The organism is Helicobacter sp. 13S00482-2 (assembly GCF_002272795.1).
Lineage (GTDB): Bacteria > Campylobacterota > Campylobacteria > Campylobacterales > Helicobacteraceae > Helicobacter_J.
In genome coordinates this window covers 1-57,671 of the sequence record NZ_MLAT01000004.1, presented here as the reverse complement: position 1 = coordinate 57,671, position 57,671 = coordinate 1, and the positions used below count along the sequence as shown (strand labels likewise).

Sequence of the window (57,671 nt, the reverse complement as noted above, 5' to 3'; positions counted from 1 at the left end):
CTTATTTCTAAAACTAAAAATAATGCTAATGAGTTCAGCAAAATTCCAGCAGGATTTTATTTGGAAGTTTATGCTTTGGAAGGTAGCGATCAGCTCACCCAAAAACAAGAAGAGCTTTTGAAGAAATATCCTTATGTAATAGATTATCAAAACCGAAGCTTGAAGCAAGATGGAAAAACTATCAATAAACTCTATAAAGTTTATCTCTTAGGAGGCTTTAAAACAAAACAAGGAGCTTTAAATAATCAAAAAACTGCTAATGAAATCTCTAGTTTGCTTTATAGTGAGCCTAACAGAAAAGCATCACTCAAGGAGGTGAAATAATTTGGTCATACAAATAATTGACGCTATCTTTTTTAACTCAGGTTTTTTGAAATTTTGTTTTAAAGGCATGTAATTAAAAAAGATGGTAGTTCAAGAATAGATCAGTTTCAGAATATAAAAGTTCAATTATTATAAATAAAATATCCCGTTAACACCCAATTAGATTGTTATTTTTCATAGGGACTCGGGGAGGGATATTCACAATTGTAGCTTGAAATCATCAACTTATTTATAATAGCTTAAAAAGAAAATTAATTTTTGTTTTTATAATATCATTATATTAAATTAATTATCAAATAATAAAAATTATTAATATTTTAAAATCTATAAAAACCTACTCATAAATCTTCTAAAATTGGTAAAATCTACTTTTTAAAATCCAAACAAATTTTTGAATCTAAAATAAGGAGCGTTAATGCAAAAAAGGCAATTTTGGTCAAGTCGTCTTACCTATGTTCTTACGGTGGCAGGAGCTACGGTAGGATTTGGGGCGACTTGGAGGTTTCCTTATTTGGTTGGAGAAAATGGTGGTGGGGCTTATGTGCTAATTTTTATTATTGCGATGATTGTGGTGGGTATCCCAATTATTTTGGTGGAAAATGTGATCGGAAGACGTGCACATATGAATTCTGTTGATTCTTTTGGGGGGAGCATAGAGGGTAAAAAAATCTCAAAATATTGGAAAATATTCGGTTATATGGGATTACTAGGGGCATTTGGAATATTGGGCTATTATATGGTACTTGGAGGGTGGGTCATCTCTTATATAGTGAGTATTTTAAATGGAGGACTTGATCTTTCTATTCCTATCACTAAAGATATCACTTCAGAATTTTATGACACTCACATTGAGCATTCACCCTTAAGTATAGGCATATTTACTTTGATATTTGTGTTAATTAATTGGTTTATTTTATCAAAGGGTATCATTGATGGAATCGAGCGTTCAATGAAATATTTAATGCCCTTACTGTTTTTATGTCTTTTGGCTATGGTTGTTCGTAATCTTACAATGCCAGGGGCAATTGAAGGAGTAAAGTTTTATCTCACACCTGATTTTAACAAGATCACACCAAAGTTGTTTATTTTGGTTTTAGGGCAGGTATTTTTCGCTTTATCTTTGGGGTTTGGAGTAATGATTACCTTATCATCATATTTGCACAAAAAAGAAGATATGATAAAAACGGCCATCATCACAGGAATTTTGAATACTTTGATAGCTATTATGGCGGGTTTTATGATATTCCCCTCACTTTTTAGTTTTGGACTTAGTCCTGATTCAGGTCCTTCTCTTGTGTTCAAGACCCTGCCAATTGTTTTTTCTCACATGCCTTTTGGAAATGTGTTTGCGATCGTGTTTTTTCTACTTCTTATCACTGCAGCACTCACTACTTCACTTCCTATTTACGAAGTGATTATCACAGCTATCATAGAAAAACTCAGGTTAAAGCGTAAAAATGCTATTTCTATTACTCTTTTATTGATATTTATTGTCGGAAATATTCCCTGTATTCTTGCATATGGACCTTGGAGTGAAGTGAATATAGCAGGGAGAAATATTTTTGATACTTTTGATTTTGTGAGTGGCAATGTATTTTTTGTCCTCACAGCTTTAGGGGCGAGTCTTTTTGTAGGGTGGGTATTAGGAAGCGAAGCTACAAAAGAGCTCAAAAATGGAGCAAAGCTAGGAGGTGGATTTATATCTGTTTGGTTTGTTTATATCAAATACATCATTCCTGTTATCATCTCAGTTATTTTTATCAGCGGTTTTTTGATCTCATTTTAGGCCAGGTATTTATTGGATTTGAAAAATTCAATCCTTTAAAGACTCTATATTCTTTGAATCGCTATATTGATTTATACGCAAAATACTTTTGAATAGAGATTTTTCTTTTCATATTACAAAATATTATTTTTAATGTATTCTTAATAATATATGAATAAAATATCAAGATATTATTTTTTAAAAAATAATAATAAAATCTAAAGAGGTCAATAAATGAGTCGTAAAAATCATTACAGCTTTATTTTGTTTTGTATTATATTGGGCACGAGTTTTCTTTTTGGTGATGAAGAAAAGAGTTTTGAGCTCAATAAGGTGATTACCACTTCAAATCGAATCCCTACGATTATTTCAGAGGCTCCAGGTAATGTGAGCGTGATGGATCACAAAGAAATAAAAGATCGCACTTCTGTTCAAATCAGCGATATGATGCGTGTGATGGCAGGGGTAAAGGTTGATAAGGATGCAGGTTATAATGGACGCCCTCAAGTTTATATGAGAGGAATTCCTTATGGAACTCTTGTGATGCTAGATGGCGTGATTTTGAATGACCTAGAAGGGGAAATGCGTATTATTCAATCCATTTCTAGTATGGATATTGATCGCGTAGAGGTGGTGAGAGGACCTTTTTCTAGCCTTTATGGAACAGGAGGAATTGGTGGGGTTGTCAATTTTATCACCTCTATGCCTACCAAGTTAGAGATGAAGGCCACGCTAGGTTATGGCAATGAAATAGTGAATAATGGAGCAGAAAAGAATCGAACAAGAGGCTATTTTAGCGTAGGTGATGCATTTTTTGATAAAAGATTACGAGTAAAAGCAAGTTATGGCTTTTCAATGAGCGATGGATATGCTAGAGTTCCAGCAATTTTAAAAAAACCTTTTGATTCTTCTACCGAAATCACTGCATATGGAATGCCCACAACAGCAGGAGAGATTGTAGGGCAACTTGGACGTAGTGGCTATCTTACCAACAATGGACATATTAAAGCAGAGTATGATTGGGGTGATAATGATACCACCAGCATTTCTTTTAATATCTCCACTATCAATGAAAATCAAAACTCCACCCAAACAGATTTGAGAGATGCTTCAGGACAACCCATATATGGTGGGTATACAGATAGTGCTAAGAGTAATTTTTCTAGTCCTTTTTATGGGATTGGTTGGTCAGGATTTCGTTTTGAACAAAACTATCTCTCATCTATCTCACACAAACACTATTTTAGTGATAGTGCTTTTTTAACCACTACAATTTCAAGTGTGAATTTGATCTCGCATTTTAGTGATGGAGATAACTCCAAAGCTACCGCAAGTATATTTGGAGGACCTGGAAAATCTCTAGATAATTCCGCAAGTAGCAATTATTTGGACATCATCTATCAAAATAAATTCACAGACAATCACACCCTGATGGTAGGATTTCAAGCTAGATATATGGAAGCTTCTAATGAGCGACATACCATAGGTGATTGGACACGTAGAGATTTTTGGAATGACTATACAGATCTTTATGGACAAGATAATAGCAGTGCTTATACGATTGCATTATGGACGCAATTTACTAGTAAATGGGGTGAAGTTTTTAGTACTAATATGGGACTCAGACTTGATTATTGGCAAACATTTGACATGAGCACTTTAGATACAACTGATAAGCACAATCCAAATAAACAAATATTCCCAGATACAAAAAAATTCTTTCCCTCTCCAAAGTTTGCACTCAATTATCGTCCCTTTAGCGACACTGTTTTTAAGGGTTCTGTTGGTTTAGCCTTTAGAGCACCAAATACTAGAGAGATGTATGCTCATGCACATAGTGGGGATTATCAAGCGAATAATCCCTTTTTATCCCCAGAATATGGACTTGAGTTTGATATAGGTATGGAGCAGGGGAATTCTTATGGAGGGTTATTCAAGGCCTATTATTATCAAACTGAAATGTTCAATGCGATTTATAAAAATGGCTCAGGAAGTATTGATGATCCCTATCAAAATATCAATGGTGGCCACGAACGCATCAATGGTGTGGAGTTAGAAATTGATCAAAAAATCTATGGAGATTTATGGGTAAGTGCAAACTACACCTACACCAATGCCAAAATCATAAAAAATGATGCACAACCCAAATATAATGGTCATTATATAGCCCAAATCCCTCCTCATATGGGGCATTTCTCATTACTTTATGGAGGGGAAGATAAAGTAGGATTTTTTGGTTCTTTGCAGATGAATGCACAATCAGGTGCATTTACTAGTCTTGATAATAACATAAAGGACAAAACCCAAAAAACCTTCGGTTCTATCAATCCACGAGTTAGTTTTGATGCAAAAATTGGCTATGAGTTTGCTAACAAAACATCCCTTTCTTTAAGTTTTTTAAATTTTACAAATACTCAGTATTATGATTATTATAAAGCACCAGGAGCTTCATTTTATGTACAAATAGCAAGTAAATTTTTCTGATTTGATATTATGAATTTTTGCGTTATTTGCTTTCAATTCAATATTTCATCAAAATCCAATTAAATACATTCATCTAAATAGAAGTCATAAAAGCTTCTATGGGTGATGATTTTATTAGTTCTAAAAAGATTTTTTTTATAACGCTAAATATTTAAAAACATCCTTAAAAATTCTTAAGCAAGTATTCAAAAGCCAACTAATTAAGGTGTGACATAGTTTTATATCAAACAACTTTTTGAATAATAAATAAGAATAATGATATAAAATTCAGATAATTGAGTTTGTTATTTAATCATTTATTTTTTATAATAAGGCTCATGTAAATAGAAGGAAGAATATGAGTAGGCGAGATTTATTGTGGGCACTGAGTCTTTATGGCACAGCTATTGGAGCGGGAGTTTTGTTTTTACCCATCAAAATGGGTTCAGGTGGGCTTATCCCACTTGTAATGATGGTTATTTTGGCATTTCCAGTGATTTTTTTATCTCATAGAGCATTGTGCCGTTTTGTACTTTCATCTGATGTTGGTTCTGATGACATTACGGTTGTAGCACAGAAGTATTTTGGAAGCATAGGGGGGATGATCATCACAATTTTGTATTTTTTCGCTATTTTCCCTGTGTTACTCATCTATACTGTAGGGATTACCAATACGCTAGATAGCTTTGTTGTTCATCAGATGCATATGAATTCCCCTAATCGCTTGTTGCTGTCATTTATTTTGGTGGCAATTTTGATTTTTATAGTGAGTTTTGGACAGGAAGTAATCGTGAAGGTGATGAGTGTTTTAGTTGTCCCCTTTATAATCGTGCTTATGATGATTGCACTCTCTTTGATACCAGAATGGAATACGGATTTATTTAAAAATGTAAATTTTTCTTGGAGTCAAGATATCAAGAGTCTTTGGCTATTGCTTCCTGTGATGGTATTTGCTTTCAATCACTCGTGCATTATCTCATCTTTAGCGGTGTATAGCAAAGAAAAATATGGAAATAATGCTGATGCAAAAAGTTCTAAAATTATTGCTACTAGCAATGTTTTAATGATTGTAACAGTGATGTTTTTTGTATTTTCTTTTATGATGTGTTTGAGTCTTGATGATTTTAGAGTTGCACAAAAGGAAAATATATCGATTTTATCTCTAGTGGCCAATATTGCAGATAGATTTGATAACCCCATTTTCAAAGTGATAGCACCTGTTTTGGTATATGTTGCTCCTATGATCGCTTTTGTGGCTATGTGGAAGGCATTTATTGGACATTATTTAGGTGCTCAAGAGGGATTCAATCAAATATTGTTCAAGATTTCAAATCATAAAATCAGTCCATCAATTGCCAAAAAAATCACCATCAGTCTCACTTTTATTATCGCTTGGTTTGCATCTTATATGAACCCGCAAATATTAGGAATGATAGATAAATTTGTCGGGCCTATTTTAGCCATTATTCTTTTTATCATACCCTTAATAGCGATCTATAGTTTTGATGAACTGAAAAAATATAAAAAGCCTTTGCAGAATTTATTCATTTTGATTTTTGGATTACTCACAATTTCTGCAGCAATTTATAGCATCATTTATAATTGAGTGGCGTTGATGTTCTCATTTCCTACTATTAGTACCGATCAAAAACACTTGGATATAAAAACCACCGTCAATTTAGGGAGTTATTATACTCCCTCTAATCTGGTGAATATTGTTTATAAGATGTTAGTTCAGAGTGTCTTTGATTTTGAGAAATACACGATTTTAGATTCATCTTGTGGGTATGGTTCTTTTTTACAAGAAAATTTCATCAATCGTTTTATTGGCGTAGATATTGATAAACAAGCCATAGCGGAGGCAAAAAATCAAAGAGAAAATATAGAGTTTTTTTGTAAAAACTCGCTAGAAAATCTGAGTAGAAAAGCCTTAAGTATTAAAAGTGATGAAAGACTTATCATTGTTGGCAATCCCCCTTATAATGATAGAACTTCTATTATCCGTAATCATATGAAAAAAATTTCAACTCCAATAGATAGTGATCTAAAAACTCGTGATTTAGGGATGTCATTTTTACTTTCTTATGAAAAGTTACAAGCTGATTATGTTTGCGTACTTCATCCTTTATCATATCTGATAAAAAAATCTAATTTTTCCTTGCTTTCAAAGTTTGCTAAAAATTATAAACTCATTGATGGGGTTATTTTTAATTCTCAAGAATTTTCAGGCACCTCAAAGGTAAGTGCTTTCCCAATCTTGATAGGTTTATACCAAAGAGATCATATAGGAATGAACTGTGAGTTTATTGAATGTTTTGAGTTTAAAATCAAAGATGGAGGGACTTTTAGGTTAAATGATTTTGACACAATAAAGAACTATATTCATAAATATCCCAATAAAAAATATCTCAAAGAAACAGATGAACCCATCGCTAAATTTTATACCCTAAGAGATATCAATGCACTCAAACGAAATCGCACTTTTATTGATTATCATAGCAATAATGCAGTGTATGTTTGCAAGGATAAATTTCCATATTATTGTTATATTGATATTTTTAAAAGATATATTCACAAATTGCCTTATTTTTTAGGGAATTGTGATGTCATCATTGATAATGAAAAATTCCAAAAGATTCAGGAATATTTTGTTGAAGAAAGTATCCGCACGCATCCTGTTTTAAAAAATCATTTTAAGCCTAGAGGTATTCCAAATGCTAAGATCAAAATAGAAAGTTATTTTGAAGAATTATTTGCTAAAATTTACTCTAGTTAATAATATGATTCAGGTATAAGTTTTTATATTAATTATTTTATTAAAATCTATTTAAATTATTAATAATTTAAATTATATATTTAAAAATAATAATTTTTTAGAAAATTTGATATAAAAATTAAATATTTAATTAATAATTATAATAAATATTATTTATTGATTATAAGATTGTGAAAATTATGGTAGGGATTTTTGTATATAGCCCTGGCAGATTCTTTGATTGTGACTTTCGAATCTTTATGAAGAAATGTCATCTATGGTTTTTTCATAAGATTCAGACAAAATATGGATTCATCATTTAAAACAACATTGATTCAAAATGATCTAAAAAACAGTCAGATGATTTTATAAAGTTAGTTTTAACTATCTATTTAAAAAAGTTTTTAATTTTTAAATATTAAGATTATTCTTATATGATGATCATTTCTTATTAGAACTCTTGATATTTTTATCTTCTTGTAATTCAAGTGCTAAGAATTGACCTGTATAAGAGTGACTTTTTGTATGATTTTTAGCGATCTGACTTGGTGTTCCTGTATCTACAATTTTTCCACCCTTATCGCCTCCTTCAGGTCCTATATCAATAATATAGTCAGCATTTTTTATCATATCCAAATTATGCTCAATAACAATCATGGAGTTTCCAAGCTCAACTAAATGATGTAAAACTTTTGTGAGTCTATCCACATCGGCAAAATGAAGTCCTGTGGTAGGTTCGTCTAAGATATAGAGAGTTTTGCCTGTATCTTTACGACTGAGTTCTTTAGCGAGTTTGATTCTCTGTGCTTCTCCTCCACTTAGCGTTACAGCATTTTGTCCAAGTGTGATATAGCCAAGTCCAACATCTTGAAGGGTTTTGAGTTTTGAAGCGATTTTTGGAATCTTGCAAAAGAATTCACAAGCATCATCCACGCTCATATTCAGGACATCTGCGATAGATTTGCTTTTGTATTTGATTTCAAGTGTTTGAGGGTTGTATTTTGCTCCATTACAAGCATCGCATTTGACCATTACATCAGGTAGAAAGTGCATTTCGATTTTTATTTCACCCTCTCCTTGACACTTTTCGCATCTTCCTCCTTTGACATTAAAACTGAAACGACCGATTCCATAGCCCAATATTTTTGCTTCCTTGACTTCAGAGAACAAAGTTCTGATGTCATCCATCACGCCTGTGTAGGTTGCAGGGTTGCTTCGTGGTGTTCTACCAATGGGGCTCTGATCTAAGTAAATAACCTTATCAAGCATCTCAAGTCCATTGATCTCTACGCCATCACATTTTTTTACTTTTTTTGCATTATTGAGTAATTCTTGTGCTACTGGCAAAAGAGTTTGCAATATTAGAGAGCTTTTCCCACTCCCACTCACTCCTGTGATGCAGACAAAATTTGAAAGTGGAATTTTAAGGTTTAGATTTTTGATGTTATTGATATTTACATTTTTGATTTCAAGCCATTTTTTTTGAGGTCTATTATGAGGGTAAGAGATTGTTTTTTTGCCATTGATATACAAGGCAGTTTGAGTGTTAGAAGTGAGCATTTTTTGAACTGTTCCTGCAAAAACGACTTCACCCCCATTTTTACCCGCACCAGGTCCAATATCTACTATAAAATCGGCATTCTTAATGGTTTCTTTATCGTGTTCTACTACGATAACGGTATTGCCTTTTTCCTGCAGATTTCTTAGTGTTTTTATCAATTTTAGTGTATCACGTTCATGCAACCCAATACTAGGTTCATCTAGTACATACATTACTCCTGTTAATCCACTACCAATTTGACTAGCGATTCGTATCCTTTGACTTTCCCCTCCGCTAATAGTTCGTGCATCTCTTCCAAGACTTAAATATCCTAATCCTACATCATAAAGGAAAAATAATCTTTCTTTGATTTCTTTCAAGATGGAAGCTGCGATAAAGTGTTGTTGTTTTGTTAGATAACTAAAATTGTCATCATTATTAAAAAATTCATAAGTTTCTTCAATAGGCATATCAATAATATCCCCGATTCCTTTTTGAGAAACCTTTACGCTCAAAGCAGAAGCCTTCAGACGATGACCCTTGCAAGTTGAACAGGGTTTTTCACTCATATAATCACCCAGATCTCTTTCATCTTTGAACATATCATAAGCAATTTGTATGATTCCTTTCCAAGGACGTTTGAGCGTTGAATTTTTCCAAACAAATTCAACTTCATTTCCATTCCCGTACAATAAGGCATTTTGCTCATGATCTTGTAAATCTTCAAAAGCTTTATTGCTATCAATTTTGTTTGTTTTGCAAAAACCATTGAAAAGTTCAAGGTAATAACTGCGATTGAAACCAAAAATAACTTTGATGCCACCTTTGTTCAACGGAAGAGATCTGTTTAATATTTTCTTAATATCAATGCTATATTTACTCCCTAGCCCTCCACAATTCTCACAAGCTCCTTTGGGTGAATTAAAAGAAAAACTCAAAGGCTCTAGTGGTTCAAAGCTTATTTTGCATTCAAAACAAGCTAAATGTTCGCTGTAATGTATGAATTCATTATTGTTTTTATCATCTTTAATGATTTCTACTTCAAGTTCTCCATAAGTTTCTTTGAGTGTTTTTTCTATTGCTTGAGCGATTCTAGATTGATTTTCTGGATTAATGATAACCCTATCAATGATAGCTTTGATAGTATGTTTTTTGGTTTTACTGAGTTCTATTTCCTCATCTAATCGCACCATAACACCATCTATATAAGCACGAACATATCCTTTTTGACGAAGGTCTGAGAGTTTATCATTAAAACTTCCTTTTTTTTCTTTGATGATAGGAGCTAAAATGATAATCTTACTTCCTTGTGGTAAGGATAAAACTTGCTCAATGATGTCGGTTTGACTCATTTGAGAGATTGCTTTTCCACATAAATGGCAATGTTGTGTTCCAACTCTAGCATAGAGCAATCGCAAGTAGTCATAGATTTCTGTTATTGTTCCTACCGTTGATCGTGGATTTTTACTTGTGGTTTTTTGATCAATTGCAATAGCTGGAGTGAGTCCTTCAATTTTATCCACATTAGGCTTACCTACTTTGTCAAGGAATTGTCTTGCGTAGCTTGATAAGGATTCAATATAACGTCTTTGACCCTCAGCATAGAGCGTATCAAATGCTAGAGTAGATTTTCCTGAACCACTCAGTCCAGTGAAGACAATCAGTTTATTTTTTGGAATTTCTAGATGGATATTTTTGAGGTTATTCTCTTTTGCACCTATGATTTTGATTTTATCTAGCAATATGTGCTCCTATCTTGTGTATTTTAAATTATAACTAAAATATTTATAGACCTTTTAAATCATTTGAGTATCTTTAGAGCTTCTTTGATTATCTCTTGAGTGTTAGACCCTTGAGTTGTTTTGAGAACTTTTATAATGTCTGCACTTTTAAATCCTAAGGTTTGAAGTGCCTGGAGTGCTTGATTATGGACTTCTTCATTTTTTGTGGTGTTTTGAGAATCTGTGATTTCGTTAAAAAATCCTGCTAGATCAACCATAATCTTTCCTGCACCTTTTGCCCCAATACCTGGAACTCTTTGAAGTGCGACTATGTTTTTTTCTTCAATGATTTTTCCAAAAGCTTCTGGAGAGTAAGTGCATAAAATAGCAAGGGCAACCTTCGGTCCTACTCCATTGATTTTAATGAGACGTTCAAAGGTAATCTTTTCCATTTCCTGGACAAATCCAAAAAGCAAATGAGCGTCTTCACGAATGATTTCACTGATGAATAACTTTTGAACTTTTTCTTTTTGCGTATTTAGCACATAGCTTGTATTGGTTGAAATGTGGATACCATAAATCAGTCCATTCACTTCAAATTCTACCATCATGGGCTCTAGCCTGTGAATATTGCCAATCATGCCAACTATCATCTTTTATCCTTTAAGAAATCTTTTTTGAAATTTTTTTGGTCTTAGCATCAATATATATATCTACATTTTCTCCATCTTGAAGGATAAGCATTTCATCGATTGCTTTGGGATATTTGCGTTGATAGATGATTTCATTTTCTTGCTTCCATTCGCTGTTAGTGTTGATTTTAGCCCTGAGCGTTTCATCTTCAATCTGAATTAGATTATGGCTTAATTGCTTGATTTTATCTTGTAGCGTTATCAATTCTTTTTTTAATACTCTTAATTGTTTGATATGGATAGTGAATTCTTGATAGGCTTCTTTGATATCATTATCAGAAAGCATAACCTTCTGAGCTGCTTTATCAGCGGCTTTTATTTTATCAATAGTGGGTTTATTTTTTTTGGCTTCAGAGATTAAAAACTGATATTTTTTTGCCATTGAACGCATTTTCGTTTTTAAAAGAGAGATTTTTTGTTTTATAAAATCTATTGTTTCTTCTGTTGAAATATGCGAACTAGCAGAAATGATAAACTCATTACTTCCTCCCTGAATTTCTTTGAGGTTGCACTCAGAAGAGAAATTTATTTTATTATTAGACTTGAGTTTTTTTATGGAAACTTTTTTGGCATATATGGTTGCTCCGCTTGAAGTTTCTATGGAGCAATTAGTGGTTTGTATGAATCCGCAATCCAAGTTTTTTACATCAACATTTTCTCCGTAAAATTTACCTTTATGTGTTGTGATTTTTGCTTCAGTGGCGTTAATGATGCTACTTTGATGAGTTTGCCCTTTGATAGAAATGCTTTGAGCACTGAGCTCGACATTTTCACCAACACTCCCAGTGACATTGATTGTTGTAGCTTCAATAATCATATTCGCTCCGATGGCATCACTTAGATCATCTTCAGAGGTGATTGTTAGAGTGATGCCACTATCTAATCCACCTAAAAAGATAGGTGCATTGATTAGCTTCATTGAACTAAAATCGTATTTGGTGTTAAAGGTGATGAAATTATTGACTATTTTTACATATCCAGAAATCAGTGATTTAAAGAGGCATTTATCAGGAGTTTCTTCTCTTTTTACATAATTTTTACTAAAGGTTATGGGTGGGATTTGATCGGTTTTTTTCATATCCATTTTCACAAAAACCCCTTTTAGGTTCCTTCCATTTTTTCCTTCAATGGGCTTTATATATTCAGCGATGAGGCTATCAACCCCGACACCAAAAAAAGCATTCTCAGGTGCAGTTTTTGATTTAGTCTTTTCCCACTCTTCTTTGATTGTGAAGTGAAATGTTGCAGGTTTGTAAGGAATCAAATCAGGTGCTGTTTTTAAAAGTATTTTTTCAAAAAAGCATTCTTCTTTGGATTCTTTAAGCTTAGCTTTTAGAGATTCCCGTTGTTCAAATTGCTGTCGGAATATGATTCTGTTTTGTGCCATTAAAGAATCAATAACACCAAAAATTTCTTCAAAAAATTCTTCATCATCTATCATTACAAAATTTTCATCAAAGAGCACATAAAGCTTGTCGGCATCAGGGCTTATTTCAAGTTTGATGCCATAATCTTTTACTTTAGGCCTGATCCTTATATCATAGCTTTGATAGACAAAAAAACCTTCCTTAGCATAGAAGCTATCTTTTTCAAATTGAGCAAGTTCCCCGCCTGTAATTATATGAGGCTCATCTAATTCATTGACTTTAATAAAGGTATTAATATTAAGAACATCAAACCAAATTTTTTCAATAGCTATTTTTGAATTTGTGCAAAATTGATGGAGTTGATCGTTGATATTTTCACAATTTTTAATCACTTGAGGCACAAAATTCAAAGCGTCCATATATTCTCCATTTTCAACCGTATTCTTATAGTATTATTCTACAATAATAAAGAAATATTATCTGTTTTAAAAGGAAAAATTTTGTTGAGAAAAGCTTTTTTTACTAATAGCACTGGGATTATGTGTTCTCGTGTATTTGGTTTTTTTAGAGATGTTTATACTGCTAATATTTTAGGAGTGGGAATTTATAGCGATATTTTTTTTGTGGCTTTTAAATTCCCTAATCTTTTTAGGCGAATTTTTGGCGAAGGAGCTTTTGCTCAAAGTTTTTTACCAAGCTTTATTAGTAGCAATAAAAAGGGTATTTTCAGTGTCAATGTTTTTATTATCTTTGTTTTAATATTAAGTCTTTTTAGTTTTTTAGTTTGGGGAGGATCTGAATGGGTTACCAAGCTTTTGGCCTATGGATTTGATGAAAATACGATTACTCTAGCACAGCCTATTGTGGTTATTAATTTTTGGTATTTAGAACTGGTCTTTATTGTGACATTTTTTAGCACCATCTTGCAATATAAAAATAATTTTTGGGTGAGTGCTTATAACAGTGCGTTGTTAAATATCTGCATGATTGCTTCGTTATATTTGGCAAAAGATTCTGATATGATGGAAGTGGTTTATATCTTGAGTTATGGAGTTTTGTGTGGGGGTATTGCCCAAATTTTGTTGCATTTTTATCCTTTATACAAGCTTGGATTTTTCAAGCTTTTTTATGTAGGAATCAAACAGATTTGCCTTATAAGAGGTTCTGATACTTTCAAATCAAAATCTTTAGCTAATTTGGCGAAAAAAGACTTAAAAAGTTTTTTCAAGCAGTTTTTACCTTCTGTTTTGGGAAGCTCGACTGCACAAATTGCTTCTTTTATAGATACTGCCCTTGCCTCATTTTTGGTTAGTGGGAGTATTTCGTATTTATACTATGCAAATCGTATTTTTCAACTCCCTCTATCTATTTTTGCTATCGCAATTTCAACAGCTCTTTTTCCTATGGTTGCAAAAGCCATCAAAAATTCTCAAGAAAAACAAGCTCTTACTAGCATGAAGAAGTCTTTTTGGTTTTTATTTGTGATGTTGTTAGGATGCACTATTGGTGGAATCATGCTCAAAAATGAAATTATTTGGCTTTTGTTTGAAAAGGGAAAATTTCTCAGAACCGATACACTGATATCTGCAGATGTTTTTGCAATGTATATGATAGGGCTTTTGCCATTTGGACTTGCTAGGGTTTTTTCTTTGTGGCTTTATGCACATAAAAAACAAGGAAAAGCAGCAAGTATTTCGGCAATTTCACTTTGTTTTGGAGTGGTGTGTTCCTTGATTTTGATGCAATTTTTTCAAGTTAGAGGACTTGCATTAGCAGGGAGTCTTAGTGGAATAATATTATTTGTATTGAGTGTTAGAGAATTTGGGGCTAAGCGGTTTTGGGATATAATTGCCTACAAAAGAGGGTGGTTTATTTTGATTGTTTTGGGTATGATTGAAGTGATTGTTTTGAAGATTTTTCTACATTTTTTCCATATTAATTAAAGAGAGCTATGAATGAAGATTTATGATAGCAGACAAAAACAAAAATTGGATTTTATTCCTATCGTCAAAGGCAAGGTTCGAATGTATGTTTGTGGTCCTACTGTTTATGATGATGCACATCTAGGACACGCTAGAAGTTCAATAGTATTTGACTTATTGGCACGAGTATTGCAGGTCAGTGGTTATGAAGTGAAGTTTGTAAAAAATTTTACAGACATTGATGATAAAATCATCAAAAAAGCTCTTGAGTTAGGTAAAAGTGTCAAGGAGGTTAGTTCTTATTATATCAACTCCTATTTGAACGATATGGAAGCTCTTTTGGTTAAGCGTCCTGACATAGAGCCAAAAGCTACAGAAAGTCTTGAGTCAATCATAAAGATGATTACCATACTTTTAGATAAAAAAATTGCCTATAAGACATCTAATGGTGATATTTATTTATCCGTAGATAAGGATAATCTATATGGCAGTATCAGTCATAGGGGCGGAAAGGATGATGAAAATATTAGCCGTGTGGGAGAAAATACAGCAAAAGAAGGAGAAAGGGATTTTGCTCTGTGGAAGGCATACAAGGGCGAAGGCGATATAGGGTATGAAACTTCGCTGGGTATGGGGCGTCCAGGTTGGCATATTGAATGTTCGGCAATGATTGAAAGCATACTTGCCTATGAAGGCATGTCTCATAAGATAGATATTCATGGAGGAGGTGCAGATTTGGCATTTCCTCATCATGAAAATGAAGCTTCACAAACTAGATGTGCGAGTGGAATAGAGATTGCGAAGTATTGGATGCATAATGGATTTGTGAATATCAATGGGGAGAAGATGAGCAAGAGTTTAGGCAATAGCTTTTTTGTCAAAGATGCTCTTAAAATTTATGATGGAGAGGTTTTGCGAAATTATTTACTAGGGGTACATTATCGGTCGGTTTTAAATTTCAATGAAGAAGATTTGATGGTGAGCAAAAAACGTTTAGACAAAATATATAGACTTAAAAAAAGAGCGATGGGAGAAACAAACCAGGTAGATGAGAACTTTAAGATGAACTTCTTAGAGGCGATGAGCGATGATCTTAATATTTCTAAGGCTTTTAGTGTTTTAGAAGAGATGATAAGTGCTTGTAATGAAATGATAGATAAAGATCCCAAAAATAAGTCTATAAAAGGCAAAGTGATGGGTAATATTGAATTTATTTCCTCTATTTTAGGTATTGGAGGGGGAGATCCTATTAGATATTTTCAGCTTGGTGTGAGTGAAGAACAAAAAATAAAGATTGCACATAAACTCAAAGATAGAGATATCGCAAAAAAAGAAAAAAACTTCATTCTAGCAGATAGTATTCGAGATGAATTAGCTAAGGATGGGATCGCCATTATGGATACGCAATCAGGAAGCGTATGGGAGAAGATAAATTGATTGAGTAGCTATTAGCAGATCCCCTCTCCTTTTTTATCTTAATAGTTTTATTTATTAAATTCTATAACTATAGTTTTTATTCAAAGATTTTTATCATCTGGGTTTGAGATCGTGAAAAATTCCTCTCTATGCAATGATAAAATAATTCCATTTATTTTTCTTCAGATTTGTTTCATAGGGCTTTTAATATCTATATGAATAATTCATAGTGAAATAGGATTGATTGATAAGCTTAACACTCATAACTAAATCACCAACCAAAATACCTTCCTTTGTAACTGTTTTAATGATATTGTTGCCAGTTTGAGGAATGATTCCACCAAATCGATACATCAATTCAAATTGATGCTGTTTGTAATAATAATGCATTCCTATCACAGGATAGAAATGATTTGAAAACATAGAATCAATATGGCGAGTTCTATCATTAAAAAACTTTTCAGAAAGGTTGCAACCAGAGTCGCTCTCAGAACAATTAAGAGACATTGCTTCCTTGCCATTGAGATAAAAATCAAACTCATATCCAACTCCAAGATTGACTCCCAAAGTGTGTTTACCTATTTCTAAAAAATCCCACACATACTTGATATCAGCTCCAAATTTCATAGGGATATATGAAATAATTGAAGTAGATTTATAAATACCACCCTTATCATTAAGACTATGTTTATTTTGCCAACTATTTCCAAAACCTGAATAAGTATGAAGTGATACTTTGATTCCATGTTTTAAAGAATCTCCAAAATAATGCTGATATCCCCACAAAAACCCTAAATCAAGAGTTGTTTTTGCCTTAGCAGAAAAGAATAAAGGAAAAGGATCTTTTTTCTCTGGAGTTAGATTTCGAAAATCTAAAGTCAAATCACCCTTTGATGTTCCTAAAACCCCTTCAATCCCCACAAAAAATCCATTTTTTGAATCAGGAACTTTAACTTTAGATATATGTTTATTAGAAATTAAATTATCTCTATTTTCAGTATTATTTTTATTGACTATTTTATCTTTATTTTGATGATTTAATTCATTTGTAAAACCCACATTAACTAAAAATCCTATTATTATCATAGATAATATAATTCTATTCATATTTTTTACCTTTACTGTATTTAGATGTATTATAAGATCAATTTTAAATTATTGATTATTATTTACAAATTAAAATTTTATCTATTTATATAAATATGTATTTTGAAAGCTCATATCTAGATCACATCAATCTAAGAATAATTCTATAATAGTATATTTTTTCAATATATATATATTATACTTTTCTCTAAATAATAATACTCAAAATCTATCATCGTTTCTGTTGAAGATTAAATGCAAACCCTGAAAAAATATTAGTCATTCTTTGAATGTTAGCGTGTTTGGCATTTTATTTTCACCAAATTCATTTGATGTGTTACTGATATTGACTTGGAAATTTAAAAAGGCTTTAGATTAACTCTTTAAAAAGAGTTAAAAGTCTTTTTTTAAAAGTGCGTCTATTTTCAAGATAGTGACCAGTCGATCTTCTCTTTTTCCCACTCCATACATTAAATCATCCTGTTCTGCTAGAGTCTCAGGTACAGGATCAATATCAGATTTTTTGAATCTGATAGCTTCAGTTAGTTTATCAATGATAAAACCTGCAATTTGATCATTATGTCTAACTACAAGATAACGAGTGTCTTTATCTTGTTTGCTAGCAGGAATGCCAAATTTTAATCTGAGATTAATTAGAGGGAAAACATTTCCCCTTAGATTAAACACTCCTAATACATAATTTGGGGTTCCAGGAACTCGTGTATGTTCAATGGGTTTGACGATTTCAATCACATTTAAAATAGGTACAGCAAATTCTTCATTGCCCACAATAAATCCGATGACTTGGAGGATATCTTCAATCTCTTCTTGCTTGTTTAAACGTTCATTATTTTGTTGTTGTTTGTCAAATACTTCTTTGAGTGTCTTGTTATTGTTCATCACTTGCTCCATCTGTATTGAGTTTTATATTTCGCTTGACTACGTTTGCCAAATATTCAGGAGTATAGGGCTTGGTGATATATTCAGTCATTCCAGATTCTACCCCACGCATCCTATCTGTTTTGCTTGTTCTAGAAGTCACAGCGATGAGAGGAATATTTTTAAATTTATTATATTTTCTTATCTCTGTTGCAAACGTATATCCATCCATTCGGGGCATTTCGATATCTACAAGCACTGCATCAGGAGTTTTTTCTCCATTTTTTACAATATCAAGTCCTTCAAGTCCATTAGAAGCTTCCAATACAGTGACTCCTAAAGGTTTGAGACATTTTTTCATAATCGCTCTATCGGTGGTGCTATCATCAATAGCAAGGACAACATAATCACTCGGAGAATTTTTTGCCCTAGAGGCTTCGGCTTCATCAATCAGTTTATTGATGCTAACCTTGACATTTTTTGCCATATCCATCATTGCTGCAACATCTACAATTAGGGTTATTTTTCCATCTCCTCTGACAGTTGCACCAGCTATTCCTGTAGTGTTTTTGAGATAATAACCAAGTGATTTGATGACCACCTCTTCTTGTCCGATGAGGTAATCTACAATCACACCAATTTTTTGATCTGCTAGACCTACAATAACAACATAAACTTCATTCATTGCCTCTAAAACTGAATCAACCTTGAAGATGTCTGCCAATCTAACTAAAGAGAGCACTTCATCTCGAAGTCTTAAAACGCTTTTACCATCTACGGTGTAAATTTCATCTTGGCTGACCCGCACTGTTTCAAGCACAGATGAAAGTGGAATAGCATAGTATTCTTCTTGAACTCCAACCAATAATGCCTGAATAATTGCTAAGGTAAGAGGGATTTTTAGTTTTTGGGTGGTGCCCACACCTTTTTCAGATTCTATTTCAATGATACCATTGAGTTTTTCGATATTTGTTTTTACCACGTCCATTCCAACGCCTCTACCTGAAACGTTTGATATGTTTTTTGCGGTAGAAAATCCAGGTTTAAATATGATGCCAAATGCTTCTTTATCGCCCATACTGTCGGCTTCTCGTTCAGTGATAATACCTTTTTCAATGGCTTTTTGTTTGAGTATATCAGGATCTAATCCTTTGCCATCATCAGATATTTCAATAACAATGTGGTTGCCTTCATTGTATGCTTTGAGTTTTACAATACCTGCCTCTGATTTTCCTGCATCCTTTCTAATCTCTGGTGTTTCTATGCCGTGATCGCAAGAATTTCTAATGATGTGAATGAGTGGATCTCCAATTTCCTCAACGATAGACTTATCTAGTTCTGTTTCTTCTCCTGTAATAACAAGATCAATGTTTTTGCCCAACTCTCTAGAAAGATCTCGAACCATTCTTGGGAATTTGTTGAAGACTTTGCCCACAGGTTGCATTCTTGTCTTCATTACTGCAAGTTGTAAATCAGTTGTAACTGTAGAGATAGAAGAAACAACTTGATTGAGTTCTTCAAGGAATTTTTCTCCATCATACCGCTCTTCTACATCGCCATATATTCTAATCAGTCTGTTTTTACCTAATACGAGCTCTCCAATAAGATTCATAAGAGAATCCAAACGTCTTACATCTACACGAACAGTCTGTTCTACCCCTGTAGATGGGGTTTTATTCTCATCAGGTGTTGATTTAATATTTTCGGGTTTTTTTTCTTTTGGAGCTGTTTTATGCTCTTCAGGCTGAGTTTGTTTTTTTTCAGAACGTTTTTGTTTATCAGCTTCCTGGCGTTTTTCTAAAAGTCTTTGTATTTCAGCTTCGACCTCTTGATCGCTCATCTTTGAATAATCAAGATCGGGCTCATCTGCAAGAGGATTCAAAGAAGTTGGTGTGTTTTGAGTCTGGGTGCTCTTTAATGAAGATTCATCAGTGGTTGTTGCGGAGGAGGGCTCGACTTTTTCATTTGAAATATTCTGAAGTTTTTTGACACTCTCAGTTATATCAATACCACTATTTGCATCTGTACCATTGTCTCTGATGGCCATGAGTAATGCTTTCATCAGATCAATAGAAGGAAGTACCACATCCATAATGTCGTGCGTGAGTTTGATTTCGCCTTTTCTAGCCTTGTTTAAGACATCTTCCATATTGTGGGTAAGATTTGTGAGTATATCAAAATTCAAAAATGAACTTGAACCCTTTATGGTATGTGCAACTCTAAAGATTCTATTTAGAAGTTCTAGGTTTTGAGGATTATTTTCAAGCTCAACCAAATCTTGATCAAGCTGTTCAATCATTTCGAATGCCTCAATTAAGAAGTCTTCCATTATTTCTTGCATATCATCCATATCCGCACCTCTTTAAATAATAATTTAAGTTTTTTATTCTACAATGATTTTGTTTTCATTTAGCCTAAAATTCTTGCGATCTCATCATAAAACTTGTCCGCATCAAATTTTACTAAATATGCCTTTGCTCCCAATTCTTTGGCCTTTTCTGCACTATATTTATCACAGATTGAAGAGTTGAATATCAAAGGAATATTACTAAATCTTTTATCGCTATAAATCTGTGATAAAAAATGAAAACCATCCATTTTTGGCATTTCTACATCAGATATGATGAGTCTTAGGTTCTTACTGAGATCATCTTTGAACTCTTCATAGAGTTTTTCTAATTTTTTTAGACCATCTTCGCCATCAATAGATTCTATGATTTCAAAACCCATATTTAAAAGATTTTTTTTGATAAGTTTTCGTGCTGAAGTACTATCTTCTAAAATCAGGACTAAACCTTTAAATTTAACCTTTATGGGTTCGCTCATTTCTTTTTTATTGTTTTCTTGATGTAAGTTCAAATCCTCAATAATGCTTTCTAGATCAAGTATGAGCAATGTTTTTTCATCCTCAATTCTTGTAGTTCCAGTGATTTTTTCTCTTTCAAGGCTTGTAGTAGAATTAAAATGAGCAGGTTCTATACATTGCCAATTAATTCTCCGAATTCGTTTTGTATGATCAACAACAAAGCCAATTTTAATATTATTGAATTCAGTAATGATGACATTTTTTACTTGTGTGCTTCGATGATGGGCGTTAGCCTTGTATTCACAAGATTTTAAAGTTGGGAGATTTTTTTCGGAAATACCCATCCATTTAGAGAGGTCAATTAGTGGAATAATAGTTCCTCTAAGATCAAATACTCCAATCACATAATCAGGACCTGAGGGTTGTTCAAAAATCTCAGGCATTTTTATGATTTCCTGAACTTTTGCGACATTGATTCCATATATGCCTTCGTATATTTTATTATCACGAACTTCAAAAATTCTAAAATCAATGAGTTCAATTTCATTTGAGCTCAATTTTAGTTTTTCTATATTGTTTTTCAACTTTCTATCCCGCTGCATTTCCCTGATTGTATAATAAAACCGCTTTTCTCACAATAAAAAGAGGGAAGTGAGAAATAGTTTTGAAAATTTTTTCCTATATGAAAATGTCCTTCAATGACTCCTTCGATAGGTTCAAGGTGGTATTTTTTAACAAATTTAGAGTATTTTTCAAGTCTATTTTTAGCAAATTTCTCAAAATCTTTATCGCTCAAAATAAATTTCCTGATAGGTTTTTTATAGATCTTTTTTGAAATGATTCTATAGATGAATCCCAAACTCAGTTGATCTAAAATTTTTAAAATACTCAGACAAAATGGACTTGTTAAAATCTGAATATAGCCATTATAGGTATTGCTCAGAAAAATATCTCCGTGTGCAAGTAAAAAATGCTTTTGTTTGTAACAAAAAAAGGCAGGTTGAAGACTTCGAGGATATATCTTTACTTTTGGTAACAAAAATCCATCAATTCCAAAATCGTGATTACCTTCGAAATAAAAAACTTCACATTTGTGTGCGAGTTTATTGATGAGTTCAAGCAAAACAATATTTTCTTTCCTGCTTGAGGGAATATGTCCAATGAAAAGATGAAAAATATCTCCCATAAAAAAAACCTGAGGAGGAGGAGAAATGATGAGTTTTTCTAATAATACGAGTAATGCTTCATCTCCATTTATATAATGAGAGTCGGCTATAAAAAACGATCCATCTTTTATCTCTGGTAATGAGTTATATTTCATCAGTTTTACAATATTTTTGTAATAAGAAAAACTATATTTGAGTTACTCATTTACAATTTCTTGCTTTTAAATCCTGCATTGATTCCCCCACCCCCCATAAACTGCAAAAACTCTAGTTTGTCGCCATCTTTTGGAATAGTGTTATTCCAGTCTTGTTTTTTCACAACGAGCGAATTGAGGGCTACGGCCACAACTTTGGATTCAATTTCCAAATAATCTAAAATTTGTTGAATGTTTAGCGTCTGTGAAAAATCTTTGTTTTCTCCATTGATGATGAGTTTCATTTGATTCCTTTTTTGATTTTTTATATTTGATTTTAATCGTTCTTTTTTTGTATTTCTTTAGGAGGCTGAAAAAAACGATAAAATCCTCCTGGTTTGTTTTCTTGTTTGACTCTAGAGATTACCAAATCACCTTCATTGACATCTTTTGTGACTGTTGTTCCACTTCCAATCAATACATTTGAACCAATATTGATGGGTGCGATGAGTTGGGTGTCACTTCCAATAAAGACGTTTTTACCGATGATAGTTTTGTGCTTTTTTTTACCATCATAATTGCAAGTGATGACACCTGCACCAATATTGCTCCCTTCATCTATATTGCAATCCCCTAGATAGCTTAAGTGTCCTGCTTTGACTCCATTAAGATTACAAGCTTTAAGTTCTACGAAATTTCCAATATGAGTGTTTGAGATTTCACATCCAGGGCGAATATGAGCCATAGGACCAATATCGGAATCTTTGAGATTACTCTCTTCTATTATTGTGTGAGCTTTAATATGAGAGTTGATGATCTTACATTTACCCTTTATATGCACTCCATTTTCAATCTCGCACTCACCTTCAAATACCACCTCAGGTTCAATGTATATCGTATCAGGAAGATGCATAATAACACCTTGATTCATTGCTTCATTTCTGAGGTATTCTAGCATTTTAGATTCTGCATAGACAAGTTGTGATTTAGAGTTCACACCCATGAAGTTTTCTTCATTTACAAACACTGGCTTGATGTCTATTTTATCCTGAACACAAAGACTAATAATATCTGTCAGATAATATTCTTTTTGTGCATTATTGTTATTTACTTTAGGGAGATAGTTTCCTAGAATGTATTTATCAAAGACATAGACTCCAGCATTGACGACACAGATTGATTTAATACTCTCTGTGGCATCTTTTTCTTCAATGATGGAATGAACTTTTTGATCTTTGATCACAACCCGTCCATATCCACTAGGATTTTCAAGTGTAAAAACACTCATAACTACAGCGGATTCACAAGAGATTAGGCTTAAGAGTTCATCTTTTTTAATCAGCGGCATATCTCCATTTAAGATCAAAGTTCTATCGTATTTTGTGGAAATAGGTTTTTGATCTTCTCCTTCCATCAGTGCCCCTCCTGTGCCAGGATATTTGAGGTGATTTTGTATATGAAAGGTGATTTTAGAGTTTTTAAAATAATTTTCAATCGCTTCTTTTATTCTCTCATATTGGTGAAAAAGAATGATGTGAATATCATCACTTATTTTTAGAGCTTCTTGCACTGAATAAAAAAGCATCTCTTTCCCGCAAATTTTATGCAATACTTTTGGGGTTAATGACTTCATTCTAGTTCCAGCACCCGCTGCGAGAATAACCACAGAAACTGACATTTATTTTCCTTAAAAGAAATTCGATTTTGAAATTCAATTTATAGGATTTTAACACAATTGTGTTTATACTAAGGGGATTATTTTAGTGAAAAATGGAGGAGTCTTTGAGATTTTTTTTAGCAATCATAGCAGTGGCTTTTATAGGAATGAGTGTGAGCTATGGAGCAGATACTACGATTCCTACAGTCAATCTTTCTCTTTCAGCTCCTTCTTCACCTAAACAACTTGTCAGTACTTTAAACATCGTGGTGATCTTGACTTTTTTGGTCTTAGCCCCCTCTTTGGTTCTTGTGATGACAAGTTTCACCCGTTTGATTATTGTTTTTTCTTTTTTACGCACAGCATTAGGAACCCAGCAATCCCCACCCACTCAAATTTTAGTTTCTTTGGCATTGGTATTAACTTTTTTTATTATGGAACCAGTGGCAAAAGAGGGTTATAATAATGGAATCAAGCCTTATATGGATAATAAAATTTCTTATGAGGTAGCATTTGATAAGGCCGTAGAACCGTTCAAACAATTCATGCTTAGAAATACTCGCGAGAAGGATTTGGCATTATTTTTTAGGATTCGCAATCTGCCCAATCCTCAAACAGTTCAAGATGTTCCATTGACAGTTTTAGTCCCTGCTTTTATGATAAGCGAACTTAAAACAGCTTTTCAGATAGGTTTTTTACTTTATCTTCCATTTTTGGTAATTGATATGGTTGTGAGTTCAATTTTGATGGCAATGGGTATGATGATGTTACCTCCTGTAATGATATCGCTCCCTTTCAAGATACTTATTTTTGTGCTTGTAGATGGGTTTAATCTACTTATTGGGAATTTGGTAGCGAGTTTTAAATAACTATACAATGCGAAAGTTATGGTATTGATACGATTCTTTGATTTTGTCTTAGTTTCGGATGTTTAAAGCTTTTTAATTTCATGGGATAGTTATAAAGTGGTGGACCCTGCGGGATTCGAACCTGCGACCGATCGGTTATGAGCCGAGCGCTCTGACCAGCTGAGCTAAGGGTCCTTTTTGTTGATATTTTTGAAAATACTTCTAAAAGGGTTGGAATTATACTCAAAATTGAATCTAAACGCAAGAAGGTTTTCTAGGATTGCAAAAAGCACCATAAAGGTGATAAAACTACTTCCACCATAACTAAACATCGGTAAAGGGATACCTACTACAGGTGCTAAACCTATAGTCATTCCGATATTCACACTCACATAAACAAATATCAAAATAGAGATTGCACTTCCAACTACTCTTAATTGATAATCCCTAGGATCAATAAAACAAAATGATAAAATATGCAAAATAAGACCAATATATAGTCCCAAAAGCACAATAGCTCCGATAAACCCAAATCTTTCAACATAGTAGGCAAAAATAAAATCACTCGTTGAGATAGGCAAGAATTTTAGTTGGGTTTGTGTGGAATTTTCTTTAGATTTTCCCAATAGTCCTCCTGAACCGATTGTTATTACTGATTGTCTGACATGATAACTTGGTTTTTCAGAGATAAAATCGTGAATTCTCTTTCTCTGATAATCGTGCATAGAGCCGTATATAAGTGGGGAAGCGATCAAAATAGCAAATAAAATACTCATCCAAACCCTGATATTTACACCAATGAGAAATAAAACTCCAAATCCCATCAATAATACGACTATTGCTGTTCCTAAGTCTGGTTGTTTTAAAATAAGCACAAAAGGCAATAGAATATAAAAACTAATTTTTAAAAATTCTTTGAAATAATATCCATTTCTAGGAGGTGGATTGTGATAAATAAAATTTGCTATCATAAGAATAATCGCCACTTTTACAGGTTCGCTAGGTTGCAGTGAGATGCCTAGTCCAGGTATGGTAATCCATCTTTGTGCACCTAGCTTGGTTGTTCCATAGATATCGACAATAATAAGCAAAACAATGCAAATCCAATAAAAAATACTGATGCTCTTGCCTAATTTTCTAAATGGTATGAAAAAGATAATCCAAAAAAGCAAAAAACCCATTCCAATATAAATACCCTGTTTAATATTCATCGCTTCATTGGCCTCATTGATGAGAAAAAACGACATAGCAATAATAGGACTCACAATAACAGGGAGTAAAAAATCAAAATGTGTTAAAATTCGCCTATCGATCATAAAAATTCGCTTTTTGAGTGGGGTAGTATTTTGGTGATTTTAACAAAAACAGAATGGATATAGCAAGTGAAGCAATTATTTCAAGTATATCATCCCAACAAAAGAATCGATACTTTTTTATCTCAAAAGCTAGAAATTCCAAAAAATCAAATCACGCATTTAATAAAAAATTCACTTGTATTCATCAATGGTAAGCCCTGTAAAAAAGGTGGTGAAGCTTTAATTGCAGGTGATGAAGTCTCTATTTTAGAGCCTGTTTTGCAATCATCATCAAAACCATCACAGCTAGATATGAACATCTCTATTATTTATGAAGATCCCCAAGTGTTGATTTTAAATAAACCTCCTTTCTTGGTTGTTCATGATGCCCCTAGTGTAAAAGAACCAACGCTTGTAGATTGGCTAAAATTTAAAGGTTTTTCTTTATCTACCTTAAGTGGAGAAGAACGATTTGGCATTGTTCATCGATTGGACAAGGAAACAAGTGGAGCAATCGTGATTGCTAAAACCAATGATGCACATACTAAGCTTTCTGCTCAACTTCAAAATAGAACAATGGGAAGGTATTATCTTGCCATCATTGATGGAAGATTGTTGCAGAAAAAAACCATTGAATGTGAAATGGCAAGAAATCCAAATAATCGTCTTAAGATGGTGAATCTAGATAGAGTCAGGCAAAAAAATCTCCCCTCACGTTATTCTAAAAGTGACTTTGTACCATTAGCACCTAGTAACAACCTTAATATGGAGCTTATCGCAGCAAAACTTAGCACAGGTAGAACGCATCAAATAAGAGTGCATCTAGAAAGCATTTCCAGACATATTATTGGAGATGAACTTTATGGCTATAAGGGGAGGAACGATTTAAGAATCATGCTTCATGCTTATTTGATCTATTTCATTCATCCTCATACGGGTAAGAAAATGTTTTTTAAAGTTCCTGTTTTTGATGATATGTTAGAATTTTTAAATCAGAATTTTGATAAGGCGGTTTTGGATGAAGTTACAAAAGAAGATTTTATTTTACGTTGTTTCGACACTCACGATTTTAATTAGCGGGTGTGCTTCTATGTCTAATAACGCTCTTTCGCTTTTTGGAAGAAATGACAAAATAGATCAGGGTTTGCCTACAGTTAAAAACATAAAAACTATCAATGATGTCAAAACTATCGGATTTGAATGGGATAAAATTGATGACATATCACTCATAAATGGTTTTGTACTTTATCAGGTTGTTAAAGATGGAGGAACTAAAAGAATCGCAGTCATCAAGAATCCTTTGGCAACGCATTACTACGATGATGGCTTGATTCCTCAGACACAATATGCTTTTCAAATTTCTACATTGGGTAAAAATGGAGCCATTTCTCCTTTATCTCCTTTGGTGAATGTAAAAACTTCTTTTATTGATCCAATTGAAAGTGTCTTTGCTAGTGATGATTATCCAAAACAAATCAAACTTATTTGGAGTCCTCATCCAAACCCAAGTGTGTCAAAATATATTATTCAAAGACAAAACGATAAGGGCTTGTTTTTAAACATAGGGGTTGTAAAAAATCGTCTTTATGTCGAATACTTTGATAAGGGTCTAGAAGATGGGAAAATATATAAATATAGGATTGTTGCAGAAAGTTTTGAACATGCAAAATCTATTCCTAGCGTGGTTGTAGCAGGCAAAACCAAGTCCAAACCATTGCCTATTGCTGGTCTTAAGGCAAGTGAGAATCTCCCTAGAGAAATCAAGCTTATTTGGAATAAATCTCCTCAAAAAGATGTCTATCAATATCGGGTTTATGCTTCAAATTCACCTAAAGATAATTTTAAAATGATAGCAGAGGTAAAAAATACATTCTACATTGATAAAATTGCCATAGATGGGATAGAAAGATTTTATAAGGTCATTCCCATAGATAGTGCAGGGATTGAAGGTGATCTACCATTAGGGGGAGTGAAAGGTGCTACCTTAAGCCCTCCACCTATTCCTGTGATTATTAAAGGCACGATTGAAAATTCTAAGGCAGTCATACAGTGGCAGAAAATAAATGATTTGAGAGTAAAAGAATATGCGGTTTATCGATATGAAGGTGGTCTATATTCTAAGCCTTTACGATTTTCAGGTATCACTAAAAACGAGTTTATTGACAAGGAAATGAAAAGTGGTAAAAAATACCGCTATCAAGTTGTGAGTGTGGATAAAAATGGAATAGAATCTAAACCCAGCAAAGAAGTTGAACTTCTTATCAATAGGTAAGTTATGCCTCATTTTTTAGCAAAATCTTTAGAGCTTACAGACTTACCTTTTAATGATGAGGGATACAAACTACTTTATGAGGCTAAGGGTGTCAAAAATCCAAATGAGAGCCTCATATGTGTGAATTATGAAGATGAAGAATTTTTTATCAGAAAAATCAAAAAACCTCATCAGATTCTTTTGAAAGCTGAAAAAATCACCAAACCTAGCCCAATAGGAATTCTCAAAGGTGCACTTCGTGTTTTATCAAAAAAATCTTCTTTGATTTCTCATAATCTCAATAATGATACAATCAAGCAAACTTTAAGAAGTAAATTTTTTATCAAACCTCAGGATATATTGAAGCTAGGTTTTTATGAGTTTTGCATTGAAATTGGGTTTGGTTCGGGCAGACATTTGCTTAAATTAGCACAAGAAAATCCAAATAAAATTTATATTGGAATGGAAATTCACACTCCATCAATTCAGCAGGTTCTAAGACAGATAGATCTCTTAGGACTTGAAAATGTTTATATCGTATGTATAGACGCTAGGGTTTTGTTGGAAATATTACCTTCTAATAGTTGCGAGATTATTTATGTGCATTTTCCAGTTCCTTGGAATAAAAAACCCCATCGCAGAGTGATGAGTCATAAGTTTTTAATCCAAGCAGATCGGGTATTGAAAAAAGGCGGATTGATTGAACTCAGAACAGATGATGAGGAATATTTTAGAGATACTCTAGAGATTTCTTTAAAATCACACAATATGAGAGCAGAAATCACCAAAAATCTCTCTAGTGAAGTGATAAGTAAATACGAGGCAAGATGGCAGAGGGCTGAAAAAAATATCTTTGATTTAAGGATCTTTTGTTTAAGGCAAAGCGAAGATAAAAAAATAGAGTATGATTTTAATTTTAGCTCTTTTAGCTTAAAATCTTTGGAAAAAATCCATCAAGTTGGTAAAATAATCAAGGCAGATTTTTTTGTGCATGTTTGCGAGGTTTTTAAAGCTGATGACAAAGTTATTTTGATCTTGAGCTTTGGAGATTTTAATTGGCCTGTGAGTAAGATAGTCATTTTTGATAAAAAAAGAGCGTATTATTTTGGGGGCAACCCCTTGAGCACCGAGGCAAATATAAAGTCTCATCTGGAATTATTAAATCTATTAATGGAGAAATGATGAGCGGTATTATCTTGGCAAAAAATTTATGTTTGGGATACAAAAGAGGCGAAAGTATCATTAAAAACGCTAATTTTGAGATTAAACACAAGGATTTTGTATTTATTTCAGGAGCAAGTGGGAGTGGTAAAAGTACCCTTTTGAAATCTTTATATGGGAATTTACCTATTTTTGAGGGTAGCTTAGAAGTTTGTTCTATCAAGATTGAAAAGGCCAGAAGATCTCTTATCAATGAATTGCGTCGCAATATTGGAATTGTTTTTCAAGATTACAAATTGATTCAAGAGTGGAGTGTGGAAAAAAATATTCGTTTGCCAATGATGATCAATGGCTATAAAAAAGAAATTTGTGATTCACAAGTAGAAAAACTTCTCTCTCATGTTGATTTATTATATAAGGCCAATCGCTATCCTCTTGAGCTAAGTGGTGGAGAACAACAGCGAGTTGCCATGGCTAGAGCCATAGCTCATCGTCCATTACTTATTTTAGCAGATGAGCCAACAGGAAACCTTGATGATTACTCAAGTGATATGATCTGGAGTTTATTAAAAAGTGCAAATGAACAGCTTGATGTTACGATTGTGGTGGTCACTCATAGGATTCCAGATCATCTGAATATTTTTTATAGAAAACTCAATATTGCAAATGGAGAAGTATATGAATATGCTTAAGCGACATCTTTCTTTAATTGTTCCTTTATTGGCACTGCTTTTCAGTCTCCAGAGTATCGTATTGGTTAATCGTGCCATCTCTATAAAAGAAGATAAGCTTTCTCAAAGTTATTCCATTCTTTTGGCTACAGGCCAAAAGTTCAGCTTTGATTTTATAGCAAGAAACATTAAAGAAGCCAAATCTCTCTCACTCATCAATCCTGATTTTTTACTTGATAGACTCAAGCAAAATATGAATGATAATAATCTTTTATCGATTAAAAAGAGTCTCCCATTTTTTTACTCTCTCAAGCTTTCTAATTTTCCCACTCAAAATCGTCTTGAAGAAATTAATAATATTCTCTTAAAAATCCCTGGCATCACAAAGGTGGAGGCTTTTAGTAAAACCCACAATCAAGTCTATAAACTCTTGTTCCTTATTGAAACAAGCGTTTGGGTCTTTGGCATTCTGCTTACATTTCTTTCAGTACTTTTAATGATCAGACAGATCCAAATTTGGCGTTTTGAACATAGTGAAAGAATGGAGATTATGGGTTTTTTAGGAGCTCCTTTTTGGATTCGCAATGGAGTGCTTTTTGAATTAGCCATCATTGATTCGATCATCACTAGTATTTTTATTACTTTAGGAGTGCTTTATCTTTCGTATCAGAGTGTTTTTAAAGAAATAGCCAATGCACTTGAAATTCAAGGAAACATTTTTAACTTTGGTGGAGATTTCTTGATGCTCTTGCTTGTAGCTATAGGCGTTTCGTTTTTCTCTGTGCTTGTAGTGATTTTATCTCAAAGGAAAGTTTAGTGAAGGTCTTAACAGCTCTCCTAGTTTTGTTCATAAGTGTTGTTTTGGGTGCAGGCATAGAGGATATTAATAAAAATATTGATGCCAACAAGTCTAAATTGCAGAAAAAAAATCAAGAAAAACTCCAAATTAGCAATATGCTAAACACTCTTGGAAATACCATCAATCAAAAACACACTCAAATCAAACAACTCAATATCCAGATTCAAAATATTCAAAAAAATATCAATAAAAATCAATCTGAAAATTCCACTCAAGAGAGAATTCTCCAATCCTACAAAAAGTCTCTCCAAGAGTTAGAAAATCAAAAAAATAAGATTGAAGATGGAATCGCTAATATCCTCATTAAAGATATGGCTTTTGTGATGGTTTTAAACCATCAAAGTCCTATTTCTCCAGATGATATTATTCTTCAAGAAATATTTAAAACTCTCAATAAGGATTCAAAAAGCAAGATTGAAGACCTTACAAAGCAACAAGAATCTATTAATTCTCAAATATCTCAAATCAATTCCAATATGAGTAAAATCAATCTTTTTATCAACAATCAACAAGATAAAAAACAAAAACTTCAATCTATGATCTTAGAACAAAAAAAACTAATGACAAATCTAAAATCTGAGCTTGATGCTTATGACAAGAAACTCAGAGATATCGATAATGAAAGAAAAAGTCTTGATCAGATTCTTTCTAATCTAAACATTCTTAAACAAAATAAAGAAAAAGAATTGATTGCAAAAAAAGCTAGAGAACAAGCCCAGAAAGCAAACCTTCAAGGAAAACAAAATTCACTGGATTCTAATGTTCTCATAGCTCCAATTGATGTAAAACAGGTTGCTAATTCTTATCAAAATATTTCTACAACCAAATACAAAGGAGAAAAGACAATTTCTCCTATTTCTAGTTATAAGGTAGAACAAAAATTTGGTCCTTATTTTGATCCTGTATATAAACTCAAGGTCTTTAATGAGTCTGTTACTTTAGCATCAAATGTCAAAAATGCACTCGTGCGTAATATTTTTGATGGAAAGGTTGTTTATGCTAAAGAGGTTCCGATTTTAAAAAAGGTGGTTATTATTGAGCATTCAAATCAAATGCATACAATTTATTCACAATTAGATAAAATAGCACCCACAATCAAACCTGGATTGAGAATTAAAAAAGGTTATGTCATTGGAAGAGTTGATTCAAAATTGGGCTTTGAGGTGACTCAAAAAGATAAACATATCAATCCAATGGAGATAATTTTGCCAAGCAAGTAAAAAATATAAATAATTTTTTTTATTTGCCGATATAAGGTTATAACCTACTTTATGATTTTAGGAGGAAGTGATGATAGACAGTATACAAGGAAGTTCAGCTTCATCATTGCAAAATAAACTTGTTACCCTCGTTAGTAATGCGGGTAGGCCTTTTGAAAATCGCTCTGCACCTATGCTAAGCGATCAAGAAGCTGATTTACAAGCATATAGAGATGACAAACATCAAGATGAGTTAAAAAGAGAATTGATGTCATTAAGCAGTGAATTAAATAAGGAAATGAAGAGAATCAATACCGACATTAATTTTAATTACAACGATGATATAAGAGGTTTGGTTGTAACGGTAACAGAAGGCAAAGGCAATAGAGTTATACGTGAAATTCCTTCAAAAGAAGCGATTGAATTGATGAAAAAAATGCATGATATTGTCGGATTGATTTTTGATAAAAAAGGCTAATATATATTTAAGGAGTGAGTCTTGGCGATGGGCAAACTTAGTTCTCTAGGAATAGGGAGCAATGTTTTAAATTATGATGTTATAGATAAGCTAAAAAAGGCTGATGAAAAAACAATGATTGCCCCCATTGATAAGAAAATGGAGGCTAATGTTGAAAAACAAAAAGAACTCGTTGAAATCAAGTCGCTCATCGCTAACCTCAAAACACCCGCAAAAAATCTTTCAGATTCCGCTCCATATATGGCTAGAACCAGCAATGTCACAGGCGATGCAGTAAAAGCAAATGTAAGTGCGGGTGTTCCCATTCAAGACATTAAAATTGATGTAGAAAGCCTTGCACAAGGTGATATAAATGAGGTAGGTACAAAATTTTCTTCTAGAGATGATGCTTTTAGCGACAAGGATGTGAAGCTAAAATTTTATACAGGCGGCAAAAATTATACCATTGATATTAGAGCTGGTATGAGTGTGGGCGATGTGGCTCAAGCAATCACTGATACCACAAAAGGTGAAGTCAATGGCATTATAATGAAAACAGGTGGTGCTAAACCCTATCAACTGATGATAAACTCCAAAAATACAGGAGAGGCAAACAAAATATATTTTGGCTCTATCCTCTCTTCAGATCCTATTTCTGATAAACCTATTGATTTAGCTGAGGGGGATTTTACTCTCACAATCAAAGATAAAAATGGAAATAATCAGAATATCAATGTGATTTCTAATCTCAAAGATGTTGCAACCTCTCAAGATAGGGCTCAAGCCCTAAAACAATCCATAAAAGATGCCATCGCTCAAAATTCCGATACAAAAGATCTGCTAGATTCAGACATTAATGTTGGAATTTCAGATGATGGAAAATCTTTGGTTTTAAATGATAGGAGGGGTTATGAAATCAAACTATCAGGCAATAAGCTTTCTGAATTAGGCTTCAATCAGACTGATTCTACTGAAGATGATTTACTCACATCAAGTATTACAGTTAAGCCAGGTCTTTTAGAAGGGACTTTGAATATAGGAAGTGTGCCTTTAAACCTTGCAAAATTGACCAAAAAAGGCAATACTAGCGAGGAGAATGCAAAAATAGTTGCACAGGCCATAGAAAATATAGCGGGAATGCACGCTAAAACCGATGGAAATGGTAAGCTGATATTGAATTCAGAAATTGATGAGATAAATATCAGTGCCAAAGATGAAAAAGGTGCTGAAGCCATTAAAGATTTGGGTTTGAAGCAAGGTATCATTCAAGGATATTCCAAACTAGAACAAGATTTGTTTAAATTTAAAAATCTCCAAAGTGCTTCAGATGCTAAATTCGCTTACAATGGCGTGAGTGTGAGCAGACCGACGAATGAAATAAATGACGTCATTAGCGGGGTTTCTTTGACTCTTCAAGGCACCACCGAACCTGGAAAACCTGCCATAATTTCTATTGGCAGGGATAATCAAGTTATCATTGATAATGTCAAAGAATTCCTCAAGGCTTATAATGAACTCATTCCCAAGCTAGATGAGGTGACTCGCTATGATGCAGAAACTAAAATAGCGGGTATTTTTAATGGTGTGAGTGATATTCGAACGATTCGTTCAAGCATCAACAATGTTTTTTCTCAAACAATGGGTTCTGGAGCTGATATGCAAAGTTTGATGAAATATGGCCTTAGTATTGATGATAAAAGCAAGATGAGCTTAGATGAAGCACAGCTTTCAAGCACCATTAATGCAAATCCGCAGAAAGTCCAGGATTTCTTTTATGGCACTGACAAGAAGGATTATGAAGGTAGAGAAGTTCATCAAGATGGAGTTTTTGTGAATTTTAATAAAGTTTTAGCTGGTTTGGTCGATGGTAGTACTGCAAGACTTAAGGTCTATGAAGAATCTCTAGATAGAGATGCGAAGAATTTAACAAAAGACAGAAGTAGTGCTATGGATCTTTTGAAAACTAGATATGACATTATGTCAGAGAGGTTTGCTGCCTATGACAGTCAGATTGCAAAAGCTAATAATGCTTTCAATTCAGTTCAAATGATGATAGATCAATCTGTTGCAAAGAAAAAATAAGGAAAATCTAATGCGAAGTGCTAATGCCTATAGTCTTTACCAACAAAACTCAGTTTCAGTCGAGTCTCCCGCGAAATTGATTGAAATGCTTTATGAAGGCGTTTTAAAATTTGCTTCAGCAGCCAAAAGACATATGGAATCTCAAGATATTGAGAAAAAAATCTATTATATCAATCGCGTTACAGATATTTTTACCGAACTTTTAAATATACTTGATTATGAAAGAGGTGGAGAAGTTGCGACTTATTTAACAGGTCTTTATACTCATCAGATAAAACTTCTCACACAGGCAAATGTCCAAAACGATCCTCAGAAAATTGACATTGTTATCAACGTAGCAAGAGGTTTGCTTGATGCTTGGAAAGAGATTCATGAAAATGAATTGGTCAGATAGCCTTAAGATCGCCCTTTTAGAGGAAAATACCCAAAAAGCCTATGAACTTATTATCAATACCCCCACACATTTTAAAGATATGGAAGAGCTTTTAACTGCTCAGGAATTGATTTCTCAAACCATTGAGATGTTAGAGAAAGACAAAGAAGATCTTAAAAAACAAATGCTCCAAGTCAAAATGGCAAAAAAATTTTTAGAATAGTCATTTTTGAAATAAAACTGATCCCAACCTTAACATATTTCCACCACAAGCGATAGCAATTTCAAAATCCCCGCTCATTCCCATCGATAGAGTTTTCGCACCTTCAGATTGCAGGGAATCAAATATGTCTTTAGTTTTCTTAAAGCACGATTCTATAGCCTTCGTGTTATTTGAGGTTGGGCCAATAGTCATAATACCTTCTAGCTTGATATGAGGGCAGTTTTTTGATATTTCTTGATAAATTTCTTTTGCTTCTTGTGGCAAAACACCACTTTTTGTATTTTCATATGAGCTATTAACTTGCAAAAGTGCTTTCAATGAGGTTTGTGAGCCTTCAGCTTTTTTTTCAATGGTCTTAGCAAGTTTGATAGAATCAAGAGAGTGAAATAAGGCAGGTTTTAGGGCCAAAAGTGCATTGATTTTATTTTCTTGTAAAGTTCCTATCATATGCCATTGTATAGGAAGATCTGTGAGTGTTTGTGATTTTGTTTTTAGATCCTGAACTTTATTTTCTCCAAAGGCTCTTTGACCCAATTCATACATTTTTTCAATATCGAGTATTTCGGAGTATTTCGATACGGCGATAAAATTAATGATTTGGTGTCTTGAATAAGCAATACGAGCTTTCTCAATTCTAGAGATTACTTTATCAAGATTATTTCTTAAGACATTCACTTTTTTGTCCTTTTTATGTTTTAGGTGATGTATAGATATGAAATCGCTTCATAAAACCTTCAGTGATTCCTTCTAATAATCCCTTTTCTCGAAGTTTTTCTATGACTCCAACTGAGCAATCAGTTTCTAATGGCCACTCTCTAGTATATCCATCATTTTGATTTTTATCAGTGGCATCAATAAGAATCATATTTTCAATGATGCGAATATCTCTTTTGGCATCAATATTGTTAGTAACTCTCCAGATAAGCATATAAGGGTTTTCCAAGTCATTTTTATTTGCATCTACAAAAATCACAATCGCAAGGGATTTTTCTAACTTACTGAGATTTTCACTCATTTTAATGATGCTTTGATTTTCTTTTTCAACACCTACAACACAGATAGGATTTTTGGTTTGAGTGAAATATTGTTTTAAAATTTTAGCTTCAGGAAGTATTGATTTAATTAAAGCGAGTAATTCTTTATCTCCATAAAGCTCAAAACTTCTCTCTGAGACTTCTTCAGTGGCATCCAAGCCAAGTTTTCCACCTAGTCCATATTCAGGAGAAGAATGATCAAGTGCATCACAAATCCCATCACTGATGAGAATATTTTTTGTGGAAAAATGATCCAGGATATATTCAATAATGCCTTTAGTATTGGTAAAACTTGGAGCATCAATATTCACAAAAATAGCGTGTTTGACAAAGCTCATTTGTCCCACTCCCCAAAAACTATGCATAATCTGCTTGGCATGACCAGGATATTGAGGGTCTATTTTTGCTAAAATTAAATTATGAAACACACCATTTTCGGGCATATAATAATCAATCAATCCGTGGGAAGTGGTTTGGAGTAGGGGCAGAAAAACTCTTTCAGTTAAATATCCCATATATTTATCTTCTAATGGGGGTTTGCCTACAACAGTTGCTAGATATACAGGAGATTTTTTGTGTGTGATCGCACTCACCTCTAGCACTGGATAGGCTTCCATAGGCGTATAAAATCCAGTATGATCTCCAAAAGGACCTTCTAACCTCATCATATCAGTATCCACCCATCCTTCTATGACAATATCGCAGTCATAGGGTATGCAAATAGGATTCGTAATAGATTTAATCACTTTAGGATTTTTAGATTTAATAAAACCATAAAGCATCAATTCAAATATCCCATAAGGTAATGGAGCTTGACCACACCAAGTATATAGAGGATCTCCCCCTATGCCTATACTCACGGGCATTTTTACACCCGCTTTTTTGTATTCATGAAAAAAATGATAAGAATCTTTATGTATTTGCCAATGCAATCCCAAATGGTTTTTATCATAGACCTGCAAGCGATACATACCGAGATTTTTTTTCTTTCCATCTAGGCTTTGTGTATATACTTGTCCCATTGTGATAAAAGGCCCACCATCTTTTTCCCAAGTAGTCAAAATAGGCAAATCAAACAAATTTACTTTATCCCCTGTATGAACAATTTCTTGAGCAGGGACTAAAGATTTGATCTGTCTGATAAGCGTATAACGCAGCGAAAAAAAATCTTTCATTTGTCTAAAAATTGCTTTAATACCCTTAGGTGGAGTGAATTTTAAGAATTTTTCTAAATGTGTAGGGATATTTTGTATCGGTTGCCCCACAATCATTTCCAAGCGTTTATAAGATCCAAAAACATTCATCAAGACAGGAATATCAAATTTTTTATTATTTTTTTTATCGATAGGGGCTGTGAATAATAGTGCTTTCCCGCCATTTGGTTTTTTTACTTCCAAATAAGCCAAATGTGGGATTTCAAGGTTAATATCTAGTGGAGTATCTATGATTTTTAATTCATCATTTTTTTGTAGTAATTTGATAAAGTTTTGCATCAATTCCCCTTAAAATCATTATTTTTTTAAATAGTAGGGAATTGTAGCAAATAATTATGATAATTTACTCTAGAACTGAAAGCCGATAGTTGCTCCGATTCTGTTCATATTAGCTCGATTTCCATAGATATTTTTAGGTTTTTGGTAAGTTCCATCTAACCCTATAGTAACACGAATAATGGGGATCTTAAATTTGACACCATAATTAAATGAAGCTGTATCTTCATAACCTCCAGAAAAAGTCGAATAACTACCACCTATATAAGGAGTGAGTGGGATAATGGGGATTTCAAATCCAATAAGTCCGCCAATTTGCATATTTTTATACGCAGTGCTAAGGTTATTTTCTTTTGTGATGACATCATATTTGAATGCAGGAGCTATCACAATCCTAGATACTCCTAGCCAAACCCTTGCATAGCCCCCATAAGAAAATGTTCCTTTTCCACTGTCTTGGAATGCTAGATTTGCACCAAACTCAGGCGAAATTTGATAATTTCCAATCCCAAACCCAAATAAACTTGTAAAACTAAATAGTGATATGAGGATTATTTTTTTCACTACCTTGCTCCTTTTGATATTTTTAATGAAAGACCTTGAAAGTATATCGAATTTTTGAAAATCTTTTTGATTGATTTTATGGTGTTTTAATATTTTAACTAAAGCTTTTTAGGATACAATGGATACATATTAACCTTAATAAAAAAGGAGAATGGATGAATTTTATTGATCCAAAGATGTTTTTTAATCGTGAGCTTTCTTGGCTTAGGTTCAATACAAGGGTTTTAAATGAAGCTTGCAATGCAAATTTACCCTTGCTAGAAAGGCTGAAATTTTTAGCCATATATGGAACCAACCTAGATGAATTTTATATGATCCGTATTGCGGGTTTGAAGCGTTTGTATGCTAGTGGCATCGCAGAGATTGGGCCTGATAAACTCACTCCTTCTGAGCAACTTGAGTATATTAGAGATTACTTGCATAAAGAACAAAACACTCTAGAGGAATTGTTTTTAAATATCAAAACAGGTCTTGCAAAAGCTGGACTCAATATCAAAAATTTCAACGAATTGCACGAAAGTCAAAAATCTTCCATAAAAGGCTACTTTCAGAGCTATCTCTATCCTGTAATAGTCCCTATAGTGGTAGATTCTACACATCCTTTTCCACATTTAAATAATCTTAGTTTCGGGATTGCTATCAAGCTAAAAAGCGAAGAAAATGGAGATATCAAATATGGAATGATTCGTATCCCTAGAGTTTTGACCCGTTTTGTAGAGATTCAAAAGGGATTATTTGTGCCTGTCGAAACCATTGTAGGCGAGTTTGCAGGAGATTTATTTGAGGGGTATGAACTCATAAGTTATGTGCCTTTTAGAGTGACTAGAAATGCTGATATTGAGATACAAGAAGATGAAGCTGATGATTTTATTGAACTGATGAACGAAGGCATAAAAGCACGAAAAAAAGGGGAGATTGTCAGACTTGAAGTTGGAATTGGCGATGAAAATCTCATCGATTTTGTAAAAAAACAGATCGTTGTTTTTAAAGATGATGTTTATGAGAGCAAGATACCACTAAATCTAAGTGCTCTATGGGAATTAGTCGGTTCTAAGGATTTTGCCCATCTAAACACACCCCCATTCAATCCAAAAATTCTACCTCCTTTAGATGCCCCAGCACATATTTTTGATACACTTGATAAGCAAGATGTTATTTTATTCCAACCTTTTGAGAGCTTTGATTCTGTTGTGCATTTTATTCAAAGTGCAGCAAAAGATCCTGATGTTCTATCTATCCGCATGACACTCTATCGTGTAGGGAAAAATTCTCCCATCATTAAAGCCCTCACTGAAGCAGCCGAAAATAAGCAAGTCACCGTTCTTGTAGAGTTAAAAGCTCGTTTTGATGAGGAAAATAACTTGCATTGGGCAAGAGCACTAGAGTCCGCAGGAGCTCATGTTATATATGGCGTTCCAGGTCTTAAAGTTCATGCAAAAGTAGCTTTAGTCATCAAAAAAACAGGGGATAAACTCAAAGAATATGTTCATTTAAGCACAGGAAATTATAACAGTATGTCAGCGAAGATATACACCGATGTGAGTTTTTTTACCTCAGATAAACAAATCGCAAATGATACCATCAAGTTATTCCATTCACTCTCTACTGGCACTTCACATAAAACGCAACTAGATATTTTATGCGTAGCACCTATGCAAATAAAACCCAAGATACTTTCCTTAATTGAAAATGAGATAAAAAAAGGCTCACAAGGCAGGATTATTTTAAAAGCAAATGCTTTAGTTGATTCAGATGTAATAAAAAATTTATATAAGGCTTCTAATGCTGGAGTTAAAATTGATTTGATTGTTCGGGGAGTGTGTTGTTTGGTGCCAGGTGTGAAGGGATTTAGTGAAAATATTCGTGTTTTTTCCATCATAGGAAAATATCTTGAACACGCCCGAATCTATTATTTTAAACATTCCTCTTCGCAGGTTTATTTCTCTAGTGCAGATTTGATGCCTAGAAATCTTGAAAGACGTGTGGAACTTCTAATTCCTGCAACTTCTGAGGCCATAGCGAAGCGATTATATGAAATACTCAATATCCAACTTAAAGACAATGTCCAAATGCACGAACTCAAATCAGATGGTTCTTATTGCAAAATCATCACTAAAGAAAAGCCCATCAGTTCGCAAATAGTCTATGAAGAATATGTCAATGAGATATACAACATAGCCAAAACAGAGCAAGAAACTTCTAAAGCCAAAAAGCTTTTGGACAAAATGATGAAGGATTCTTGATGGGCTTAGTGAGCTTTAAAAATTTTTCTCCTTCAATATCTCCTTGTGCAGTCATTTTTGATGGATGCCATATTATCGGAGATGTTCATATTGGGAAAAATTGCAGTATCTGGTTTGGTTCTGTGCTTAGAGGGGATAATAATGCTATTAGGGTCGGTGATAGAAGCAACATTCAAGATAATACTGTCATTCATACAGAACCTAGCACTTTAGATTCAAATGATTTTGGATCAGTTCAGATAGGTTCAGATGTTACCATTGGCCATAACTGCATTATCCATGCTTGCAAAATAGAAAATCTATGTTTGATAGGAATGGGAAGCATCATAATGGATGGAGCCCATATTTCTGAGTTTAGCATCGTGGGTGCAGGAAGTCTCATCACTAAAGGCAAGATATTTCCACCAAAAAGCCTCATAATGGGCAACCCCGCTAAATTAGTAAGAACTCTAAGTGAAGATGAAATTAAAAGCATCAAAGATTCAGCAAGTGATTATGTTGATTTGGCAAAAGCTTATTCCAAATAAAATCCCAAATTTTATTGAATTATCCTACCTTAAATGTTTTTTCAGTACAATAAGTGGATTTTTGAGAAAAAAGGTTATGAATGTCCGCATACAAATCAATACGCAATATTCTATTCAAGTTTGAACCAGAGAATATTCATAATGCCTTGGAGAGTATCCTTCAGGCTTTTGGATCCATCAGTATCGTTCAAGACATATTAGCGAAGAATTTTTGCTATAGCAATGAGATATTAAAAAATCAAGTTTGCGGATTAGATTTTTATAATCCTATTGGGCTTGCAGCAGGTTTTGATAAAAACGCCAAGATGATAAAAGCACTGAGTGCTCTTGGATTTGGTTTTTTAGAGATTGGCACGATTACAAAAACTCATCAAAAGGGCAATCCAAAGCCAAGATTATTTCGCTTCAAAGAAGAGCAGAGTCTCCAAAATGCGATGGGGTTTAACAACGATGGATCCCAAGAAGTATCTTCAAGAATTTCAAAAATCTATCCTTATGCGTTGCCTATTGGCATTAATCTTGGGAAAAATAAAAATATTTCTAGTGAGAACGCACTCAAAAACTACGAAGATGTTTTGAAGGATTTTTTAGATTTGGGTGATTATTATGTCTTCAATCTCTCATCTCCAAACACTCCAAATCTGCGAGATTTGCAAAATATAAATTTCGTGCAAGAGCTTTTTTTGATGGCCAAATCCCATACAAAAAAACCAATTTTTCTCAAAATTTCTCCAGATATGCCAACAGATGAAATGCTTCAAGTCTGTGAAATGGCAATACAAAAAGGTGCTGATGGAATCATCGCTAGCAACACCACGATTGATTATTCACTTCTAAGCCAACCCAAATCCATAGGTGGTATCAGTGGGAATGCCTTAAGGGCTAAAAGCAGAGCAGTTTTTGAGGAACTTGCAAGAGCATTTTTTAACAAAACCACTTTGATTTCAGTAGGTGGCATTGATGATGCCCAAGAAGCTTACAGAAGGATAAAAATGGGGGCTTCTTTGGTGCAGATATACACAGGATTTATTTTCAAAGGTCCTTCTTTGTGTAAAAATATCAACTCTAAAATCCAAGAATATCTTATTAAAGATGGGTTTATGAGCATAAAAGATGCGATAGGAGCGGATTTAAAGTGAAAAAAATATTTTTTATTCTAATGATTTTAGGAGTTATTATGGTCAATGCAAAGGTTCAGTCATTTCTTCCAAAGTATGAGCAAATTCAGCTAGAAAATGGATTGCAAATCGTGGTTATTCCGATGAGAAATGGCAGTGGAGTCATAGAGACAGATGTTTTTTATAAAGTGGGATCTAGAAATGAAATGATGGGTAAAAGCGGAATCGCACATATGCTTGAACATATGAACTTCAAATCCACCAAGAACTTAAAATCAGGTGAATTTGATGAAATTGTAAAAAAATTTGGTGGTCTCACCAATGCATCTACTGGTTTTGACTACACACGATATTTCATCAAATCAAGTGCACAAAATCTAGACAAATCCCTTGAATTGTTTGCTGAGCTAATGGGAAACCTATCTCTCAAAGAAGATGAGTTTTTACCCGAACGAAACGTTGTTGCCGAAGAGAGAAGATGGCGAACAGATAATTCACCGATGGGGTATTTGTATTTTAGATTTTTCAATACTGCTTTTGTTTATCACCCCTATCATTGGACACCCATTGGATTTATGGAAGACATCTTGAATTGGGATATTAACGACATCACTAAATTTCACGCCACGTATTACCAACCAAACAATGCTATTGTTTTAGTTGCAGGGGATATTGATCCAAGAGAGGTTTTTAATAGTGCCAAAAAACACTTTTCAAACATCAAAAATAAAATCTCCAAAATCCCAGAAGTTTATATGCAAGAACCAAAACAAGATGGCTCACGCCAAGTCATCGTGCATAAAGATACACAGGTGCAATGGATTGCCATAGGATATAAAATCCCTAATTTTCAGAGCAAAGATCAAGTCGCCCTAAGCGCCATCGCCGATATTTTAAGTGGCGGTAAGAGTGCATTACTTCAAAGCGAACTTGTGGATAAAAAACATCTTGTTTCTCAAGCGTACGCCTACAGTATGGATCTAAAAGATGAGGGCATATTTTTGTTGATGGCAGGAGCCAATAAAGGCATTGATGCTGAGGTTGTCAAAAAAGAAATCTTAGCTTTGATTGATAAAATTAAAAAAGGCAAAATCACTCAAGAACAACTAGATAAAATTAAAATCAATACAAAAGCTAGTTTTATCTATAGTCTAGAAGATTCTTCAAGTGTTGCAGATCTCTTTGGAAGTTACTTTGCTAGAGGTGACATCAAGCCATTGCTAGAATATGAACAAAAATTTGATGCACTCAATATCCAAGATATCGTAGATGTAGCCAATAAATATTTCATTCCCTCAGCTCAAACAACCCTCATCTTAAAAAAATAGGAGCTAAAGATGTTATTTTGTGGTGCTATGAGTGCTTTAATCACGCCCTTTAAAAATTCACAAATTGATGAAGAAAATTACGAAAAACTTATCAAACGACAAATCAAATATGGAATGAATGCTTGTGTGCCAGTAGGCACGACAGGGGAATGTGCTACATTGACCCATAAAGAACACATGCGATGCATTGAAATTGCCGTGAATACTTGTAAGGGCAGTGGGGTAAAAGTCCTAGCAGGTGCAGGTAGCAATTCCACAGCAGAAGCCATAGAACTCGCTCAATTTGCACAAAAAAGTGGAGCAGATGGGATATTGTGCGTGAGTCCTTATTATAACAAACCTACTCAAGAAGGTATTTATGAGCACTATAAGGCAGTTGCACACTCCGTAGAACTCCCTTTAATGCTTTATGATGTGCCAGGTAGAACAGGAGTGAATATTGAAGTTCAAACCGCTATAAGATTATTCAAAGATGTGAAAAATATTTTTGCTATCAAAGAAGCTTCAGGATCTTTAGAAAGAGTCATAGAGTTTGATCAAAACATTAGTGAAATGGCAATTTTTAGTGGAGAAGATGCTATCAATTATCCTATCCTTGCAAATGGCGGAAAAGGCGTCATATCAGTTACAGGCAACCTATTGCCTGATAAAATTTCACAACTCACCAAATACGCTTTAGATAAAGATTTACCCAACTCTAAAAGAATTAATAATGAACTTTATGCTATAAATAAGGTTTTGTTTTGCGAAAGTAATCCTATTCCTATAAAAGCTGCAATGTATTTAGCAGGGTTGATTGATAATTTACAATATCGCCTTCCTTTAGTAGCCCCAAACAAAGAACATATGGATTTAATCGAAAAAACTTTACAAAATTATGAGGTGTTAAAATGACAAGTTTGCAGAATACGACAGATTATATGAAGGGGAAAACTCTTGTTATCAGTGGAGCCACTAGAGGCATTGGCAAAGCGATTTTGTATAAATTCGCACAAAATGGTGTAGATGTTGCCTTTACTTACAATAAAAATGAAGAAGAGGCCGCTAAAATCGCCAAAGATGTAATGGAAAAATATTCTATTAAAGCAAAATACTATCCATTAAATGTACTTGAACCTGAGCAGTATATTGAATTATTCAAAAAAATTGATGAAGACTTTAAGCGTGTGGATTTTTTCATATCCAATGCAATCATTTATGGAAAATCAGTAGCAGGAGGTTTTGCCCCTTTTATGAGATTAAAGCCCAGAGGACTCAATAATATCTACACAGCCACCGTTCTTGCTTTTGTTGTAGGAGCACAAGAAGCCGCCAAAAGAATGAAAGAAAATGGCGGGGGAGCTATCGTCTCCCTTAGCTCTACGGGCAATCTTGTTTATATGCCAAATTACGCAGGACATGGAAATTCAAAAAATGCCGTTGAGACGATGGTAAAATATGCCGCCACAGAGCTTGGATCATATGGTATCAGGGTAAATGCAGTCAGTGGTGGGCCTATTGATACAGATGCACTCAGGGCTTTTCCAGATTATGCAGAGATAAAAAATGCCGTTGAGACCCAATCCCCTCTAAATCGTATGGGAACACCTGAAGATTTAGCTGGAGCAGCGTTTTTCTTATGTGATGACACCCAGAGTTCTTGGCTGACAGGTCAAACTGTTGTGATTGATGGTGGTACCACATTCAAATAATCAAGCATGGGTACTTTTAATATAAAAGCTATCTATTGAATTTATATTTTAGTTGAAATTTGTTCAAAACCACTCAAATTTCAACTATCTAGTTGAAATACAAACAATACCATCACATCAAATTCCAATCAAACGCTTCTCATAATAACTTCTTAGTATCATCAAAACACCAATTCCCTTCTAAATGAGGACACAATCATTGATAGTCAAAGAAGTGCTTTCACTCAAAACCAATTACAATCTTGATTTTAAGTATGAATTTTATCACCTTCCATTCAAAGTAAATGAAAGCAAACCAAAGTAAATGAAAAAAACAGAGATTTCATTTACTTTTGAGTTAAATCAGAGGGGATTTTAGATGAAATTGAGTTAAAATCAGCGAGATTTCTAGTAATAAATAGAATTCTTTCACTTTATTCAACTATCCCTTTCTCAATACATCATTTTGTCTTCTCAAATCTCCAAATTCCCATTTTATCGATATTTTTAAGATTGAAAAATTCATTTAGAATGATTACTTTTGGAAAATTTTTGGTAACTTCTGTGTCTTTTTCTTACTTTTTAAGAATACTTTAAACATTTTTCATTTGAAGTACAGTATAATTTCACTGAATTTGTACATTAACAATCTAAATTAACGACAAGGAACCCTATGACAACGACTAACTTCTTGCGTACCGTACTACGCATTGGTGCCAAAAATATTGGCAATGATACAGAACATAATTTACATACTATGGGGGGGGGGGATAGATTCTCCCTCTTAAAAGCTCCCTCTTCACACTTAGGCAATACCAATCAGTTTTCTAGTACTGAAAGATTTCAAAGCAACCTAAATTGCAATACTACTTCAAGCGAAGTTGATGCTATTAGTTTTGAAAGACTTGAGCATTCATCATTATCTCATCATTCTCAAGCTTCTAAGTCAAAAAAATCTTTTTTTCCTTTATTTTCGTTAGTCCTTTCTGCATTTTTATTGCCATTCACTGCCGATATAGCACAGGCTATTCAAGCCGCACCCATTCGTCCAGATATTTTATCCGCAGATCATGGAAATCTCAACCGTGTTGAGGTTTATTCTCAAGGAGATGCGAGATGTCTTTTAAGTGGAGATGAAGCTTGTGGTAGAGTAACCCAAAGTATTGCGAAAATGTTTCAGATCACTCAGAATCAAACCTATTCTGATGTGTATTATATTTATTACAACTATCGCGCAACCATAAGAAATCCTGCTAGTACAGCCACTTTTTATTTTAATAACTCCGTTGCTGAAGCAAAAGCTGGAAGTAGGACAATTTGGGAAAACTCTGATTTTAATAAAAAATATATTCAAGCTGGGTTTGGAATTCAAGCAGGAAATGGACAGAACATTGATGCGTATTTTAAAAATTCTGCTTATAAGGGAGATTTTAGTTTTTACTACGGTGGTTTTGCTATCCCCACTTACTATACCTTTGATGGGAATTATACTGGAACGTCATATGATTCTCTTAAGGGTAAAGCTTTTGTAGGAAATATGAACATCAGTGCGGGTGCTCCTGTTTTTACCTTTAAAAATGGTGCGGTCGCAGAGATTGGGTACTTTAAAAATCTTGATTGGGATGCAGCTAAATATTCCTATGGTCTTAATGTCAGAAGTGGCGCGAAAGTTCATATCAAAGATTATAATGTCTCTGTGGCTACTGGCGTGGTGAATGTAGATGATCAAGCAAATTTAAAGATAGATAGCTTTGGATACAATGGTTTTGATATGACATTCAAAGTAACCAATGGTTCTATTTTAGAAATCACCAGATTTCAACAAAATGACGGTAAACAGTCTGCTAGTGGTATGTATTGGGGAGCTCCTAATCCCAATATCAGGAAAGAAATCTATGTGGATAACTCCACCTTAAAAGGGGATTTTACTTTAACCAAGCCTACTGATCAGCCTGGTCAAGAAAACTCTAAAGGTAACACCAACTTCCAAATCAAATTCTTCAATAACGCTAAATTTGAAGGCAAATTGATCAACAATGCATCCACTGCCCTAAAGAGTACCGTAGGTGTTAGTGTCTCTAATAGTACCTTACCCACACTTGATTACACCCAGAATGGATCTGATAAGACCACTCCTACCTTCTCTATCGTGAATAATTCTGATGTTGGCTTTAAAAATGTTTTTAAAAATGCAGCTAACTTCAATGTAACAGATTCTAAATTAAGAGATATTAAAAACACTGTGGGTGGAGAGATGCATTTTAATACCAAAAATGCAAACATTGGTAATATCGATATCACTGATAGTGTTAAAGCCACTGCTTGGACAAGTGGTGGTGTCCTCACAGGAACCTTTGATAGTTCCAACATAGGCAATATCAACACCTTATCAAACTGGGCTGATAATATCTCCATCACCAACACCCAAGGAAAAGAGAATCTCAAGATTGGAAACATTAATTTTGGAAATGGCAAGCAAGCAGCAGCTAATGGTGTTAAACTCAACATCAATTTAAATAAAAACGCTCAAGTAGGCAATATCAATGCCAACCAAGCTCAAATCACTGCTAAATTTGATGGTGCTTCTGTGGGTAATATCACTAGTAAAAACACCGATACTTCCAAACCCTCTTCTTTGATCTTCACCAATACAGCAGGACAAAGCATTGGAAAAATAGGAGATAGCACCAATGCATTCAATGGAGATATCAAAGGAACCTTTGATTTCACTCCTGTAACAGGAAGTGATGGAACAACCAAGCAACTCTCTTTAGGAGATATCAATTCTTCTTCAACTTCTAAAAATGATATGAGCTTTGTCTTTGGTGGGGCAGATAAAGATGGTAACACTAAGGGCAAACCTTCTACACCTATTAATATCTCTGGAGGTTCAAAGGATTCTTCTTATACCTTTGCCAACCTAGGAAAACTCAGCACAACAGGTGGGAAAGACATCTCTTCTGTGGCCAATATCAAATTCAGTGATAATGTAAAAATGAGTTCATTTAACCTTGTTGGAACTTCCGTGCATCTAGGAAAAGGAGAGAGCTTAGATGCAAGTTCTGTTTCTAAACTCTTAGGTGTGAAGAGTTCTTCTTTAACTGATCTTAAAAGTGCTTCTTATAACTTTGGGAATGCTAAGGTAGTAAGCAATCCTGATGGTACCACTAAGATTGTGCCAAACACAGATGCTTCTGGCAATCCTGTATTTTCCACCCTCACCCAAGAAGGAGTCACCCATAAACCAGGTGATGGCTTTGTGGCAGGTAAGAGTTCAGATGCCAATATCAAGATTCCTTTAGATGGCAGTAATTTCAAACAAAGTGTTTCATTTAACTTCACTCCAAATGCATTTGATGCTAAAAAAGGAGAGAGTGCTTGGACAGGTAAATTTGATGGGAATAGCTCAAATGTGAATTTCTCTTTTAATAATGCTGGAAGGATCTCAAATACCCAATTAGGTACCACTGATAATCTCAATGTCAAACTTCAAGGCACCACCTTAACAGGTGTCATTGGTGGAGATGTGAAGGTTCCTATCATTGATGCTGCTACAGGCCAACCCCAAAAAGATGAAAAAGGAAATGTTAAAACACAAACCAAAGCCCAAGATGTTACCTTAAGCGTAGATGCAAGTGCTGGATCTGTCACAGATGGACTCTCTATTATTGGGGATGGAAAACATGACATCACATTGGATTTTTCTGGCAACAATGCTAAAGATAAATTCACAGGTGCGATCTTAGGAGGAAATGCTGATTCTTCCATTACCATCAAGAATCTAGATGGGATCAACATCTCTCAAACAGGAGGGGGATCAATTGTAGATGGTCTTAAAAATGCAGGTGTGAGTGGTATCAACAACCCTGATGCTGCTAAAAACCCTGATGGCTCTAAACAGAACATCCCAGCAGATAAGAAACAAAATATCAATACAGCCACAGAGTTTAAGATTCAAGGGAGCGATATTAAAGGAAACATCAAAGATGCCAACTATAAATACAATCTCTCCTTTGATACCAATGCCAATCGTCCTAGTGATGAAACAGGCAAAGAAATTCCAGCAGCACACTATAGTGGGAATTCCATTGACTTTTCTAGCAATAGCAATGATCAAAGCATCAGTTTCTCTGGAGAAGGCTCGATCAATCCTAACAATCATCAAGCCTTAAATGTACACACAGGAACAGGAAACACCAAGTTAAACTTCAATAACACTGGAGCTACAGTGGTGCTTCATAATACAGATAAAGCTGGAGATGATTCTTCTTTATCCATTAAAGGCACCTCTTTGATTGGGGATTGGAATAAAGGAACCACCGATGCACAATTTGATAGCAAGTCTAAATTCTATGGGGTACTTGGAGGTTCAAAAGATAAACCTGTGGTCATCAACCTTCAAGAGAATTCTTTATATTCTAGCAATGATCCTGTAGTGCAAGCTGCTTATGAAGGCAAACTCAAAGGAACCGATAGTTCTGGTAAGCCAATCTTTGGCATTCCAGAAATTGATCTTTCTACCACAGGACTTAAAGATGTGAGCTTTAATGATCCTGGAGAACTCTTAAAACTCAGTGGTCTTTCTAAAGAAAATGGACTTGATAAAGGAAATCTAGTTGCTTCTAATATGTCTTTGATTGGAAATCTCTATAGCAAGTTAGATGAGAAAGCACGCTCTAAAGTCAAAGCCAATCTTTCTTTTAGAACTGATAGCACCGATGATAAAGAAGACACTAGCTTAACTACTGATCACATTGGGGTTTTTGCAGATGGTTCTTCGGTTTCTTTTTATGGTGAAGGAAGTTTAAAAGCCCTCACTCCTTATGATGCAACAACAAAAACAGGTGGGGTGGTCACCATCTCTTTAGGAGGCTTTGATTCAGGCAATACCAATTTCAATTTCAACAATACTGGAGCAAATGTTGTTTTCTCTCAAGTCAAAGGACAAAAAGATGTGAAAGGAAACTTCAACATCAGAGGAACCAATATTGCCTTAGATAATGGTCTTTCTGCTTGGGCAGGTTCTAAAGTAAATCTTGTATTTGCAAATGCATCTGCTAATACTAAAGACACTCTTTTAAAAACACAAGATGGTACCTTGCTCACTTCTAATAAAGATGCACAGGGTCATCTTAAAAATATCAGTGATTATGTGGATACTTCTACGCTTTCTTTAAAAGCAGGAACGGTCTCTTTTAAAGGCACCGATAATCAAATGACCTTCATTGGAGATACTTCTGTTCTTGCTACGCCATTAGTAACTAAGCCAATGGAACTCTCAGGCAATGCAAAAGCACAAATCAATCTCATCAATATGGGTACTGCTTTAGCTATTTCCCTCCAAAACATCATACAAGCCCAAGGAGGCAAGATTGATGATATCGCTACTGCATTAGCTACATTACAAGCCAAACAAAGTGGGCTTAGCGATGAGAGTGCTATTGCTGCTTATGTTGCTAGTGCTAAGAGTACCATCCTAACTGCCCTTTCTAAACAAACCATGGCAGATTTACTCATGCAAAACAACAATGGTGGGGGAGCAGGAAGTGTGCAATACACCTATAACCTAAAAGGAACCACTCTTGGTTCGCTTAATATTGCTGCTCCTTTATCTGCTGATGGTAAAAACCAAACCAATGTGATCATCAATGCCATCTTTGATAATAGAGAATTACAAGATAGAGAGAGTGATGATTTAAAATACTATGAAAATAGCAATGCCATTGGTGCTTCTAAATTAGAAATTGCTAAAGCAGCCCTCAATGGAAATCTTGCTATGGACAATCACGTACATGCTCATTTCTCTTTTATTGGGGAAGATGCCATCAACTCCAATGCAAAAATAACTGGAGGAGCAAGTGATTCTACATTCTTATTCCAAGATCTCTCTTTGAATTTTGGAGCAGGTTCTGGCTTTTCTAATTTGGGAATGAATGGAAAGGTGATCTTAAATGGAGTGAATGCAAAAGGAACCTTCCAACCCACAGGAAAAGTAAATTTTGTGAGTTTAAATAGCGATAAAAAAGAAATCACAGGTCTTGTGTTTAAAAACTATGAAGACAATCAAGAGGTTTCTACTTTGAGTGATAATCTTGATAAAGATGGTCATCTATTTGGCACCAATGCAAATCTCTCTGATATCTTAAAAGTAAAGAACACTTCTTTTATTGGTACCATCGATAGTAGCTCCCCCACTGTTTTCACCTTTGCTGGAAAAAACTCTTCAGGCTTTACCTCTAATACTACTTCAAATGCAACTTCTTTAGGATCAAATGCTAAAGATGTGACATTAAACCTCATTGATGTAGGCGTGGTGCAAGTAAGCAATATCAATGCAGGTGCTAAAACTGATGCTCCTTCTAATACCATCAATCTTTATGGTCAATCTGCATTGAGTCTAAATACCGTTGGTTCTAAAACAAGCCTCTCTGTTGGAGGAAACGATAATGTTATCATCAATGCACTCATTGATAAAAGCAATGCTGCATTATGGGGAGCTAACGATCAAGGAAGCTTGGGATTTGATATTGAAGGAAGCACTGAAGTGAATTCTATTTATCATATCACCTTTAATGGAGGCATCCCTTATCCGAGTACCGATCAGTCTTTTTATACTGGTCAGATTGGATTATTAAATACTTCTTCAGTGATCAACTTCATTGATGCAGGGAATTTAAGAGACTCTCAGTTTGAAAACACCAAAGCAGCAGTGAATCTAACCAGAACGACGGTTTCAGGAGATATTTTCTTCAACACTGGTTTGCTTGATTTTAGTAATGGAAATTCTGCTTTCTCTGGAAGTGTGGTCTCTAAAGATCCAAATGATAATAAAAAAGATCTTTATTTCAATTTCACAGGCAATAACAAAGCAGATAAGATATTTAACAATACAGGAAAAGATCATAACTTCTATCTTTCAGGGGGTGAAGGTTCAGTTTTTACCTTCATCAATTTAGTGGATAATCATTTCACTTCTAGCCCCACTCCTATTGTGTGGCAATCACGCAATAGCACAGATTCTGTTTTTAACACCTTAGGGTTTAATGGAGTGCATTTTAGAGCAGCAGATAATGCTAGAGATTATAAAATGTTTGGAGGCTCTAAGGTCTATCAAAACTTAGATGCAAACACCACCTTTAGATTTGTTGGGACTTCTATCACAGGAAATATCAATTCAGGCTATAACCTAGATTTCACTTTCTATAATGCTAAAGGTAGCATCACTGCTTATGGAACTGCTGTTGAACTCAATGAAGCATTTTATAATGGCACTTCTATCGCTTCAGATAAAAATCTCTCCATCAATGCGATTGGAGCAGGTTCATTTGGAAGCCAAGAAGTCAGTTTAAAAGCAGGTGGCACCTTAAAGATGAGTGCGAGTTCAGATGATGGAGAAGTGGGTTCTATTTATGTTGCTAGTGTGAATGCTGGTTCAAGCTTAAATATCAATCACTTAGGCTTTAGAGGAAGGTTTGTGACTTCTAAAGATGCTAACAATGAAGGTGGGGATATCACAGCTAATTTTACTGGTTCTGAAGTGCAAGATGGCTTTGTCTTTGGAACCAAAGATGGTTCTTTAAACCTCTCACTCTCAGATACCACCTTAAATAATGCAAGGGAGCAAAAAATTCTCATCGGGAATGCCAACACTGTTAATTTGAACTTCAATAATGCCAATATCATCAAGATCTACTCTTCAGATAAATCCTTTGAAGATACCATCACAGATGCTGCTAGCCAAACCACTTGGGGAGAAAATACTGAAGGAGGTCTTATTGGAGCAGGTTCTATTACTTCAAGAGGCACTTCTATTATTGGAGATCTTTACACACAAGTAGATGCTAAGTCCAAAAAATCTTCTTTATTAGCAGATTTGAGCTTTGATAGCACTTCTAATAATCCTAGCTTTTATCAAGGCAATTATATTGGTGCACTCAAGGGTGGTTCTAAACTCTCTTTTATTGGTAAAGGTTCACTTAGGAGTCAAGATAAAAGTTCTACTAACCTAAAAGGTTATGATGCACTCACCAAGAGCGATACAGGAACTGTTCAAATTGATTTAGCAGGAAATAGCGATGCATTAGATCTCACCTTAAATAATACAGGAGCTAATGTTGCATTAAATCAAGATGGAAATAAAACAGGATGGTTTGTGAGAGGAAACTTCAATGTCAGAGGAACCAATCTGAGTTTGAAAAATGGACTAGATACTGATTTTGGTGGTAATATTTCTATCAATGCAGTGTTTGCAAGAGCACAGCAAAGCACCCAGTATTCTTTATTATCCACTAAAGGGGGTAATCTACTCACTGATGCTAAAGATATCAATGGGAATGCTAAAGATATCAATGATTATGTAGAGGCTTCTACCTTAAATGTGGGCAATCGTTTGCAAATAAGAGGAGGTACGCATTATTTCACCTTCATTGGAGATGCTTCTGTGCTTCCTAGCACTGATACGGTTGTGTTGGCTAATTTTGCTAGTGTTGTCAATACCAATCTCATCAACTTGGGCAATGCACTTTTAGCTAGCATTCCTATTAAAGATGCTTCTGATAATCTTTCTACCATAACTGCAGGGAGCATTTTATTCAAAGGAGCCACAGGTGGTGGAGGTAGCACTGCTACATATAACTACACCTTAAGAGGAACCAACCTAGGTGAAACCACCATTGCTTCTGGATCTGCTAGCAATGATACTGAAAAAGTAAAAGTCAATTTCAATGCCATCTTTGATGCTAGAGATTTAAACAATCGAGTTGATAGCAATGGAGATGCACAAGAAGATCTTCAATACTACAGTGATGCTAAAGCCATTGGTAATACTAAATTAGAGATTGCTAAATCCAGTTTAAGTGGAGCTTTGAAATTAGGCAGCAATGATGATGAAGCCAAGCTAGTGAATGCCAATGTATTTTTCTATGGACAAGGATCATTTGGAGAAAACGCTTCTATTACAGGAGGTTCAAGTACTTCTAATGTCTTCTTTAGTAATTTAGCCAACCTTGATTATTTAAAATTCAATACCTTCAATGGAACTTCTTATGTGGTGAATTCTTCTATGAGTGGAAACTTAGCTGATGATGCTAATGCTAGTGCTACTAGCACTCAAGGAGTACTCAAAGCGTATTTCAATCAAAATATGGGCGATATGAGTGATATGAGTGAAAAAGCCAAAGAATTTGTTGATGCTGCTAATAAAGCACTTTCAGGTGGCATTAAATTAAATCTTTCTACTGATCATATCTTCAATGCAGCCATAGGAAAAACTGCTGGATCACTACATCTTGCTTTTATTGGAAGCAATGCTACAGGAAGTAATTTTAAAATAGGAGATGACAATAAGGCTAATATCTATTCATTTGTAGATTATGGCAAAATCGATCTTGCTACATTAGCAAGTAATGGTTCTTCTGTGAATGGTACGATTAAATGGGTGGGGAATTCTTATCAGGTAGGAAAAGTTCATAACTCTGTGGATGCTAATGTTGATGTCAATACTGCAGGGGATGAAATCAAACACAATGAATATCAAGCCCAAGATGGCAAACAAGATATTAACTTTGACTTTGGAGGTTCTATCAATAACCCTGATGGTTCTAAAAAGGAAATTGGAACGATCAAGGATGCTTCTGATATTAAAGATGATAAAGGAAATGTGGTTAAAAAAGGGGGTGCCACAGCTGATAGTACCTATAGTGTTTCTAATCTCACCAATAGCTCTAGTTCAAATCCAAACGATCATGCTTTTAATACCAATAATGATAACATCATCAACTCTCTCAATCAGCTTCTCAATCCTAATAATGATGCTTCAAAAGATCCTTTCCAAAATACCACTGGAACCATTGGTATTAAAGATACCAATATCAAAGGAGATCTCAACCAAAATAAAAACTACAAAGATAGTGCTGGAAATGACAAGCAATTTACTGGAACCATTGCAGCAAACTTTGATAGCACGAACACAAGCAATCCTTCTTCTTTAGATGGAAACATCAAAGGAGATGCCACTAAAAATATCAGCTTTAAAGGAGAGGGTAGTTCAGGGTTTAAAAATGATAAGACCATCTCAGGTGGAGATAAGAACTCTCAATATTCTTTCAATGATGTTGGAACCTTAGATACCAAAGCCATTAACAATATCTTAAATGGTGGAGAAACCTACAATGGTTCAGGCACAGCAAAAGCTTCAAATGCTGGAAATTTTAACTTTGATGGTTCTACTTCTATTAAAGGCAATATCACTGATGCTGCTAATACTTCTAATATCAAAGATCAAACCATCAATATTGGAAAAGATAAAACCACATCACCTCATGGAATGCAATATGAAGGAGACATCAGCACTAGTGCAAAAGTAGATGCGAACTTTGGAGTTGGAACCAAAGTAAAAATCATCAATAAGAACGCTCAATCTGTATATGATTTCTCTAACTTTGCTAATGAAGATGCTCCAGTGGTTGCTGAGATTGATATGGACTCTTATCAAAAAGGAAGAGTGGTTGGATTTAATGGAAGTGTTTCTTTAATAGGAAGCATTCAAGATATCAACAACACAGGCAATCAGTATAAATTCGTAGGAGGCAATGGTAAAAAAGCAGGTCAATGGATTCTCACCAAAGATTCTTCTGTGGATTATATTGGTATTGGAAATAAAGAAGTGAGCATGGAGGCTTTGAATGCTCCAACCCTCAATAATCCTCTGGCTATCATTGATTTAAGAGGTGAGGATGCTTTTAATTCCAATATAGCAGGAGCTAGTTTGATGGGGGGTGCTTTTATTAGTGGAGCCACAGGTGGTTTTTATGATAATTATGTCCCACTTAATATTTCAATCAAAACCCTAGATGCCACTAATGGCGTATGGAGATTAGGTGTTAATCTTGCTAATGGCACTAGCTCAATGATCAATATCTCTAATGTGGCAAGTTCAACCAATCGCGTGAATTATGTGCAGTTCTTCCCTCAAAAAACAGGGAACTTGAATGCACCTATTTTATTTGCAAATGTAGGGGCTTCTATTTCTCCAAACTTCTTTAAAGGCGTGGAGTCTAAAGTAGGACTTAGGATCTATACCCCTACAGTTGTTGGCATGAATGTTACTAGAAATGCAGGATCTTCTGGAGGAACTAGTGGTACTCCAGATGTTAAATCCACTGAGTATTATTTGACCGCACTGAGTTCTTCTATCAACTCTGATGTAGTCACTCCAATTGAACAAACCCTCTCTAGTGCTTATAGGAACTTTAGGGTTGAAACCAACAACCTTCATTTAAGAATGGGTGAATTAAGAGGAATAGGTGCATCTCAAGGTGCTTGGGGAAGGGTGATGAATGGAATGGGAAGTGATGATAATAATAAAGACTTCTATACCACCATTCAAGCTGGATATGATTATAAATTTGATGTGCTAGGTGGAGTGAATTATGTAGGGGTTGTTGCAGACACTTCTATCATCACTTCTAAAGGAAATGATTATCAAGGAACTGGCAATACATTAGGATTGGGTATATACAATACCTATTTGATGGACAATGGCCTTTATGTTGATGCCATCACCAAATACCTTTATATGCACAATAGGATTGATAGCCTTACTACTTCTGAACAAATCTTAGGAAACCATGCTTTCTTATTAGGAGCAGAAGTAGGCTATCGTTATCATCTTGATAGTTTATTGCCTTTAATGAAGATCGCACTCAATCCTTATACCAAAGGTTATTATGTTGAACCTCAAGTAGAAATCATCTATGGTTATATTGGAGGAAACAACTTCCATACATCTATCAATTCTGTATCAGAAGCTTCTAGCATCTCTGCTACCTTAGAAGGCAATCACGCACTCATCTCAAGGATTGGAGCAGTATTTGGTAAAGAAATCAGAACCAATGGGTTTTATGGAGACATTCGATTGGGTATCTCTTATGTGAATGAAGCCAATACTGGAGGAAACACTTCTTTAGTAGATTCCATCAGTCCAGATGCTATCACTTCTAGCACTCCAAGTAATAATAAACTCAATCTCTCCTTAGGAACCAATGTGAAGATCAATGAGGATTGGAGAGTGTATGCTGATGTGAGCAGAACCTTCTTTGGTATTTATAATATTGATTACAATCTCAATATTGGGGCAAGGTTTAACTTTGGTAAGAAGACCTCTGCTTATCAAAGAAACATTCAAGCACAAAAAGAACAAGAAGCCAAAAGAGCTAAACAACAACAAGCCAGTAAAAACAACTTAGGCATTCAAGCTTCTAAGATTCTCTCTATTGATGAAGCTAAAAATAAATGTCAAGGGTGTGCTCCAGAATCAGGGTACTACTATAAAGTAGTGACCCTTTCTTCTAAGAATGCTAACTTGGAGAAACAACTTAAAAAGTACCCCTATCGCATCTATAGTTTTAAAGACAATAAGAACCAAACCCTTCATAGTTATCTAGTAGGCCCTTATGTAGATAAAGCACAATTAGATAGCCATAAAGCAGATATAGACAAGCTCACACAATGGGCAAACAACAATAACAATGCACAAGCTGAAGTTTATGAAGTCAAAAATGCCAAGTGAGAATACAAGCATCAAGC

At 34.3% G+C, this 57,671-nt stretch carries 38 protein-coding genes, 1 tRNA gene and 1 pseudogene (1 of these 40 running past the window's edge); 25 read left to right on the top strand and 15 right to left on the bottom strand.

All coding sequences use genetic code 11. From position 1 onward, the window contains the following. The 5 genes from BKH42_RS03040 to BKH42_RS03020 all read left to right on the top strand — a co-directional run. Positions 1-324, top strand: partial view of an autotransporter outer membrane beta-barrel domain-containing protein gene (locus BKH42_RS03040; RefSeq protein WP_095294768.1) — the 3' end only. It extends 6,090 nt beyond the left edge of the window; the window shows 324 of its 6,414 coding nt (coding positions 6,091-6,414); its start codon lies beyond the left edge, outside the window; the stop codon is at positions 322-324. 415 nt (positions 325-739) lie between these two features. Continuing rightward, entirely contained in the window at positions 740-2,110 is a 1,371-nt protein-coding gene (locus BKH42_RS03035; RefSeq protein WP_095294767.1) for a sodium-dependent transporter, read from the top strand. 213 nt (positions 2,111-2,323) lie between these two features. Further along, positions 2,324-4,573, top strand: a complete 2,250-nt coding sequence (locus BKH42_RS03030) for a TonB-dependent receptor (RefSeq protein WP_095294765.1) — start codon at positions 2,324-2,326, stop codon at positions 4,571-4,573. A 337-nt stretch (positions 4,574-4,910) separates the two neighbouring features. Beyond that, the gene (locus BKH42_RS03025) at positions 4,911-6,158 is read left to right on the top strand and encodes an aromatic amino acid transport family protein (protein ID WP_095294763.1); all 1,248 of its coding nucleotides are present in this window, start codon (positions 4,911-4,913) and stop codon (positions 6,156-6,158) included. Between the two features lie 9 nt (positions 6,159-6,167). Next, positions 6,168-7,328 (top strand): SAM-dependent methyltransferase, encoded by a 1,161-nt coding sequence (locus tag BKH42_RS03020; RefSeq protein ID WP_095294761.1) that lies wholly within the window; start codon positions 6,168-6,170, stop codon positions 7,326-7,328. A 420-nt stretch (positions 7,329-7,748) separates the two neighbouring features. On the opposite strand, the gene uvrA is transcribed toward BKH42_RS03020, so the two are convergent. Genes uvrA through BKH42_RS03005 form a run of 3 tightly spaced genes read right to left on the bottom strand, consistent with a single transcriptional unit; the run spans position 7,749 to position 13,046 of the window. Beyond that, the gene (gene uvrA, locus BKH42_RS03015) at positions 7,749-10,589 is read right to left on the bottom strand and encodes an excinuclease ABC subunit UvrA (protein ID WP_095294759.1); all 2,841 of its coding nucleotides are present in this window, start codon (positions 10,587-10,589) and stop codon (positions 7,749-7,751) included. Positions 10,590-10,648: 59 nt separating this feature from the next. Then, complete coding sequence (gene ruvA, locus BKH42_RS03010) at positions 10,649-11,221, bottom strand: Holliday junction branch migration protein RuvA (protein WP_095294757.1); 573 nt, start codon at positions 11,219-11,221, stop codon at positions 10,649-10,651. A gap of 10 nt (positions 11,222-11,231) precedes the next feature. After that, positions 11,232-13,046: a FapA family protein gene (locus tag BKH42_RS03005; RefSeq protein ID WP_095294755.1), complete on the bottom strand. Its 1,815-nt coding sequence runs from the start codon at positions 13,044-13,046 to the stop codon at positions 11,232-11,234. Between the two features lie 81 nt (positions 13,047-13,127). Between BKH42_RS03005 and murJ the strand changes: the two genes are divergently transcribed. Together murJ and cysS are read left to right on the top strand one after the other, a co-directional pair. Then, positions 13,128-14,570 (top strand): murein biosynthesis integral membrane protein MurJ, encoded by a 1,443-nt coding sequence (gene murJ, locus BKH42_RS03000; RefSeq protein ID WP_095294754.1) that lies wholly within the window; start codon positions 13,128-13,130, stop codon positions 14,568-14,570. A 12-nt stretch (positions 14,571-14,582) separates the two neighbouring features. After that, entirely contained in the window at positions 14,583-15,986 is a 1,404-nt protein-coding gene (gene cysS / locus BKH42_RS02995) for a cysteine--tRNA ligase (RefSeq protein ID WP_095294752.1), read from the top strand. A 183-nt stretch (positions 15,987-16,169) separates the two neighbouring features. Here cysS and BKH42_RS02990 read toward each other — a convergent pair whose 3' ends face one another. From BKH42_RS02990 to glmU, 7 genes are all read right to left on the bottom strand, one after another. Further along, positions 16,170-17,072, bottom strand: a complete 903-nt coding sequence (locus BKH42_RS02990) for a hypothetical protein (RefSeq protein ID WP_095294750.1) — start codon at positions 17,070-17,072, stop codon at positions 16,170-16,172. Positions 17,073-17,444: 372 nt separating this feature from the next. After that, complete coding sequence (locus BKH42_RS02985; protein WP_095294748.1) at positions 17,445-17,951, bottom strand: chemotaxis protein CheW; 507 nt, start codon at positions 17,949-17,951, stop codon at positions 17,445-17,447. Next, positions 17,941-20,280, bottom strand: coding sequence for a chemotaxis protein CheW (locus BKH42_RS02980; protein WP_095294746.1), 2,340 nt, complete (start codon positions 20,278-20,280; stop codon positions 17,941-17,943). The genes BKH42_RS02985 and BKH42_RS02980 overlap by 11 nt, the downstream gene beginning before the upstream one ends. A gap of 59 nt (positions 20,281-20,339) precedes the next feature. Then, entirely contained in the window at positions 20,340-21,320 is a 981-nt protein-coding gene (locus tag BKH42_RS02975) for a chemotaxis protein (protein WP_257874244.1), read from the bottom strand. Continuing rightward, entirely contained in the window at positions 21,317-22,057 is a 741-nt protein-coding gene (locus BKH42_RS02970) for a metallophosphoesterase (protein WP_095294743.1), read from the bottom strand. Before BKH42_RS02970 ends, BKH42_RS02975 begins: the two co-directional genes overlap by 4 nt. A 50-nt stretch (positions 22,058-22,107) precedes the next feature. After that, complete coding sequence (gene thiS, locus BKH42_RS02965; protein WP_095294741.1) at positions 22,108-22,341, bottom strand: sulfur carrier protein ThiS; 234 nt, start codon at positions 22,339-22,341, stop codon at positions 22,108-22,110. Between the two features lie 32 nt (positions 22,342-22,373). Further along, the gene (glmU, locus tag BKH42_RS02960) at positions 22,374-23,714 is read right to left on the bottom strand and encodes a bifunctional UDP-N-acetylglucosamine diphosphorylase/glucosamine-1-phosphate N-acetyltransferase GlmU (protein WP_095294739.1); all 1,341 of its coding nucleotides are present in this window, start codon (positions 23,712-23,714) and stop codon (positions 22,374-22,376) included. 146 nt (positions 23,715-23,860) lie between these two features. Between glmU and fliP the strand changes: the two genes are divergently transcribed. Beyond that, complete coding sequence (fliP, locus tag BKH42_RS02955; RefSeq protein WP_180673951.1) at positions 23,861-24,562, top strand: flagellar type III secretion system pore protein FliP; 702 nt, start codon at positions 23,861-23,863, stop codon at positions 24,560-24,562. Positions 24,563-24,659: 97 nt separating this feature from the next. On the opposite strand, the gene BKH42_RS02950 is transcribed toward fliP, so the two are convergent. Together BKH42_RS02950 and BKH42_RS02945 are read right to left on the bottom strand one after the other, a co-directional pair. Next, a tRNA-Ile gene (locus BKH42_RS02950) sits at positions 24,660-24,736 on the bottom strand. Further along, a pseudogene (locus BKH42_RS02945) lies at positions 24,698-25,857 on the bottom strand (FtsW/RodA/SpoVE family cell cycle protein). Before BKH42_RS02945 ends, BKH42_RS02950 begins: the two are co-directional and overlap by 39 nt. A gap of 66 nt (positions 25,858-25,923) precedes the next feature. On the opposite strand from BKH42_RS02945, the gene BKH42_RS02940 reads away from it, so the two are divergent. The 10 genes from BKH42_RS02940 to BKH42_RS02895 all read left to right on the top strand — a co-directional run bounded on the left by BKH42_RS02940 (position 25,924) and on the right by BKH42_RS02895 (position 35,112). Continuing rightward, on the top strand, positions 25,924-26,913 hold the full coding sequence (locus BKH42_RS02940) for an RluA family pseudouridine synthase (RefSeq protein ID WP_095294735.1): 990 nt from the start codon (positions 25,924-25,926) through the stop codon (positions 26,911-26,913). Further along, positions 26,855-28,108, top strand: a complete 1,254-nt coding sequence (locus tag BKH42_RS02935; protein ID WP_180673926.1) for a fibronectin type III domain-containing protein — start codon at positions 26,855-26,857, stop codon at positions 28,106-28,108. The genes BKH42_RS02940 and BKH42_RS02935 overlap by 59 nt, the downstream gene beginning before the upstream one ends. 3 nt (positions 28,109-28,111) lie before the next feature. After that, positions 28,112-29,269 (top strand): tRNA (guanosine(46)-N7)-methyltransferase TrmB, encoded by a 1,158-nt coding sequence (gene trmB, locus BKH42_RS02930; protein ID WP_095294733.1) that lies wholly within the window; start codon positions 28,112-28,114, stop codon positions 29,267-29,269. Beyond that, on the top strand, positions 29,269-29,940 hold the full coding sequence (locus tag BKH42_RS02925; protein WP_095294731.1) for an ABC transporter ATP-binding protein: 672 nt from the start codon (positions 29,269-29,271) through the stop codon (positions 29,938-29,940). Before trmB ends, BKH42_RS02925 begins: the two co-directional genes overlap by 1 nt. After that, the gene (locus BKH42_RS02920) at positions 29,927-30,736 is read left to right on the top strand and encodes a cell division protein FtsX (RefSeq protein ID WP_095294729.1); all 810 of its coding nucleotides are present in this window, start codon (positions 29,927-29,929) and stop codon (positions 30,734-30,736) included. Before BKH42_RS02925 ends, BKH42_RS02920 begins: the two co-directional genes overlap by 14 nt. After that, positions 30,736-31,998, top strand: coding sequence for a peptidoglycan DD-metalloendopeptidase family protein (locus BKH42_RS02915; protein WP_257874243.1), 1,263 nt, complete (start codon positions 30,736-30,738; stop codon positions 31,996-31,998). The genes BKH42_RS02920 and BKH42_RS02915 overlap by 1 nt, the downstream gene beginning before the upstream one ends. A gap of 70 nt (positions 31,999-32,068) precedes the next feature. Beyond that, on the top strand, positions 32,069-32,455 hold the full coding sequence (locus tag BKH42_RS02910) for a FlaG family protein (protein WP_343286867.1): 387 nt from the start codon (positions 32,069-32,071) through the stop codon (positions 32,453-32,455). Positions 32,456-32,476: 21 nt separating this feature from the next. Beyond that, entirely contained in the window at positions 32,477-34,516 is a 2,040-nt protein-coding gene (fliD, locus tag BKH42_RS02905) for a flagellar filament capping protein FliD (RefSeq protein WP_095294727.1), read from the top strand. 10 nt (positions 34,517-34,526) lie between these two features. After that, complete coding sequence (gene fliS / locus BKH42_RS02900; protein ID WP_095294725.1) at positions 34,527-34,910, top strand: flagellar export chaperone FliS; 384 nt, start codon at positions 34,527-34,529, stop codon at positions 34,908-34,910. After that, positions 34,894-35,112, top strand: a complete 219-nt coding sequence (locus tag BKH42_RS02895; RefSeq protein ID WP_257874242.1) for a hypothetical protein — start codon at positions 34,894-34,896, stop codon at positions 35,110-35,112. Before fliS ends, BKH42_RS02895 begins: the two co-directional genes overlap by 17 nt. Here BKH42_RS02895 and BKH42_RS02890 read toward each other — a convergent pair whose 3' ends face one another. The 3 genes from BKH42_RS02890 to BKH42_RS02880 all read right to left on the bottom strand — a co-directional run bounded on the left by BKH42_RS02890 (position 35,113) and on the right by BKH42_RS02880 (position 38,200). Next, entirely contained in the window at positions 35,113-35,787 is a 675-nt protein-coding gene (locus BKH42_RS02890) for a YggS family pyridoxal phosphate-dependent enzyme (protein ID WP_095294721.1), read from the bottom strand. A gap of 13 nt (positions 35,788-35,800) precedes the next feature. Next, positions 35,801-37,639, bottom strand: a complete 1,839-nt coding sequence (locus BKH42_RS02885) for a menaquinone biosynthesis decarboxylase (protein WP_095294719.1) — start codon at positions 37,637-37,639, stop codon at positions 35,801-35,803. Between the two features lie 69 nt (positions 37,640-37,708). Then, positions 37,709-38,200, bottom strand: coding sequence for a hypothetical protein (locus BKH42_RS02880; protein ID WP_095294717.1), 492 nt, complete (start codon positions 38,198-38,200; stop codon positions 37,709-37,711). A 155-nt stretch (positions 38,201-38,355) separates the two neighbouring features. On the opposite strand from BKH42_RS02880, the gene BKH42_RS02875 reads away from it, so the two are divergent. The 7 genes from BKH42_RS02875 to BKH42_RS02845 all read left to right on the top strand — a co-directional run bounded on the left by BKH42_RS02875 (position 38,356) and on the right by BKH42_RS02845 (position 57,654). Beyond that, positions 38,356-40,443, top strand: coding sequence for an RNA degradosome polyphosphate kinase (locus tag BKH42_RS02875; protein ID WP_095294715.1), 2,088 nt, complete (start codon positions 38,356-38,358; stop codon positions 40,441-40,443). Continuing rightward, entirely contained in the window at positions 40,443-40,970 is a 528-nt protein-coding gene (locus BKH42_RS02870; protein WP_095294713.1) for a gamma carbonic anhydrase family protein, read from the top strand. The genes BKH42_RS02875 and BKH42_RS02870 overlap by 1 nt, the downstream gene beginning before the upstream one ends. 80 nt (positions 40,971-41,050) lie before the next feature. Continuing rightward, positions 41,051-42,109 carry a quinone-dependent dihydroorotate dehydrogenase gene (locus tag BKH42_RS02865; protein WP_095294709.1) on the top strand — a complete coding sequence of 353 codons (1,059 nt, stop codon included), beginning with the start codon at positions 41,051-41,053 and terminating at the stop codon, positions 42,107-42,109. A gap of 20 nt (positions 42,110-42,129) precedes the next feature. After that, a complete protein-coding gene (locus BKH42_RS02860; protein ID WP_095294917.1) occupies positions 42,130-43,416 on the top strand; it encodes a pitrilysin family protein in 1,287 nt (428 codons plus the stop codon). A gap of 9 nt (positions 43,417-43,425) precedes the next feature. Next, positions 43,426-44,310 (top strand): 4-hydroxy-tetrahydrodipicolinate synthase, encoded by an 885-nt coding sequence (gene dapA, locus BKH42_RS02855; protein WP_095294706.1) that lies wholly within the window; start codon positions 43,426-43,428, stop codon positions 44,308-44,310. Beyond that, on the top strand, positions 44,307-45,107 hold the full coding sequence (locus tag BKH42_RS02850) for an enoyl-ACP reductase (protein ID WP_095294702.1): 801 nt from the start codon (positions 44,307-44,309) through the stop codon (positions 45,105-45,107). Before dapA ends, BKH42_RS02850 begins: the two co-directional genes overlap by 4 nt. Before the next feature lie 652 nt (positions 45,108-45,759). Continuing rightward, on the top strand, positions 45,760-57,654 hold the full coding sequence (locus tag BKH42_RS02845) for a hypothetical protein (RefSeq protein ID WP_095294674.1): 11,895 nt from the start codon (positions 45,760-45,762) through the stop codon (positions 57,652-57,654). Positions 57,655-57,671 lie beyond the last annotated feature (17 nt).

Coding starts and splice junctions, on each gene's coding strand:
- BKH42_RS03035 (WP_095294767.1), top strand. CDS start 740: ATGCAAAAAAGGCAATTTTGGTCAAGTCGTCTTACCTATGTTCTTACG.
- BKH42_RS03030 (WP_095294765.1), top strand. CDS start 2,324: ATGAGTCGTAAAAATCATTACAGCTTTATTTTGTTTTGTATTATATTG.
- BKH42_RS03025 (WP_095294763.1), top strand. CDS start 4,911: ATGAGTAGGCGAGATTTATTGTGGGCACTGAGTCTTTATGGCACAGCT.
- BKH42_RS03020 (WP_095294761.1), top strand. CDS start 6,168: ATGTTCTCATTTCCTACTATTAGTACCGATCAAAAACACTTGGATATA.
- ruvA (WP_095294757.1), bottom strand. CDS start 11,221: ATGATAGTTGGCATGATTGGCAATATTCACAGGCTAGAGCCCATGATG.
- BKH42_RS03005 (WP_095294755.1), bottom strand. CDS start 13,046: ATGGACGCTTTGAATTTTGTGCCTCAAGTGATTAAAAATTGTGAAAAT.
- cysS (WP_095294752.1), top strand. CDS start 14,583: ATGAAGATTTATGATAGCAGACAAAAACAAAAATTGGATTTTATTCCT.
- BKH42_RS02990 (WP_095294750.1), bottom strand. CDS start 17,072: ATGAATAGAATTATATTATCTATGATAATAATAGGATTTTTAGTTAAT.
- BKH42_RS02985 (WP_095294748.1), bottom strand. CDS start 17,951: ATGAACAATAACAAGACACTCAAAGAAGTATTTGACAAACAACAACAA.
- BKH42_RS02980 (WP_095294746.1), bottom strand. CDS start 20,280: ATGGATGATATGCAAGAAATAATGGAAGACTTCTTAATTGAGGCATTC.
- BKH42_RS02970 (WP_095294743.1), bottom strand. CDS start 22,057: ATGAAATATAACTCATTACCAGAGATAAAAGATGGATCGTTTTTTATA.
- thiS (WP_095294741.1), bottom strand. CDS start 22,341: ATGAAACTCATCATCAATGGAGAAAACAAAGATTTTTCACAGACGCTA.
- glmU (WP_095294739.1), bottom strand. CDS start 23,714: ATGTCAGTTTCTGTGGTTATTCTCGCAGCGGGTGCTGGAACTAGAATG.
- fliP (WP_180673951.1), top strand. CDS start 23,861: ATGAGTGTGAGCTATGGAGCAGATACTACGATTCCTACAGTCAATCTT.
- BKH42_RS02935 (WP_180673926.1), top strand. CDS start 26,855: ATGAAGTTACAAAAGAAGATTTTATTTTACGTTGTTTCGACACTCACG.
- trmB (WP_095294733.1), top strand. CDS start 28,112: ATGCCTCATTTTTTAGCAAAATCTTTAGAGCTTACAGACTTACCTTTT.
- BKH42_RS02925 (WP_095294731.1), top strand. CDS start 29,269: ATGAGCGGTATTATCTTGGCAAAAAATTTATGTTTGGGATACAAAAGA.
- BKH42_RS02920 (WP_095294729.1), top strand. CDS start 29,927: ATGAATATGCTTAAGCGACATCTTTCTTTAATTGTTCCTTTATTGGCA.
- BKH42_RS02910 (WP_343286867.1), top strand. CDS start 32,069: ATGATAGACAGTATACAAGGAAGTTCAGCTTCATCATTGCAAAATAAA.
- fliS (WP_095294725.1), top strand. CDS start 34,527: ATGCGAAGTGCTAATGCCTATAGTCTTTACCAACAAAACTCAGTTTCA.
- BKH42_RS02895 (WP_257874242.1), top strand. CDS start 34,894: ATGAATTGGTCAGATAGCCTTAAGATCGCCCTTTTAGAGGAAAATACC.
- BKH42_RS02885 (WP_095294719.1), bottom strand. CDS start 37,639: ATGCAAAACTTTATCAAATTACTACAAAAAAATGATGAATTAAAAATC.
- BKH42_RS02875 (WP_095294715.1), top strand. CDS start 38,356: ATGAATTTTATTGATCCAAAGATGTTTTTTAATCGTGAGCTTTCTTGG.
- BKH42_RS02870 (WP_095294713.1), top strand. CDS start 40,443: ATGGGCTTAGTGAGCTTTAAAAATTTTTCTCCTTCAATATCTCCTTGT.
- BKH42_RS02865 (WP_095294709.1), top strand. CDS start 41,051: ATGTCCGCATACAAATCAATACGCAATATTCTATTCAAGTTTGAACCA.
- BKH42_RS02860 (WP_095294917.1), top strand. CDS start 42,130: ATGATTTTAGGAGTTATTATGGTCAATGCAAAGGTTCAGTCATTTCTT.
- dapA (WP_095294706.1), top strand. CDS start 43,426: ATGTTATTTTGTGGTGCTATGAGTGCTTTAATCACGCCCTTTAAAAAT.
- BKH42_RS02850 (WP_095294702.1), top strand. CDS start 44,307: ATGACAAGTTTGCAGAATACGACAGATTATATGAAGGGGAAAACTCTT.
- BKH42_RS02845 (WP_095294674.1), top strand. CDS start 45,760: ATGACAACGACTAACTTCTTGCGTACCGTACTACGCATTGGTGCCAAA.